The sequence below is a fragment of the Flavonifractor sp. DFI.6.63 genome (assembly GCF_024462255.1).
Classification (GTDB): Bacteria; Bacillota; Clostridia; order Oscillospirales; family Oscillospiraceae; genus Lawsonibacter_A; species Lawsonibacter_A hominis.
In genome coordinates, this window is record NZ_JANGBE010000015.1 from 1 (window position 1) to 57,671 (window position 57,671).

Annotated in this window: 49 protein-coding genes (1 of these 49 running past the window's edge); 38 read left to right on the top strand and 11 right to left on the bottom strand. The window is 61.6% G+C overall.

Going from position 1 to position 57,671, the window contains the following annotated elements:
- The first annotated feature begins 1 nt into the window (after position 1).
- The 11 genes from acrB to NE547_RS09470 all read left to right on the top strand — a co-directional run bounded on the left by acrB (position 2) and on the right by NE547_RS09470 (position 9,442).
- Complete coding sequence (gene acrB / locus NE547_RS09420; protein WP_186908071.1) at positions 2-802, top strand: acryloyl-CoA reductase electron transfer subunit gamma; 801 nt, start codon at positions 2-4, stop codon at positions 800-802.
- A 19-nt stretch (positions 803-821) separates the two neighbouring features.
- Complete coding sequence (gene acrA / locus NE547_RS09425; RefSeq protein ID WP_186908072.1) at positions 822-1,928, top strand: acryloyl-CoA reductase electron transfer subunit beta; 1,107 nt, start codon at positions 822-824, stop codon at positions 1,926-1,928.
- A 521-nt stretch (positions 1,929-2,449) separates the two neighbouring features.
- Entirely contained in the window at positions 2,450-3,040 is a 591-nt protein-coding gene (locus NE547_RS09430) for a helix-turn-helix domain-containing protein (RefSeq protein ID WP_186906847.1), read from the top strand.
- Positions 3,041-3,168: 128 nt separating this feature from the next.
- On the top strand, positions 3,169-3,837 hold the full coding sequence (locus NE547_RS09435) for a response regulator transcription factor (protein ID WP_256175594.1): 669 nt from the start codon (positions 3,169-3,171) through the stop codon (positions 3,835-3,837).
- Entirely contained in the window at positions 3,834-4,868 is a 1,035-nt protein-coding gene (locus tag NE547_RS18600) for a HAMP domain-containing sensor histidine kinase (RefSeq protein WP_186906845.1), read from the top strand. Before NE547_RS09435 ends, NE547_RS18600 begins: the two co-directional genes overlap by 4 nt.
- Entirely contained in the window at positions 4,865-5,938 is a 1,074-nt protein-coding gene (cobT, locus tag NE547_RS09445) for a nicotinate-nucleotide--dimethylbenzimidazole phosphoribosyltransferase (protein ID WP_186906844.1), read from the top strand. The genes NE547_RS18600 and cobT overlap by 4 nt, the downstream gene beginning before the upstream one ends.
- The gene (locus tag NE547_RS09450) at positions 5,932-6,450 is read left to right on the top strand and encodes a bifunctional adenosylcobinamide kinase/adenosylcobinamide-phosphate guanylyltransferase (protein ID WP_186906843.1); all 519 of its coding nucleotides are present in this window, start codon (positions 5,932-5,934) and stop codon (positions 6,448-6,450) included. Before cobT ends, NE547_RS09450 begins: the two co-directional genes overlap by 7 nt.
- Entirely contained in the window at positions 6,447-7,214 is a 768-nt protein-coding gene (locus tag NE547_RS09455) for an adenosylcobinamide-GDP ribazoletransferase (RefSeq protein WP_256175596.1), read from the top strand. The genes NE547_RS09450 and NE547_RS09455 overlap by 4 nt, the downstream gene beginning before the upstream one ends.
- Positions 7,211-7,567 (top strand): bifunctional adenosylcobinamide kinase/adenosylcobinamide-phosphate guanylyltransferase, encoded by a 357-nt coding sequence (locus tag NE547_RS09460; RefSeq protein ID WP_186906841.1) that lies wholly within the window; start codon positions 7,211-7,213, stop codon positions 7,565-7,567. The genes NE547_RS09455 and NE547_RS09460 overlap by 4 nt, the downstream gene beginning before the upstream one ends.
- The gene (locus NE547_RS09465; protein ID WP_186906840.1) at positions 7,558-8,172 is read left to right on the top strand and encodes a histidine phosphatase family protein; all 615 of its coding nucleotides are present in this window, start codon (positions 7,558-7,560) and stop codon (positions 8,170-8,172) included. The genes NE547_RS09460 and NE547_RS09465 overlap by 10 nt, the downstream gene beginning before the upstream one ends.
- Positions 8,173-8,350: 178 nt before the next feature.
- Positions 8,351-9,442, top strand: a complete 1,092-nt coding sequence (locus NE547_RS09470) for an LCP family protein (RefSeq protein ID WP_243204686.1) — start codon at positions 8,351-8,353, stop codon at positions 9,440-9,442.
- A 38-nt stretch (positions 9,443-9,480) separates the two neighbouring features.
- Here the strand turns inward: NE547_RS09470 and NE547_RS09475 are convergent, their stop codons facing one another.
- On the bottom strand, positions 9,481-10,476 hold the full coding sequence (locus NE547_RS09475; protein ID WP_256175597.1) for a recombinase zinc beta ribbon domain-containing protein: 996 nt from the start codon (positions 10,474-10,476) through the stop codon (positions 9,481-9,483).
- A 231-nt stretch (positions 10,477-10,707) separates the two neighbouring features.
- The gene (locus tag NE547_RS09480; RefSeq protein WP_186906839.1) at positions 10,708-11,580 is read right to left on the bottom strand and encodes an AraC family transcriptional regulator; all 873 of its coding nucleotides are present in this window, start codon (positions 11,578-11,580) and stop codon (positions 10,708-10,710) included.
- A gap of 229 nt (positions 11,581-11,809) precedes the next feature.
- On the opposite strand from NE547_RS09480, the gene NE547_RS09485 reads away from it, so the two are divergent.
- The 6 genes from NE547_RS09485 to NE547_RS09510 all read left to right on the top strand — a co-directional run bounded on the left by NE547_RS09485 (position 11,810) and on the right by NE547_RS09510 (position 18,424).
- A complete protein-coding gene (locus NE547_RS09485; protein ID WP_186906838.1) occupies positions 11,810-12,904 on the top strand; it encodes an ABC transporter substrate-binding protein in 1,095 nt (364 codons plus the stop codon).
- 102 nt (positions 12,905-13,006) lie between these two features.
- Positions 13,007-14,524 carry a sugar ABC transporter ATP-binding protein gene (locus NE547_RS09490; RefSeq protein ID WP_243204684.1) on the top strand — a complete coding sequence of 506 codons (1,518 nt, stop codon included), beginning with the start codon at positions 13,007-13,009 and terminating at the stop codon, positions 14,522-14,524.
- Positions 14,521-15,492: an ABC transporter permease gene (locus tag NE547_RS09495; protein ID WP_256175599.1), complete on the top strand. Its 972-nt coding sequence runs from the start codon at positions 14,521-14,523 to the stop codon at positions 15,490-15,492. The genes NE547_RS09490 and NE547_RS09495 overlap by 4 nt, the downstream gene beginning before the upstream one ends.
- Positions 15,479-16,444 carry an ABC transporter permease gene (locus NE547_RS09500; RefSeq protein ID WP_186906837.1) on the top strand — a complete coding sequence of 322 codons (966 nt, stop codon included), beginning with the start codon at positions 15,479-15,481 and terminating at the stop codon, positions 16,442-16,444. Before NE547_RS09495 ends, NE547_RS09500 begins: the two co-directional genes overlap by 14 nt.
- A gap of 36 nt (positions 16,445-16,480) precedes the next feature.
- Positions 16,481-17,365, top strand: coding sequence for a sugar phosphate isomerase/epimerase (locus NE547_RS09505; RefSeq protein ID WP_186906836.1), 885 nt, complete (start codon positions 16,481-16,483; stop codon positions 17,363-17,365).
- Positions 17,366-17,404: 39 nt separating this feature from the next.
- Entirely contained in the window at positions 17,405-18,424 is a 1,020-nt protein-coding gene (locus tag NE547_RS09510; RefSeq protein ID WP_243204683.1) for a Gfo/Idh/MocA family protein, read from the top strand.
- Between the two features lie 66 nt (positions 18,425-18,490).
- Here the strand turns inward: NE547_RS09510 and NE547_RS09515 are convergent, their stop codons facing one another.
- Both NE547_RS09515 and rhuM read right to left on the bottom strand, forming a co-directional pair.
- Positions 18,491-18,736 (bottom strand): hypothetical protein, encoded by a 246-nt coding sequence (locus NE547_RS09515; protein WP_256175687.1) that lies wholly within the window; start codon positions 18,734-18,736, stop codon positions 18,491-18,493.
- A complete protein-coding gene (gene rhuM, locus NE547_RS09520) occupies positions 18,726-19,046 on the bottom strand; it encodes a RhuM family protein (protein ID WP_256175601.1) in 321 nt (106 codons plus the stop codon). Before rhuM ends, NE547_RS09515 begins: the two co-directional genes overlap by 11 nt.
- A 376-nt stretch (positions 19,047-19,422) precedes the next feature.
- On the opposite strand from rhuM, the gene NE547_RS09525 reads away from it, so the two are divergent.
- The 9 genes from NE547_RS09525 to NE547_RS09565 all read left to right on the top strand — a co-directional run bounded on the left by NE547_RS09525 (position 19,423) and on the right by NE547_RS09565 (position 33,532).
- Positions 19,423-21,237 carry a sensor histidine kinase gene (locus NE547_RS09525; protein ID WP_256175603.1) on the top strand — a complete coding sequence of 605 codons (1,815 nt, stop codon included), beginning with the start codon at positions 19,423-19,425 and terminating at the stop codon, positions 21,235-21,237.
- Positions 21,212-22,306 (top strand): response regulator, encoded by a 1,095-nt coding sequence (locus tag NE547_RS09530; protein WP_256175605.1) that lies wholly within the window; start codon positions 21,212-21,214, stop codon positions 22,304-22,306. Before NE547_RS09525 ends, NE547_RS09530 begins: the two co-directional genes overlap by 26 nt.
- Positions 22,307-22,386: 80 nt before the next feature.
- Positions 22,387-23,679, top strand: a complete 1,293-nt coding sequence (locus NE547_RS09535) for an ABC transporter substrate-binding protein (RefSeq protein ID WP_256175607.1) — start codon at positions 22,387-22,389, stop codon at positions 23,677-23,679.
- A 64-nt stretch (positions 23,680-23,743) separates the two neighbouring features.
- Positions 23,744-24,622 (top strand): carbohydrate ABC transporter permease, encoded by an 879-nt coding sequence (locus NE547_RS09540; protein WP_256175608.1) that lies wholly within the window; start codon positions 23,744-23,746, stop codon positions 24,620-24,622.
- A gap of 29 nt (positions 24,623-24,651) precedes the next feature.
- Positions 24,652-25,449, top strand: a complete 798-nt coding sequence (locus NE547_RS09545; RefSeq protein ID WP_256175610.1) for an ABC transporter permease subunit — start codon at positions 24,652-24,654, stop codon at positions 25,447-25,449.
- A 4-nt stretch (positions 25,450-25,453) separates the two neighbouring features.
- A complete protein-coding gene (locus tag NE547_RS09550; protein ID WP_256175612.1) occupies positions 25,454-26,956 on the top strand; it encodes a glycoside hydrolase family 5 protein in 1,503 nt (500 codons plus the stop codon).
- The gene (locus tag NE547_RS09555; RefSeq protein WP_256175614.1) at positions 26,953-28,296 is read left to right on the top strand and encodes a glycoside hydrolase family 30 beta sandwich domain-containing protein; all 1,344 of its coding nucleotides are present in this window, start codon (positions 26,953-26,955) and stop codon (positions 28,294-28,296) included. Before NE547_RS09550 ends, NE547_RS09555 begins: the two co-directional genes overlap by 4 nt.
- Position 28,297: 1 nt before the next feature.
- Complete coding sequence (locus NE547_RS09560) at positions 28,298-31,330, top strand: hypothetical protein (RefSeq protein WP_256175616.1); 3,033 nt, start codon at positions 28,298-28,300, stop codon at positions 31,328-31,330.
- 30 nt (positions 31,331-31,360) lie between these two features.
- A complete protein-coding gene (locus tag NE547_RS09565) occupies positions 31,361-33,532 on the top strand; it encodes a discoidin domain-containing protein (protein WP_186906826.1) in 2,172 nt (723 codons plus the stop codon).
- A gap of 486 nt (positions 33,533-34,018) precedes the next feature.
- Here the strand turns inward: NE547_RS09565 and ygfK are convergent, their stop codons facing one another.
- Together ygfK and ssnA are read right to left on the bottom strand one after the other, a co-directional pair.
- Positions 34,019-37,018, bottom strand: coding sequence for a putative selenate reductase subunit YgfK (gene ygfK / locus NE547_RS09570; protein ID WP_256175618.1), 3,000 nt, complete (start codon positions 37,016-37,018; stop codon positions 34,019-34,021).
- Between the two features lie 93 nt (positions 37,019-37,111).
- The gene (gene ssnA, locus NE547_RS09575) at positions 37,112-38,452 is read right to left on the bottom strand and encodes a putative aminohydrolase SsnA (protein WP_256175620.1); all 1,341 of its coding nucleotides are present in this window, start codon (positions 38,450-38,452) and stop codon (positions 37,112-37,114) included.
- 359 nt (positions 38,453-38,811) lie between these two features.
- Between ssnA and NE547_RS09580 the strand changes: the two genes are divergently transcribed.
- Positions 38,812-39,453, top strand: a complete 642-nt coding sequence (locus NE547_RS09580; RefSeq protein WP_186908840.1) for a transcriptional regulator — start codon at positions 38,812-38,814, stop codon at positions 39,451-39,453.
- Between the two features lie 72 nt (positions 39,454-39,525).
- Here NE547_RS09580 and NE547_RS09585 read toward each other — a convergent pair whose 3' ends face one another.
- Both NE547_RS09585 and NE547_RS09590 read right to left on the bottom strand, forming a co-directional pair.
- The gene (locus tag NE547_RS09585) at positions 39,526-40,851 is read right to left on the bottom strand and encodes a uracil-xanthine permease family protein (protein ID WP_256175622.1); all 1,326 of its coding nucleotides are present in this window, start codon (positions 40,849-40,851) and stop codon (positions 39,526-39,528) included.
- A 239-nt stretch (positions 40,852-41,090) separates the two neighbouring features.
- On the bottom strand, positions 41,091-41,465 hold the full coding sequence (locus NE547_RS09590) for a RidA family protein (protein WP_186908838.1): 375 nt from the start codon (positions 41,463-41,465) through the stop codon (positions 41,091-41,093).
- A 171-nt stretch (positions 41,466-41,636) separates the two neighbouring features.
- Here NE547_RS09590 and NE547_RS09595 point away from each other — a divergent pair, with 171 nt between their 5' ends.
- From NE547_RS09595 to NE547_RS09640, 10 genes are all read left to right on the top strand, one after another.
- Positions 41,637-42,404, top strand: a complete 768-nt coding sequence (locus NE547_RS09595; protein WP_256175624.1) for an ABC transporter ATP-binding protein — start codon at positions 41,637-41,639, stop codon at positions 42,402-42,404.
- The gene (locus NE547_RS09600) at positions 42,394-44,388 is read left to right on the top strand and encodes an ABC transporter permease (RefSeq protein WP_256175626.1); all 1,995 of its coding nucleotides are present in this window, start codon (positions 42,394-42,396) and stop codon (positions 44,386-44,388) included. The genes NE547_RS09595 and NE547_RS09600 overlap by 11 nt, the downstream gene beginning before the upstream one ends.
- A 168-nt stretch (positions 44,389-44,556) precedes the next feature.
- Positions 44,557-44,793 (top strand): preprotein translocase subunit SecG, encoded by a 237-nt coding sequence (gene secG / locus NE547_RS09605; RefSeq protein WP_256175628.1) that lies wholly within the window; start codon positions 44,557-44,559, stop codon positions 44,791-44,793.
- Between the two features lie 124 nt (positions 44,794-44,917).
- Complete coding sequence (gene rnr, locus NE547_RS09610) at positions 44,918-46,960, top strand: ribonuclease R (protein ID WP_256175630.1); 2,043 nt, start codon at positions 44,918-44,920, stop codon at positions 46,958-46,960.
- Positions 46,957-48,225, top strand: a complete 1,269-nt coding sequence (nagZ, locus tag NE547_RS09615) for a beta-N-acetylhexosaminidase (RefSeq protein ID WP_186908834.1) — start codon at positions 46,957-46,959, stop codon at positions 48,223-48,225. Before rnr ends, nagZ begins: the two co-directional genes overlap by 4 nt.
- Before the next feature lie 51 nt (positions 48,226-48,276).
- Positions 48,277-49,074 carry a hypothetical protein gene (locus NE547_RS09620; protein WP_256175632.1) on the top strand — a complete coding sequence of 266 codons (798 nt, stop codon included), beginning with the start codon at positions 48,277-48,279 and terminating at the stop codon, positions 49,072-49,074.
- Positions 49,075-49,131: 57 nt separating this feature from the next.
- On the top strand, positions 49,132-49,566 hold the full coding sequence (locus NE547_RS09625; protein WP_186908832.1) for a LytTR family DNA-binding domain-containing protein: 435 nt from the start codon (positions 49,132-49,134) through the stop codon (positions 49,564-49,566).
- A gap of 14 nt (positions 49,567-49,580) precedes the next feature.
- Positions 49,581-50,390, top strand: coding sequence for a DUF3021 family protein (locus NE547_RS09630; protein ID WP_186908831.1), 810 nt, complete (start codon positions 49,581-49,583; stop codon positions 50,388-50,390).
- A gap of 56 nt (positions 50,391-50,446) precedes the next feature.
- Positions 50,447-51,901 carry an APC family permease gene (locus tag NE547_RS09635; protein ID WP_256175644.1) on the top strand — a complete coding sequence of 485 codons (1,455 nt, stop codon included), beginning with the start codon at positions 50,447-50,449 and terminating at the stop codon, positions 51,899-51,901.
- Positions 51,876-52,361: a hypothetical protein gene (locus tag NE547_RS09640; RefSeq protein WP_256175646.1), complete on the top strand. Its 486-nt coding sequence runs from the start codon at positions 51,876-51,878 to the stop codon at positions 52,359-52,361. Before NE547_RS09635 ends, NE547_RS09640 begins: the two co-directional genes overlap by 26 nt.
- 154 nt (positions 52,362-52,515) lie before the next feature.
- Here NE547_RS09640 and NE547_RS09645 read toward each other — a convergent pair whose 3' ends face one another.
- The gene (locus NE547_RS09645) at positions 52,516-52,938 is read right to left on the bottom strand and encodes a DUF3788 family protein (protein ID WP_256175648.1); all 423 of its coding nucleotides are present in this window, start codon (positions 52,936-52,938) and stop codon (positions 52,516-52,518) included.
- A gap of 221 nt (positions 52,939-53,159) precedes the next feature.
- Between NE547_RS09645 and asnS the strand changes: the two genes are divergently transcribed.
- Positions 53,160-54,554, top strand: a complete 1,395-nt coding sequence (gene asnS / locus NE547_RS09650) for an asparagine--tRNA ligase (protein WP_256175650.1) — start codon at positions 53,160-53,162, stop codon at positions 54,552-54,554.
- 489 nt (positions 54,555-55,043) lie between these two features.
- Here the strand turns inward: asnS and nrdG are convergent, their stop codons facing one another.
- A complete protein-coding gene (nrdG, locus tag NE547_RS09655) occupies positions 55,044-55,595 on the bottom strand; it encodes an anaerobic ribonucleoside-triphosphate reductase activating protein (protein ID WP_256175652.1) in 552 nt (183 codons plus the stop codon).
- Between the two features lie 72 nt (positions 55,596-55,667).
- On the bottom strand, positions 55,668-57,671 hold the 3' portion of the coding sequence (gene nrdD / locus NE547_RS09660; RefSeq protein ID WP_186908826.1) for an anaerobic ribonucleoside-triphosphate reductase. It continues 156 nt past the right edge of the window; the window shows 2,004 of its 2,160 coding nt (coding positions 157-2,160); its start codon lies beyond the right edge, outside the window; its stop codon occupies positions 55,668-55,670.

Genomic DNA, 57,671 nt, shown 5'->3' on the forward strand with positions numbered 1-57,671 from the left:
TATGAAAGCAATCGTTTGTGTCAAGCAGGTCCCGGATACCTCGGGGGTGGTGGCGGTAAAGGAAGACGGCACCATGGACCGTGCGGCAATGGCGACCATTACCAACCATGACGATCTGGCCGCGGTAGAGGCGGCGCTGCGGATCAAGGACGCCACGGGCTGCAAGGTGGTTGTGGTGTCCATGGGACCTCCTCCGGCGGAAGGGATGCTGCGTGAGCTGCTGGCGATGGGGTGCGACGAGGCGGTGCTGGTCTCCGCGCGAGAGTTCGGGGGCAGCGATACCTACGCGACCTCCCAGATCCTGGCGGCGGCGATCAAGAAGATCGGGGTGGAAGAGGACGACGTCATCTTCTGCGGCCGGCAGGCGATCGACGGGGACACGGCGCAGGTCGGCCCCCAGATCGCGGAAAAGCTGCATGTGCCGCAGGTGTCCTACGTGGCGGAGATCACGGTGGAAGGCAAGTCGGTGACGGTAAAGCGGCTGCTGGAGGACGGGTACATGACCATCAAGGTGGCCACGCCGTGCCTGCTGACGTGCGTGAAGGAGCTGAACCCGGCCCGTTATATGAGCGTGGGCGGGATCATGGAGTGCTATCAGAAGCCGCTGGAGGTCTACAACTACGAGACGCTGAAGGACGATCCGCTGATCGACGTGGACACCATCGGCCTGAAGGGCTCTCCGACCAATGTGTATAAGTCCTTCTCTCCCCCGGTGAAAGGCGCCGGCATGATGCTCGAAGGGGCCGACAAGGCCGCCGTCGACAAGCTGGTGGGCCTGCTGGACGAGAAGCACATCATCTAAGAGAGAGGAGAGACAGGAAATGGCTGAATTCAATAGCAAGGACACCGGGGCGTTCAAGGGCGTATGGGTATTCTGTGAGCAGCGCGAGGGCGTGATCATGAGCACGAGCTACCAGCTGCTGAGCGAGGGGCGGAAGCTGGCCAACGACCTCGGCGTGGAGCTGGCTGGGGTTGTGCTGGGGCACAACGTGAAGGAGGAGTACCTGAAGGCGCTGGGCGGGTACGGCGCGGACAAGGTGTACTACTGCGACCACGAGCTGCTGAACGTCTATACGACGGACGCGTACACCAAGGTCATCTGCGACCTGGTGGAAGAGAAGAAGCCGGAGATCTTCCTGATCGGCGCCACCAACATCGGCCGTGACCTAGGCCCGCGGTGCGCGGCCCGGCTGCACACGGGCCTGACGGCCGACTGCACGCACCTGGATGTGGACGTGGCCAAGTACAAGGAGTTTTTGAAGACCACCTCCACCATCGACGTGGACAACACGGTGTTCGAGGAGAACACCAACCTGAAGATGACCCGTCCGGCCTTCGGCGGACACCTGATGGCCACCATCATCTGCCCGCGGTTCCGTCCGCAGATGTCCACGGTGCGTCCCGGCGTGATGCAGACGCAGGCGTACGACGAGGCGGGCGCCGCCAGGACGGTGGTGGAGAAGGTGGCCGTGCAGCTGTCCAGGGAGGATATCCATGTGGACGTGCTGGAGGTCAAGAAGGCGGCCAAGAAGCTGGTGGACCTGATCGGAGCGGACGTAGTGGTGTCTGTGGGACGCGGCATCAGCAAGGACGTGGAGAAGGGCCTGGCGCTGGCGGAGGAGCTGGCAGGGGTGCTGGGCGGCGTCGTGGGCGCGTCCCGCGCCTGCGTGGACGCGGGCTGGATCAGCGCGGACCATCAGGTGGGGCAGACGGGCAAGACGGTACATCCCCGCATCTACGTGGCGCTGGGTATTTCGGGCGCCATCCAGCACAAAGCGGGCATGCAGGACTCCGAGTGCATCATCGCGGTGAACAAGAACGAGTCCGCTCCCATCTTCGAAGTGGCCTCCTACGGCATTGTCGGCGACCTCTATAAGGTCGCGCCCATGCTCATCGAAGCCATCCGCACCCTCAAGGCAAGCAAGTAAAAACGATAGTTATCCTGTGAGAAACCACCATTTGGGTATGCATGTGCTGCTTCACCTAAATGGTGGTTTCTCAATGTTTTGACCCGACCGGCGGCATTGGTTTTAGGGGGAAATGCCACAGAGTCCTCTTTCCGGAAGCCTTAAGAACCTTGGGGGTGTCCTTGGCGCTGGGCGGTAGCTTGGCAGTGGATCGGCCTATCTATACGCCATGAGGAGGGGAACAAGAAGTGGTATAAGGTTTAGAGAAGCACCATATTTGTTCGCATCCCAAGAGGACCGGACTTTTCGGCTGGAATACTTTCCGATTGTATGACGGTAAGGACGCATTCAGGCCGCAAAGAGAAATCAAAAGGGAAAGCGGGCGGGAGGCCCCCATATCCATTATCGGTTTGGCAAGCGAATCTATCTGATTTTAGGGGCACGCAACCGATAGTTGCGGACGCTGAAACGTAAAATGGGTGGCGCGGCGGGCGGAAATCTGGTAAACTGAACGCACAAGCACAGAGAAGGAGCGTTGGCGAATGAATCTAGAGATTGCAAACCGGCTGGTGGCGCTGCGGCGGGAGCGGGGGTTATCCCAGGAGGACCTGGCGGCCCGGCTGGGGGTGAGCCGCCAGGCGATTTCCAAGTGGGAACGGGCGGAGTCCTCTCCCGATACGGATAATCTGATCGCCCTGGCCCGGCTCTACGGCATTTCTCTGGACGAGCTGCTGCTGCAGCCGGCTCAGGGGGGCGACCGCTGCGAAAGCCAGTACGCCTATGCATCTCAGACGGGACCGGCCGCGGCGGAGGAGGCGGAGGACGAGCAGGCAGAGGTCTTTGCCGCCGCGCGGGAATGGGACGAAGCGGAGCGGGCCTGGGAAAAGCAGCAGAAAAAGGTGTTTGAAAAAAAGAAGCAAGCGCTTTTGTGGCTGCTGACCCTGGTGCTGATGGTAGCTTTGCCTGCCGCCAGCGCGGTATTGGGACTGGGTGACGTATATCCGATCATTGTGGTCATTGTTTTCCTGATCACAGGGTTTCTGCTGGATAATTGGCACCCGGGCTGGATGCTTTTTCTGAGCATCCCCCTCTATTATGCCATCAGTGAACGGATCTTGGGTATATTCTGGTGATCAGACGGCGCGTCCGGGGTTGGACGCGCCGCTTTTTTCTGCTATAATGCGGAAGGAACCGCGGAACCGCCCGGCGCCCGTTGATGGGCTCCGTGCTTCCGGAAGATCACAACGCAGGGAGGGATACCATGTCCCATACCATTTTTCTTGTGGAGGACGACCCCGCGCTGCGGGGGGAGCTGGCCGCGCTGCTGGAGCGGTACGGCTATGTCTGCGCCTCCACCGACGATTACGAGGATGTGGCCGGACAGATCTTGTACAGCGGGGCCCACCTGGCCCTGCTGGATCTGAATCTGCCCCGGTATGACGGCTATCACATCTGCCGGGAGCTGCGGCGGCAGTCCCAGCTGCCCATCCTTGTGGTCACCAGCCGTTCCACCGAGCTGGACGAACTGATGAGCATGAACCTGGGAGCCGACGATTTTCTGACCAAGCCCTATCACACACAGATCCTTCTGGCCCGCATCGGCCGGCTGCTGCAGCGGGCCTATCCCGCCCAGGGCGGAGCGGTGCTGTCGGAACGGGGCCTGACCCTGGACCTGAGCCGGAGCACGGTCCTGCTGGACGGGCGGGAGGCCGAGCTGACCCGCAACGAGGCGCGCATTCTCCAGCTTATGCTGAAAAACCCGGAGCGCATCGTCTCCCGTGAGGAGCTGATGCACGCGCTTTGGCAGTCGGACGCCTTTGTGGACGACAACACCCTCACCGTCAATGTCGCACGCCTGCGGCGAAAGCTGGAGGGCCTGGGAGCGGAGGGGTTTCTTACCGCCCGCCGGGGACAGGGGTATCAGCTGTGACGGCGGGCTGGTTCTGGCGGGACAAGGCGCCTTATCTGGCGGGACTGGGCTTTTCCGTGCTGCTCTCGGCGGTGCTGCTTTGGGTCTTGTCGGTCCATCCGGGGGCCATCGCCCTGCTGTGTCTGGTCTTTCTGCTGGGCGGACTGCTGCCCCTGACCGCGGAATACATCCGCAAAAAGACATTCTACGACGAAGCCATGGGCATGCTGGACGCGCTGGAGCGCAAGTACCTGTTCTCCGAGCTGCTGGAACAGCCCTCTTTCCCGGAGGGGGTCTTGTTCTGCCGGGCCATGGAGGAGACCAACAAGGCCATGAACGACGCCCTGGCCGCCGCCAGGAGGGACATGGCGGACTACCGGGAATACATCGAAACCTGGGTCCATGAGGTCAAAACGCCCATCGCCTCGGCCCGGCTGACCCTGGAGAACCTGCCGGGTCCACCGCTTCAGGGGCTGGAGGAGGCCCTGTTTCAAATCGAGGGTTATGTGGAGCAGGCGCTGTTCTACGCCCGGAGCGGCGCGGTGGAGCGGGATTATGTGGTGCGCCCCATGGCCCTGCGCCAAGCGGCCTCCGACGCGGTGAAGAAGTACGCCCGGCCGCTCATCGCCGCGGGGTTCTCCGTGGAGCTGGAGGGATTGGACGCCGTGGCCTACGCCGACGGAAAGTGGGTGGAATTTATCCTGGGCCAGCTCATTTCCAACGCCATCAAATATCGGGGCGAGCACCCCCGGCTCGTCTTTACGCAGAGCCGGGCGGAGCAGTCGGTGGCGCTGAACGTGGCGGACAACGGGGTGGGGATTCCGCAGGCCGATCTGCCCAGGGTATGTGAAAAGGGCTTTACCGGGGAAAATGGCCGGAAGCTGTCCAAACGCTCCACGGGACTGGGCCTTTACCTGTGCAGAACGCTGTGCGGGCGGCTGGGGCTGGGCTTCTCCATCGCCTCGCAGGCGGGGGAGGGGACCCGGGTGTCCATCATCTTTCCCAAGGGACGTTTTTATCTGCTGGGAGAACGAGAGGAGTTAAAACAATGACCGTACCGGAACTGATCGCATCCATTCGTCCCGCCGACGGGGCCGCCCGGGCGGCGGCCCGCCGCCGGTGGGATTCCATCGCCAAGCCCCTGGGCAGCCTGGGTCTGCTGGAGGAGGCGGTGGAGCGCCTCGCCGGGGCCTCCGGAAGTCCGGACGTGGAGACCGCCCCGCGGGCTGTGGTGGTCATGTGCGCCGACAACGGCGTGGTGGAGGAGGGGGTCACCCAGACCGGGCAGGAGGTCACCGCCATCGTCGCCGAGAACATGTCCACCGGGGATACCAGCGTGTGCGCCATGGCCCGCGCCGCCGGGGCGGACGTGGTGCCGGTGGACATCGGCGTGGCCCGGCCGGTCAAGGGGGAGCGCATCCTGCAGCGGTGCGTCCGCCGGGGTACCGCCAATATGACCCGGGGCCCCGCCATGACGCGGGCGGAGGCCGAGCGGGCCATTCTGACCGGGGCGGCGGTGGCGCGGGAGCTGAAGGAGCAGGGCTGCCGCCTGCTGGCCACCGGAGAGATGGGGATCGGCAACACCACGACCTCCAGCGCCGTGGCCTGCGTGCTGCTGGACCAACCCGCCGTGACCATGACGGGGCGGGGCGCGGGGCTTTCCGACGCGGGGCTGCGGCGGAAGATCGCCGCAATCGAGCGGGCGGTAGCGGTCAACGCCCCCGACCCCGGCGATCCCCTGGACGTGCTGGCCAAGGTGGGGGGACTGGATCTGGCCGGGCTGGCCGGAGTGTTCCTGGGAGGCGCGGCCTGCCGGCTTCCCGTGCTGGTGGACGGCTTCATCTCCTCCGTGGCCGCCCTCATCGCCGCGCGTCTCTGCCCGGCGGCGGTGGATTACATGCTGGGCTCCCACGCCTCGCAGGAGCCGGCCGGGACCCTGGTGCTGGAGGCGCTGGGGCTGCGGCCGTTCCTCTTTGCCGGGATGCGGCTGGGAGAGGGGACCGGCGCGGTGGCGGTGATGCCCCTGCTGGACATGGGCCTTGCCGTGTACCGGGAGATGGCGAGTTTTGACGACGTGAAGATCGAGGCGTATCAGCCCCTGGGGGGGGAAGACGAATGCTGATCCTGGTGTCCGGCGGCGCCTCCAGCGGCAAATCGGCGTTTGCCGAGGCCCTGGTGGGCGCGCGGGGCGAGCCCAAGCTCTATCTGGCCACCATGCAGGTGTGGGACGCCGAGAGCGAGGCCCGGGTGGAGCGGCACCGGGCCATGCGGGCCGGAAAGGGCTTTGAGACGATAGAGCGCCCGGCAGACCTGGCGGGATTTGCACTGCCGGAGGGCTGCGCCGTGCTGCTGGAGGATCTGCCCAACCTGTTTGCCAACGAGTATTTCGGAGCCGCTGGGGCCGCGGGCGCGGCGGAGCGGGTGCTGCGGGGGGTGCTCCGGGCTGCGGAGCGCTCGGCCCTGCTGGCGGTGGTCACCGGCAACGTGTACGCCGGAGGTATGGATTACGCGGCGCAGACCCGGGCCTGGCTGGCGGAGCTGGCGCGTCTGGAGCGGAAGCTGGCCGCCGCGGCGGAGCAAGTCTGGGAGGTCGTATGCGGTATCCCGGTCGGCTGGAAGGGGGAAGCGGTGTGAAAAGCCTGGTCATTGCCTTTGCCATGTATTCCAAGCTGCCCATGCCCCGGGTGGAGTGGGACGAGAAGAGCCTGTCCCGGGCCCTGTGGTGGTTCCCGGCGGTCGGCCTGGCGGCGGGAGGACTGCTGTGGCTGTGGCTGCGCCTGAGTCAGCTGCTGGGACTGAGCACTGTGCTTTGCGCCGCCGGGGCGCTGCTGCTGCCGGTGGCCGTCAGCGGCGGCATCCACCTGGACGGCTTCTGCGATACCTGCGACGCCCTGTCCTCCCACCAGAGCCGGGAGCGGAAGCTGGAGATCCTGAAGGATTCCCACACGGGGGCCTTTGCCATCATCTGCTGCTGCCTGTATCTGATCTGCTTTTTTGCCGTCTGGTGCGAGGCGCTGCCCGCCGGGCGGGAAACGTGGGTGCTCGCGCTGGGCCCGGTGCTGTCCCGGAGCTTGTCGGGCCTCTTCGCCGCCGTGCTGCCCAACGCCCGGGGCAGCGGGCTGCTGGCGGCCTTCACCGCGCCGATGGACGCCGTGAAGGCGCGCTGCGTCCTGGGTCTGTGGACGGCGGCGGCCGGTGGGGCCATGGCGCTGCTCTCCCCCTGGGCGGGAGCGGGCGCGCTGGCGGGGGCGGCGCTGGTCTGCCTGTACTACACCGTCATGTCCCGGCGCCAGTTCGGCGGCATCACCGGGGATCTGGCCGGCTTCTTTCTGCAGCTGTGCGAGCTGGCAGTGGTGCTGGGAGCGGCCGTGGGCATGCGATTGGAGGTGTTTGGATGATCCTCATCATCGGCGGTGCGGGCCAGGGGAAGCTAGAGTATGTGCTGCAGAAGACCGGCCTGGGGCCGGAACAGGTGGCAAGGGACCCGGAGACGGCCCGCAGCCGCCCTGTTTTCGCGGGGGTGGAGCAGTGGCCGGAGCTGGAGGAAAACGAGCTGCTGGCGGCCAACCCGGAGATTATCCTGATCTGCGACGAGGTGGGCAGCGGCGTGGTGCCCGCCGACCCGGAGCAGCGGCTGCGCCGGGAGCAGGTGGGACGGCTGTGCTGCCGCCTGGCGGCGCGGGCCGAACGTGTGGAGCGTATCTTCTGCGGATTGAGCATGGTACTGAAAGGAGAAGGCACATGGAACTGATCTTGATCCGGCATGGCACCACCCAGGGCAACCTGGAGAAGCGGTTCATCGGTACGCTGGACGTGCCCCTGGCCCCCCAGGGAGAAGCGCTGGCCTGGCAGGTGGGGCCGACGCTGCCGGCGGTGGAGCATGTTTACCGCAGTCCCCTGCTGCGCTGCCGGCAGACGGCGCAGCTGCTGTGGCCCGGGGTGGAACAGACGGTGGTGGACGAGCTGCGGGAGACGGACTTCGGCCCCTTTGAGGGGAAAAACCACGAGGAGCTGAAGGACGATCCTCTCTACCAAGCCTGGATCGGTGCGCCGGGGGGCGCTAATTTTGCCGCCCTGCCGGTGGGCGAATCGGCCCAACAGGTGGTGGAGCGGGTCTCCGCCGGCCTGAAGAAGGTGGCCGCGGATGCCGGGCGCCGGGGCTTTGGACGGGTAGGCGTGGTATCCCACGGCGGGGCGCTCATGGGCCTGTTGGCGCAATACGGCCGTCCCGAGCGGGAATACTACGGCTGGATGTGCCCCAACTGCGGCGGGTACCGGGCTCAGCTGGAGCCGGAGACCCTGCTGCTGCATGTAACGCAGGCATTTCCCGGGGACGGCGGCAATTTCTTAAAATAATCGAAACCGTGAAACTTTTCCTTGCCCCCGTTCGTCGGAACCTGTATACTGGACTAGCGTCCGTTTGCGCGCCTGCGCCATTTTCCAGTGCTTCAAACAGACGTCAGGCCGTGTTTCGGGCTGGTCGAAGCAAGGCCGGAACGGTGTTGTCATTTCACAAAAGAAGGGGGCGTCTCCCTTGGCCCGACGCGTCATGAAGAGCGCAGTTTCCCCCGCCCGGCGGGTGGGAAAGATCCTATACCGGGTGGCGGTGGCGCTTTCCGCCGTCATCGTGGTGCTTTACGGCGTATACCGCTATTTGGCCCGGCCGCCGGAGCTTACAGGTCCCGCGCCGGCGGCCGGCATACAGCCCACCGATGATCCGGATACGGAAGTGGACGAGCGCCTGGCCGCCGTTACCCCGGCGCCGGAGCCTGCCATGGCGCGCAAGGAGTATACCTATACCTTTCTGCTGGTGGCCAGCGACCAGGGCAACGGCAACACCGACACCATGATGGTCGCCACGTACGACACGGTGAACCAGACGGTGGGGCTGGTCTCACTGCCGCGGGATACCTTTATCAACGGGGTGCGGGAGTCCAACGGCAAGAACTTCTACAAGCTCAACGCCGCATACGCCTATAATGGGATCGACGGGCTGAAGACGGAGGTCTCCAAGATCCTGGGCTTTCCCATCGACTACTATATCAAGGTCAACATCAGCGGTTTTGTCCGCCTGGTGGACGCGGTGGGCGGCGTGGAATTTTACGTGCCGGTGGATATGAGCTACGACGACCCCACGCAGGACCTGCACATCCACTACAATAAGGGCAGCCAGTGGCTCTCCGGCGCCGACGCGCTGAAGGTGGCCCGCTGCCGGCAGAACTCCTATATCGACGACGCGGGGCAGGTCCACACCTATGACATCTACAACGGCGCGGATGTGGGGCGCACACAGACCCAGCGGGACCTGCTCACCGCCGTGCTGAAAAAGGCCGTCGCCAACCCGCAGAAATTCCCGGAATATATCGATATCCTCCTGAACAACGTGAAGACCGACCTGGATCTGAACGCGCTGACCTATTTCGGCACCAAGGCCCTGGACTTTGACTTTTCGGCCGGACTGACCACAGCGGTGCTGCCTGGGGACGGCACCATCACCTACCGCGGCTGGACCTGGTGCTATCAGCTCTATCCCGACCAGGTGCTGGAGCTGGTCAATACCCACAGCCTCAACCCCTATACCACGGACCTCACGGCGGACATGCTGGAGATCATGCAGAAGGACTGAGCGGCGGGCAAGAGGAGACGACGCGGGAGCCTGGTCTCTTATGCCGGCGGCGGACCTGCGCATCCCGGCGGTCCATGCAAAAGAAGAAGGCCTGGATATCCGCATACCAGAAGCAGCGCTGCCCCGGACAGGGGCAGCGCTGCTTCTGGTATGCGGAGCAGGTAGGGATATCGCCGGGGCCGTCGGCGCGGCGGTGTGCCTATTTTCAGATGCGCTCCGTTTCGGATCACATTGACATCGTAGACCTTGTCCAAGCGGTTTTTCGACGATTGGACGAACTGGGCCTGCAAGCTATCCACGATGCCTTCAGGAAAATTTGCGGTGCCCTCCGTCCCTATGGCGGCGACGGTTTCTTCACTCTGTGACGGAAGCGTGCCGCTCTGGAGAATGGCGTCAATGTCCGCCTTGAGCTGGATTTCGATGTGATCCTCATAGACCCTGATTTGCTCGATAATCAGCTCCAAATCATTGCGTTCCAGCTTGGGCTTTTGAAGGATATCCTCGAATACCTCCATGGCGGTCTTGGCGATGCGGTTCATCTGAATGATGGTGTTGCGTTTGTCCTCCGTCATGGTGATATGGTGATTGAGACCATCCATGCGGCGCAGCAGGTCGCTTTCCAAATCATTGTAGGTTTCTTCCAGGGTCTCCTCATTCTCCGGGTGCTTCATGATATCCCGGATGCGCTGGCGCTTCGCGGCGTTCAGTTCCTCCTGCAAATCGGCGAGGACTTCCGCCGGATGCTCCGCCGAGCGCTCGGTCTCGCCGATGTCCTCCTGCTCGCGGGCAAGGTCGGCGTTGAGGCGTTCCAACATGACTGAGGAGTTTTCCTTTACCTTGCGGACATATTCCTTCACCACCGTATCCAGCTTGTCCACGCGGATGTGATGGCTGGTACAGGCTTTCACCCCCCGCTTGTGGTACCCGCCGCAGCGGTAGGCGTCCCGCAAGTCCTGCCGGCTCATGGCGAACATGGGGCTGCCGCAGTCGCCGCAGGACAGGAAGCCGGAATAGATGTTGTCGTTGATCTTCACACCCCTGTAGCAGGAGGTGGTGCGCTTTTCCCGCAGGGCTTTCGTTGTGGCGAAGGTGCGGTAGTCGATGATGGCTTGATGGTGGTTTTCAAATACCAGATGGTCATTCTCGTCCCGTTTCAGCTCCCTGCCATTGATCTTCTTGCGGGTGTACTTGCCCTGCCGCAGGGTGCCAAACTCCGTGGTGTCCTCGTTCAGTTTTACTGGGATTCACAAAAAGGCTGGCGCAAATCAGTCCAGGCCGTTGCGGTACTGGCGACGATACTCCGCCGGGGACATATGGGCAAACTTGTGAAAGACCGTATAAAACTGGCTGATATTGCTATATCCCACCTCGGAAATGATCTCGCTGACGCTCTTGTTGGTGGCAATAAGCAACTTTTGAGCCTGGGAAAGGCGGAGATAGGTAACGTAAGACTTAAAGGACATCTGGGTGGACTTCTTAAAAAGATGGCGAAAGTAAGAAGGATTCATATCCAACAGGGCTGCCATACGGTCAATGGTGATAGTTTCACTGTAATGGATGTTCAGATACTTGATGGCTTTCTGCACCTTGACGTGCAGCAGAACATCCCCGGTATCCTCCTGTTCACTGTTCTGAGCGTAGTGGCGCGAAAGTTCAAGGAGAATCTGCCGCACCTTGATGTCCAGCTCCATCCGGCGAAAAGGGTCATCTCCCTGGTAGAGCGCCAAAGTCTCATTGAACAAGCTGTACAGCCGTTGCGCTACAGGAAGCTCTGCGTCGATCTTATTGGTAAAGGTGAGAGGATTGTATTTCAGAAAAGAAAGATAGGAAAGGTCAAACTGCCGCCCGTGGGGATGGGCGATAAATTCTGGCAGAAAAATGAGGAAGATGTACTCCGTCTCTTCCCCATCCTCGCCAATGGCTACATGGTTTTCAAAGTTATTGGAGATGAACAGGTCGCCTTTCTTTACGCTGTACACCTTGTTCATATAGACAAATTTGCCCCGTCCATTGACGCACAGGCCAATTTCGTAGTACTGGTGCCAGTGGATGCTATCCCGGTTTCCTGAGACGGTAAAGGGAAAGATGTGCATAGGGAAGCCTGGAAGAAAATCATAACTCCAATTGATCCCGTCCATTCAAGCACCTCCATTGGTTGTGTCATAGTATATCACAAGCGGGGACAAAGAGGAAGTCTCTTGAAAAACAAGCCGTTTTTGCCAGTAATTCCGCCATATTTGCAATTGTCATTGACAAAAGTGAGGTGTACACTATAAACAGGAAAGGCGAACGGTACAGAAACATTTTTGTGTATTTTACTATTCGCCGATAACCACCACCAATTTGAACAGGAAAGGACGAAAAACAATGAAAAGTATGCTGAAACGTCTTGCAGTCGGCTCTCTGTCACTGGTCATGCTCCTTGGACTGGTGGGATGCGGAGGAGGCTCGGAAGAAACTCCCGCCCCCGATCCCGCCGGGTCCGCCGCAATGGAGGAAGGCCCCAAGACCTATAAGGTGGGCTTCTCCAACGTGTGGGTGGGCAACTCCTGGGGCGTCCAGTGCGTTAATGAGCTGGAATCCTACCTGAAGAGCGATCCCCGCGTGGGCGAGTATTACATCACGGACGCCAATAACGACGTCAACAAGCAGATCTCCGACATTCAGGACCTGATCAGCAAGGACATCGACCTGCTGATGCTCCAGGCCATCTCTCCCGATGCCGTGGTGCCCGTCATTGAAGACGCCAAGTCCAAGGGTATCACCGTGGTCACCTGCGTCTCTCCTGTGAACACGGACCAGTATGATGCCTCCGTGTCCGCCAAGGATCAGGACTTCGGCCGCGTGGGTATGGAGTGGCTGGCCGAAGAGATGGGCGGCAAGGGCAACATCATCATCCTCAACGGCATGGCCGGTCTGTCCTCCGCCGTGGATCGTCGGGCTGGTGTCCAGGAAGTTCTGGACCAGTATCCCGACATCAAGGTCCTGGGTGAGGAATACGCCGACTGGGATTACGCTAAGGGCAAGACTGCGACTGAGAACCTGCTGGCCGCATTCCCCGAGATTGATGGCGTCTGGTCCTGTGGCGGCGACATGACCCGTGGCGCCGTGGAGGCCTTCCTGGCTGCTGATCGTCCCCTGTGCCCCATGACCGGCGAGGATAACAACGGTTTCCTGAAGATCTGGCGCGACAACACTGAAAACGGCTTCACCTCTATCGCCACCTCCATGCCCACTTGGCTGTTCGCCGAGGGTGCCCGCATTGGTCTGGATATCCTGGACGGCAACGCTCCTGCCGAGAAGGACACCGTGGTAGAGATCCCCGTTATCACCCAGGACCAGCTGAACGATTACGTCCGCGATGACCTGTCCGACAGCTTCTGGGCCAACACCCACATGTCCGAAGAGGACCGCGTGGCCCTGTACGGCGATGGCCAGGACGGCACCCAGGGCCTGGGCTGACAACAACGTACTACACAGATTCCAAATGCACTGGGGGAATTTTCCCCCAGTGCATTTTAGACCAAGGTTTCGCCTTCTACAGGGCGGAAGGAGTGAATCAGATTGAGCGAGCATCCCTATCTTGAAATGAGTGGGATCACCAAGCGTTTTGCTGGTGTGACGGCGCTGGATTCCGTGAATTTCAACTGCGAACTGGGCGAGATCCACGCTCTGGTGGGAGAAAACGGCGCGGGAAAGAGTACGCTGATGAACCTCTTGGGCGGTCTTTTGACTCCTACGGAAGGAACGATACGGCTGGATGGAAAACGAGTGGAGTTGCCCGACCCCAACACCTCCTATGACCACGGGATCGGCTTCGTCCATCAGGAATCCAACCTGCTGACCAACCTGACGGTGGCGGAAAACATGTTCCTCTCCCATGAGATCCTCCGCAAGGGCGTTCTGGACCGGGCGACCATGCGGCAGAAGGTGATGGAAGTGAACGAGCGTCTGGGGTACAAACTGGACCCCGACGCCCAGGTTGGTAGCCTGAAGCTGGCAGATCAACAGCTCACTGAGATTGCCCGTGCGGTACTGAGTGAGCCGAAACTTCTCATTATGGACGAGCCTACCGCCGCGCTCAGCGAAGAAGAGGTCGAGCGACTGTTCGCCATTCTGCTGAAGCTGAGAGATCAAGGCGTAGGTATCATTTACATCTCTCACCGGTTGGAAGAAGTGGTCCATCTGGCGGACCGGGTGACCGTATTCAAGGACGGCAAGAACGCCGGTGAGCTGGAACGTGGGGATATCTCCAAGGACCGGATGATCACCATGATGGTGGGCCGGACCCTCAGCGACATCTATCCCGACCGCTCCGCTGTCACGCCTGGAGAGGTCCTGCTGGACGTAAAGGGCCTGCGGGTCCCCGGGGCTGCGGAAGATATCAGTTTTACCGTCCGTGCGGGAGAGATCGTGGGCCTGGGCGGCCTGGAAGGCCAAGGCCAGCGGGAAACCGTACGGGCCATCTTTGGAGACCTGCGCTACACCGCTGGGGAGATCACTGTCCGCGGTCAGAGCATAGCCCCCAAGCAGACCATTGGCGGACGCATCCGCAGCGGGCTGGGCTATGTGACCCACGACCGGCGAGGTGAGGGGCTCATCCTCCATGAGTCTATCCGGGAGAATACCTCCCTGGCCGCTCTGGAACGGGTCATATCCAAATTCCACCTGATCAAGGGGGACGAGGAGCAGCGTCAGGCTCAGGCCCAGGCAGGACGTCTAAAGATCAAGACCCCTTCTCTGGAGCAAAAAGTGGGAAACCTGTCCGGCGGCAACCAACAGAAAGTGATGTTGGCCCGCTGGCTGATGGCTGGTCCCAAGGTACTGATCGTGGACGAGCCCACACGGGGCATCGACGTGGGAGCACGGATGTCGGTCTATGAGATCATCCACGAACTGACCCAGGAGGGCATGGGAATCGTCATTCTAACCAGCGATATGCTGGAACTTATTGGCCTGAGCGACCGCATCCTCATGTTCTATGAGGGACATCTCACTGCCGAAGTACCCCGGGCAGAGGCCACGGAAGAGCGGTTGATGCAGGCGGCCAGCGGCGGAAAAAAGGAGGGGAGCGCAACGTGAAACTCAAACATACCGTTCGACCGCAAATGAAGAGCCTGTTCGTCATTTACGGGCTTTTACTGGCAGTCTTTCTCATCATGGTCGTGATCTCCCCCACCTATCGCTCAGCGGAAAACATCGGCAACATCATCGTCCAGTGTGTTCCTCTGGCCGTAGTCAGCCTGGGACAAACGGTAGTCATGATCGGCGGCGGCATCGATATGTCGGTAGGCTCTCTCATTAGCTTGTCCACCTGCATTGCCGCCGTGGTGATGAAGCCCGGAACGGGCCTCAGCCTGGCGCTGGGTATACTGGCGGTCTTTCTGGTCGCCGGGATTGTCGGACTGTGTAATGGCATAGGTGCAAACTACGCCAAGGTACCGCCCCTCATCACTACCCTAAGCATGATGATTCTGCTCTCCGGTGTGGCCCAGGGCGTACTACCTGTGGCCGGCGGAAAGGTCAATACCGGCTTTGCAAAAGTGATGATGGCTCGGGCCGGTATCTTCTCCGTGTCTATCCTCATCCTGCTTATTGTCTATCTCATCATCCGCCGCTTCATGTACCGCACGCCCACCGGCGTGTCGGTCTACGCCATCGGTAACAACGCCGACATCGCCGCCTCTATGGGCGTGCGGGCTAAACGGGTAAGCGTGCTGACCTATGTCATTGCCGCTCTGTGTGCGGCGGTCACCGGCCTGCTGTTGGCCAGCCGGATACGGATCGGCGATCCCCTGGTGGGCACCACCTTCGGTCTGGACTCCATCACTGCCGCCGCCATTGGCGGCACAGCCCTCACCGGCGGCGTGGGCATGGTGGCGGGCAGCATCGCCGGAGCTTTTCTTATCGGAATGCTTTCCAATATGATGAACATTCTGGGTATCAATCATTTTTATCAATACGTACTAAAGGGACTTCTGCTGGTGGTCGCCATGATCATCTACTCCCTCTCGTCCATGGTGGAGGTGAAGAAGTATGACAGAGCGTAAACTGGCGCCCCGCAACCTCTCGCAAAGTGCCAAGCAGATGGTGATCCTACTGGGAGTCATCCTGTTGCTCTTCGCGATCCAGGGGATCATGCGTCCCGGCTCCGTAACGGTGGGCCAAGCCATGAATATCTCCCGTCAGGCCAGCGCCCTGGGCGTGGTAGCCTTGGGACAGGCGCTGGTCATCCTGGGCGGCGGCATCGACCTTTCCGTAGGCAGCATGGTGACCCTGACCAACGTATTCGCCGTCTCCATCATGCAGGGCAAGGATGAAAACATCCTGCCCGCCGTAGCCGTGTGCCTGCTGCTGGGCCTGCTCTGCGGTGTGGTCAACGGGATCGGCGTACTCAAGTTGAACATCGCCCCCTTCGTGATGACCCTGTGCACCATGTCCATTCTCCAAGGTGTCTATCTGGTCTATACTGGGGGCTCACCCAGCGGCAATGTCTCCCCCTGGCTGAAACAGATCGGCAACGGCTTCCTGGTGGGGCCCATCCCTTATTCCACTGTGATCTGGCTGACCCTGGCCCTTCTGGTGTGGGTGGTGTTGAAGTTCACGCCCTACGGCCGCAAGCTCTACGCTGTAGGAAGCAACCCCAAGGCCGCCCGCTTGTGCGGTATCCGGGTGGAGCGGATCAAGTTTTCTACCTATATATTGTCCTCCCTGCTGGCGGTAGTGGCCGGCCTGCTGGCCTCTGGCTACATCGGGACCACTTCCCTGTCCCTGGGCAATGATTATATCAACAACTCCCTGGCTGCGGTCCTCATTGGCGGCAATGCCATTGAGGGCGGCAAAGGCGGTGTGTGGGGCTGTGTGCTGGGTGCGTTTTTCATGATGCTCCTCTTCGCCCTGCTCACCATGCTCTCCATCGGTCAAGTGGGTAAACTCATCGTCCAGGGCCTCATCATCTTCGGCGTGGTGGCTGGTCAGGGCGTATTTAAGAAGGAACGGTAAGATAACCTTCCCATAGGGGAAGTATGGAGGTCAAAGATGAAACTGGGCGTCAATCAATTTTGCTGGCCCATGTCCTGGAGTGTGGGGGAAGTCCTTCGCTCGGCAGCCAAGTTGGGCTATGAGCGCATGGAGATCTGTTTCACCGCCGCGGACGGCGCTGCCCCGGGCGGCGGCGTCACCGATGCGCTGGACATCAGCGGATACCACAATCCTCTTTTGAATATGCACTCCACCGAAGCGGAGATCCGCACTCTGGGCCATATGGCGGAGGACTGCGGGATCTCCATTGGCAGTGTGGGCGGCATCGTTAGCTTTTCCATCTATCCTCTGACGGCAGAGGATGAAGTGACCGCCGAAAAGAGTGAGTACGCTTTGAAAAAGATGCTGGATGGAGCCCGTATCCTCGGCGCCTCCACCATCCTGGTCATTCCCGGGATGCTCACCGAAGAGATGGACTACCCGGCGGCCTATGACCGGGTGCAGGAGCGCCTGGCCCGGTTGGCCGACTACGCACCGGACATTGATCTGGCAATCGAGAACGTATGGAATAATTTCCTGTACAGTCCTCTGGAGTTGAATCGGCTGGTGGATGAGACCGGGCGAAGCAACTTGGGCATCTACTTCGATGTTGCCAACGCCAAACGCTTCGGCTATCCCCAGCAGTGGATCCGCACCATGGGCAAGCGCATCAAGCAGGTCCATCTGAAGGATTATCGGATGTCTGTGGACAATATCAACGGCTTTACCAATCTGCTGGACGGAGATGTAAACTACCCTGAGGTGGTTCGTGCCCTGGCTGAGACCGGATTTGATGGAACTGCCGTGGTAGAGCTGACGCCTCCCGCCCACTATCTGGTGGAACAGACCCTGCGATATGCAAAGGATACTGCACGGAGCCTGTTTTCCGCTTACTATTCATAAAAATCACCGCTTACGGCGGCAATGAAAGGATGGTTTTCAATGGATAAGATCTATGGCGTGATGATCGTGGGGACTGGCTGGGTCTCTGGCGAGCATATTCGGGCGTTCTCCATGAACCCCTATTCCAAGGTGGTGGCGCTGGTGTCCCGGAGCGAGGAGAAGGGGCGGACCAAGGCCTTGGAGTGCGGTGTTCCCGATGCCCGGGTGTACACTACCATTGACGAGGGACTAAAGGACCCTGATGTGGACATCGTGTGTATCTGCACGCCCAACCACCTCCACGCGGAGCAGACGATCAAAGCCGCAAAGGCGGGCAAGCACATCCTCATTGAGAAACCCATCGCCCTGAACTGGGACGACGCCAAGGCCATGAAGGCCGCAGTAGATGAAGCCGGGGTCAAGACCCTGGTAGGCTATGTCCTTCACTGGAATCCTCTGTTCCTGACGGCCAAAAAACTCCAGCAACAGTATCTGGGCAATCTGTACTACGCCGAGACCGACTATTTCCACCGGGTCACCGAGAGCTACCCCTGCTACTCCTGGACCTGTCAGAAGGGCGTGGGCGGCAGTTCCCTGCTGGCGGGCGGCTGTCACGCCGTAGATGCCATGCGCCAGTTTATGAAGAGCGAGGTGGTGGAGGTCACCGCCTACACCAGCGGATGTCGGAAAGACTTGGAGTTCGACGGTACTCTGGTGATGATCCTGAAGTTCGCCAACGGTGCCATGGCCAAGATCGGCAGCAGTTACGACACCATCTCCCCTTACATCTTCAACCTGCATCTGTACGGAGATAAGGGTACCCTGCTGAACAACAAGCTCTACTCTCCTGAGGAGATTCCCGGTCAGTTGGACTACATGGAGATCCCTGTGACCACGCCGGACAGCGGCGATGTGACCCACCACCCCTTCCCCCAGGAGATCGACCACTTCATCGACTGCATCCGCAACGACAAGGAGACTGAGGTCAGCCTGGCGGACGCCATGAAGACCCAGGCCATCGTGTTTGCAGCCGACAAGTCTGCCGCAGAGGGCCACCCCGTAAAGCTTCCGCTGGACTAAATTTTTCAGGCAAGACAGTAGACCGCCCCGCGACAGAAAATAGTGTCGTGGGGCGGTTTTTCGTTATTATGTATCTCTCCACCCCTTCCGTTTTGCCAAGTCCGGCATTCCAAAGCAGAACGGTTCCCACGGTGCCAAAGTGTAGCCCGAACGGTCGCGGTCCTCGAAAAAGGTCAGGGTAGAGCCGGGAAATTTTTGTTCTACAAAGTCCCGGATGATGGCCTTCTGGTTCTCAACGGAGACATTGTCCCTATCCATTTCGTCATCCAGGGAAATGCGGCAATATCCCGCGATGCGGAGATTATTCTCCATCCCCGCGGCCTGCCTTCAGATACTTTGACATGGCCCGGTCGAAGTCCGAGATGTACTCCGCGTCCTGAGGCTTTCGGAACTGCTCACAGACCTCAGAGACGCACCGCGCTGCCGCCTCGCGCGAGACCTTGCCCTTGCCGGGCAGCACGTCGCAGCGGCTGAACTCGAGGAGCCGGTCCGTCTGACCGAGCCAGCCGGCCATGCTCATTGGCTGTCCGTCCTCCGCCATGAGCTGCGCGTAGTCGATAAACATGGTAACGAGCCGGTCTAGAGGCCTCCGGCGCCGGACTTGTAGACGGCGACCTGGCACTTCTTCGGCTTATGCTCCCGGCACAGCCCGTCTATCCGCGCGCGGACGCCCGCGTCCGCGTGTTCGGCCTTTGAGACAGCCCAGTGCAACAAGAACCGCTCGACAAGATATGACAGAATTTGCTTTGAAACTGTGATGCACTTGAGATGTGCCCGCCCGGAGTGGTATACTGTTCTCAGTCAATTATAGGGGTGAATAGCTTGGCTGATATTGAAAATGCTGCCGTTTGGGGCATTCACCCGAAGGATGACTCCATATTTTTGAATCAGGATATCATTGCGATAACGTGACCATGTGCTTATGTTTCGGAGCTGCGCCAGTTCTCTTTTGGCGAGGCGGCCGGCGTGTGTGATAAACTTCATATGAGCTCGAACATATGAACTGCGGGGTGGTGAAATTGAAAAGAGCCAAGCTTGGATTTACGGCCTGGCCTCTGTACCGCAAGCTGTTTTTGGTCATGGCGCTGATTTCGCTTGTGCCGGTGTTGATTGTGCTATGCGTAGCTCTGATGCTTACATACAGGACGATGGAGGAGCAGCTTGTATATGACAGCAAGATGAGCGTGGAATGGCTCCAGGAGCGGCTGGAGATGGAAATTGAGGACTATACGCGGACGTTTTATGAATTTGAAATAGACAAGGATTTCAGGAGCGCCCTCTCTCAGTGGTGCTTACAGGGAGACGAGCTCAACTACAGCTCCAAGCTGGAGCTTATAACCGGGCTCAACCAGACCGTCAGCATAAACAGGAACATAAACGCGATAGAGCTTTACAACCTCAGCCGGGACAAGGCCCTCATCGCGGAGCGCTCCAGTACGTTTTTCACAGATACGGCCGGCCGGCTGGAGCAGTGGCTCTCCCGCGACGAGGCGCTCCAGAGCAATCTGGTGTTCCTGAGAAGCGGCAGGGAGATACTTCTCATGCACCAGATGCACCGGTTTGAAAACGGCGAGCCATATGCGCTTTTGGTGCTGCGGCTGAGGGCTTATTTTGTGCAGGACATACTTGACGCCATCAAATCCACACCGCAGGAATCCATCATACTTTTCAACGACCAGGGAGAGGTCATAGAATCCGACATGTCCGAATACGCGGGATTCGGTGCGGAAGAGGCGCTTGGTTACGCAGAGCGGCTGTCCGGGACCATCTCCGGCCACACCCACGAAAACGGCTGCTACTGGTTTTACCGCTCCGTCAGCGGCGGCAAGCTGAATATCGTCCAGGCCATGCCGGACAGCGCGATACGCAGTTCGCTCGAGGGCACTCTTGTAAGCGGCATTTTTGTCGCGATACTCGCGGTTGCGGCTTCGATGCTGTTTTCAGCCATAGTGTCGCGCGTGATAAGCCGCCCCATAGTCGAGCTCGCCAATACGATGCGCAGCAGCACCTTTGAGGACAACGTGCTCGTGCGCTCCCAGCGCAGCGACGAGATAGGCTTCCTGCTGGACAGCTTCAACCTCATGCAAAAGCAGAACAAGGAGCTCGTGGACAGCGAGTACACCAGCCAGATAGCCCGCCGCAGCGCACAGCTGCAGGCGCTCCAGTCGCAGATAAACCCCCATTTTCTATATAACACTTTGCAGGTAATCGGTGGCCTGGCCCTGCGGAAAAACGCGCCCGAGATATACTCCGTCACGACCGCGCTCGGGGACATACTCCGCTACAGCCTGAACTTTACGGACGAGACCGTCTCCCTCGCCGAAGAGCTGCACTATTTTGAGAGCTATCTCTCCATCCAGAAGCAGCGGTTTGGTGACAAACTGCACATCAGCATAGCCGTGCCCGGAGAGATAGCGGCCGCTCCGGTCCCGAAGCTGATATTGCAGCCGATACTCGAAAACAGCTTTCAGCACGGCCTGCCGGACAAGAAGGCGTGCTGGGACATATCCATCGAAGCCGTGCGCAGGGACGGCCGGCTGGAAATAACCGTCTCCGACAACGGCGTCGGCATACCGCAGGAGAAGCTCGCAGAACTCCGGGAGACGCTGCGGACGGCGAACTACGGCGGCCTTCGCTCGGGGCGGCACATAGGCCTCGCCAACGTGAACATGCGAATACGGCTGCGCGACGGCGGAGATCCGTTCGGCGTGGACATCCAGAGCGTCGAGGGAGAGGGCACCGTCGTAACGCTGGTGCTCAGGGACAGGCTTGGAGAGGAGGGAAATAATGAACTGCACCGCAGTGATAATTGACGACGAGCCCTGCGTCCGGGACGTCGTGAAAGCCCTGGGGCATTGGAGCGAGCTGGGCATTGCCGTGGTCGGAGAGGCGGAAGACGGGGCGGCCGGTTTGGAGCTGGTCATGCAGCTCAAGCCGGACATCGTGATATCGGACGTCAAAATGCCGCGCATGAGTGGGCTTGAGCTCGCCTCCCGGCTCCAGAGCGCGCCGTGCCCGCCTCAGGTCATGATAGTCAGCGGGTATGACGACTACGACCTCGTGAGGCAGGCCCTGAAGTGCGGCGTCACCGACTATCTGCTCAAGCCCATCAAGGAGTCGGAGCTCAACGAGCAGCTGACAGCCTGCGCTCGGGCGGTGTCACAGCGCTCCGCGGACTCCCCCAAGCCTTCAGAATGGCAGGCCATACTCGAGGGCAAACCCTGGCTGGTGCGCTTCCGCTCCTTCCAGTATGAGTTGGGCGAGCTGCTGAGAAGCGCCGACAAGAAGGTGATACAGGAGCGGTTTGCCGCCCTCAAGGCCGGGATAGGCGGCGACGCCGGCCTGCCGGAGACGATATACTGCTATTACTCGCTCGTCGCCGTGCTGCAGGGCTTCATGCAGGAGAACGGCCTGGAGGGCGGCGGCGAGCTCAGCTACGTGTTCGGCAGCGGGGACGACATGGACGGCGTCCTGAACCGCGTCTGCGAATGGTTCTGCGAGGCTTCGGACGAGGCCGCCCGGCGCCTGAGGCAGCGCGGCCGGTTGGATATCGGCCAGGTCAGGCAGTACATAAGCGAAAATTACGACAAGAACCTGAGCCTCCAGTCCGTGGCCGACCACTTCTATGTCAGCCGCGAATATCTGAGCCGCAGCTTCAAGGCCGAGTACAAGGGGAGCTTTTCCGAGTACCTCCTCTCCTGCCGGATGGAGCGGGCGAAGGTCCTCCTCGTCGAGTACAACCTCCCGATAAAGGAAGTCTGGAGGATGCTCCGCTTCGTTGAGCAGACGCATTTTTATAAGTGCTTCAAAAGATATTTCGGCATGACGCCGGGCGAGATGCGCGCGGCATCAAAAACAGACAACAAAACAGGTCAAGCATAGCTAATGCTATTTGCACAAAAATTGTGTATTCTTTAATTGGCGATTGGGAAAAGCGACTAAAACGAAAAGGAGGATACACAATGAAAAAGTACCTGGCACTGTTTTTGGCGCTGTGCATGCTCTTGGCGCTTGCGGCATGCGGAGAGCCGTCGGAGCCTGCCGGCAGCTCGGAGCCGCCTGCCGACAGCGGCGAGCCCGTAAGCGAGGAGCCGGTGGAGGCCGAGCTCGACATAATGATGAGCTTCCCGCAGTTCATGGACCAGTGGGAGACCTACTGCAAGCAGTTTGAGGAAAAGATGCTGGCGGAGGAGAACATCAAGCTCACCATAAATCTCGAGATGCCCAGCTCCGGCGACTATGAGAGCGTGCTCCAGACGAGGCTGACCGGCGACGACGCGCCCGACCTCTTCACGCTGCACAGCAACAATATAGCCGCCTACTACGACGCGGGGCACCTCGCGGACCTCTCCGGCGAGGCGCTGGCTGAGAAAATCTATCCCGACGTGGCCGCCATGGTGACCTACGACGGCAAACTCCTGGGCGTGCCCATCGAGAGCCAGGCCTGGGGCCCGCTGTACAACAAGGCCATCTTTGAGGAGTGCGGCCTCGAGGTCCCGAATACGCTGGACGAACTCAAAAATGTCGTCGCCGTGCTGGAAGAAAACGGCTATACCCCCTTCATGCTGGCCTTCCAAGAGCAGTGGGTGCCGCAGCTCATGACCGCGCTGACGCTGGGCGGCAAGGTCTCCGGCGAGGTCCCCGACTGGGTGGACAGGATGAATGCCGGCGAGGGCTCCTACACCGAGATGGCCGAGATTTTCGATGTCATTGACCTCATCATGCAGCACGGCACGGACCGCGCGATGGAGCAGGGCTCCGAGGCGGGCGCCGCCGCCTTCGCAAACGGCGAGGCCGCCATGTTCGTGCAGGGCACCTGGGCCTCCGGGACCATCATGACGACGAACCCGGACATGCAGCTCGGCGTGTTCGCCCTGCCCATAAACAACAACGTGGACTGCACCAGGGTCAATCTCTCCGTATCGACCACCCTGGCCGTCCACCCGTCCAGCGATGAGATGGACCTCGCGCTCAAGTTTGCGAACTACGTCCTGGACGACGCCGACTCCTCCGCGCTCTTCGAGAGCTGCTCCTTCAACCCTCTGGCCACCTGCCACACATACGAGCCCGCGAGCTGGGTGGCGGACGCTTCGGCCTATGTCTCCGAGGGGCGCTGTTATAAGGACCTGGTGCTGCCCTCCGCCGTCACCGATGAGCAGGGCAGGCTGCTCCAGGAGTACTACGTCGGCAGCGTGACCAAGGATGAGATGATCCAGAGGCTTGACGAGGTGTATGCTCAGACGATAGCCGGCTGACAGAATTTTTCCGGAAGGGCGGGCCGCGACCCGCCCTTCTATCTCATGTACGGAGGTGTTCGGCTTGAGCGGAACCAAGAGGGCCAATCTGAGGCTGCTGCTGTTCTGCGCCCCGGCGCTCGTTGTCTACCTTGTATTCAAGCTCTATCCGGCCGTCGCGGGCATCGGCTATGCGATGACGGACTGGAACGGCCTGAGCAAAGACTATGAATTCGTGCTCTTTGACAATTTTATTGCGGCGTTCAGGGACAAGTATTTCTGGCAGTCGGTATGGTTCACGCTGAAATATGTCGCCGTCATGGTCGCAGTTGCCAACACGGCCGCTCTGGCGCTGGCCGTAGCCATCGAAAGCCGCAGGCGCGGACGCGGGGTATACCGCACGATTTTTTACATGCCGAACATGATAAGCATGGTCATCGGCGGCTACATGTGGATGTTCATCTTCACGAAGGTGCTCTACTACATGGCCGACAACTGGGGCATGAAATTCCTCGACCACTCCTGGATAGGCGACCCCAGGTATTCCTTCGCGGCCATCATCATAGTCGCCTCCTGGGCCACGGTGGGCTATCTCATGATAATCTACATGGCGGCGCTCCAGGGCGTGCCGAAGGACCTCCTTGAGTCCGCCGAGCTTGCGGGAGCCAACTCCAGGCAGTGCTTCTTCCGGGTGACGCTGCCGCTCATCCTCCCGGCCGTGACCATAGGCGTGTTCTGGACGCTGAACTCGGGCTTTCAGGTGTTCGACGTCATCTACGCTCTCACGGGCGGCGGGCCGGGGCGGGCCACGCAGTCTGTCGCCATGAACATCTATGAGGAGGCCTTCCGCGGCAACATACGCTACGGCTACGCCACGGCGAAGTCCACCATCCTGTTCGTCATCGTCCTCATAATAACGCTCATCCAGCTCCGGGTGATGAAGTCGAGGGAGGCAGAGCTGTGAAAAGTCGCAGGAAACTGGGAGGAGCCCTCGTGCATCTCCTGCTCATCATCGGGGCGCTGTTCTGGCTCGCGCCGCTGCTGCTGGCGCTCATGAACTCCTTCAAGACAAACGGCGAGCTGCTGACAAACGTCCTCTCCCTGCCCAAATCGCTGAGCTTTGAAAACTACGCCCGCACGATGGACAAGATGCACTATTTCCGCAGCCTGGGCAACACCGTCCTGCTCTCCAGCGTGAGCGTGACGCTCATCATACTCTTCTCCTCCCTGGCCGGCTGGAAGCTGTGCAGGACGAAGACGCGGCTGTCCAAGTTCATCTTCGGGCTTTTCGTGTTTTCAATGCTCATCCCGTTCAGCTCCATCATGATACCCATATACCGCGTCATCCTCGCCCTCAAGCTGAAAAATTCCCTGCTCGGGCTCTCGCTCGTTTATGCGGGCCTCGGCGTGAGCATGGCGGTGTTTCTGTATCACGGCTTTGTCAAAGGCATCCCTCAGGAGCTCGAGGAGGCGGCGGAGATGGATGGCTGCGGGCAGCTCCAGGTGTTCCGGTACATGGTATTTCCGCTGCTCAAGCCGATCACCGCCACGGTCTGCATAACCAATGTCCTCTGGGTCTGGAACGACTTCCTCCTGCCGCTCATAGTCATCTCGGACAACAAGAAATACACTCTGCTGCTCTCCACAAACACGCTCTTCGGCCAGTACAGCAGCGACTGGACGGCGATACTCAGCGCGCTTATTATAGCCGCGCTGCCCGTCATCGTGTTCTACGCCTTTTTCCAGAAGCAGATACTTCGGGGCATATCCGAAGGCGCGCTAAAGGGGTGACGGCATGGAAAGGCTGTACGTTGAAAAAGGCCGCCTGGCGGCGGGCGGCGTCCCCGTGCTGCTGCGCGGCTTCGGCCTGGGCGGCTGGCTGCTGCCCGAGGGCTACATGTGGAGGTTCTATACGAAGTGCGACCGCCCCCGCCGCATAGAGGCCCTTATTGAAAAACTCTGCGGCGCGGAATACGCGGCCTCGTTCTGGGAGCGGTACTACGGCTCCTACATAACCGAGGCCGATATCCGTCTAGCGGCCCAAAACGGTTTCAACTCGGTGAGGCTGCCGTTCAACGCCCGGCACCTGAGGGAGCCGGGGTACCTCCGGTGCATAGACGACTGCGTCCGCTGGTGCGGGAAACACGGGGTGTACGCGATACTCGACATGCATGCCGCGCCCGGCGGGCAGACGGGGCAGAATATTGACGACAGTGAGCGGGATTTGCCAGAGCTCTTCATGCGCCCGGAACACCGGGACGAGCTGTGCGCACTCTGGGCGCTGCTCGCGGCCAGGTACCGCGGCGAAGCGGCCGTGGCGGGCTTCGACCTGCTCAACGAGCCGCTCATAAGGAAGGACGCGGAGCATAACGGCCGGCTTGTCCCCCTTTACCTGCGGATCACGGAGGCCGTAAGGCGCGCCGACCCGGAGCGCATCGTCATCTGGGAGGGCGCACACTGGGCGACCGACTTCTCCGTGTTCGACGCGCTGGAGAGAGAGGACCTGCCGGAAAACCTCGTGCTCCAGTTCCACAAGTACTGGAGCACGCCCGACGAGGAGAGCCTCGGCGGTTTTCTCGGTACGGCCCGGCGGCTGGAGCTGCCGCTCTATTGCGGCGAGTCGGGCGAGAACAACCTGGACTGGTACGCCGCCATGTTCCCGCTGCTGGACAGGCTCGGCATAAGCTGGAGCTTCTGGTCCTACAAGAAAATGGCGACGCCGAACTCCGTCTCCGTGTTCCCCGAGCCCGAGCGCTGGGGCGAGCTGCTGGATTTTCTGGACGGAGGCGAGCCTCCCGCGAGGCCGCAGGAGATTTTCAACGACTTCCTCGCCTGCATAGGCCGCGCAGAGATACGCCGGGACGTCCTCTCGGCGCTCTGCCGGCGCCCGCCGGTACGCATACCCGCCGAAGCCTTCGACGGGTGTCGGGTATCCGGGCCCCGGGGCGCCGGGGCGGACTTCCGCCCCACCTCGCCCGTCACGATAATTTTTGCCGACGGACACACGGGCGCGCCGGATTTCCGCCGCTACGGCGGGGAGCCTCAGCCCGAGAGCGAGCGCATGCTCGTGAAGCTGCGGGAGGGAGACAGCGTGACCTACCGTGTCGCCTGCTCCGGCAGGATCCGGGTGCGGGTGTCGGCCTCAGCTCCCGGCGGGCTGTGGGCAGACGGCGGCTCCGGACTCGTGAGCTTGGAGCGCGAAGGCGGCGGGGCCTTTGTCGAACTGGACGGAAAGCTCACCCTGACCTGTGTGTCGGGCGAGGCGCTTTTGGATTATATAGAGGTATTTGAGCTATGAAAATAATGACCACATCCGGCGGGGCGGCGGGCCGCGCCGCGGTTTGCCGCACCTCTTTTCATCCGGACGCCGCGAACCGGGAGGAACTCATCCTCAACCTGTATCCGGAGGAACGCTTTCAGACCTTCCTCGGCTTCGGCGGAGCCGTCACCGACTCCGCGGCGTATGTGTACTCCACTCTGGCCCCCGAGCTCCGGGCCGAAGTCGTCGGGGCCTGCTACGGGGAGGAGGGGCTGGGCTATACGCTGGCCAGGAGCCATATCGACAGCTGCGACTTTTCGACGGAGCCCTACTGCGCGGACGCGCTGGAGGATGACGCGGCGCTTGAGCACTTTTCGCTTGAGCGCCCGGGCAAGTACATCTTCCCCATGCTGGACGACATAGTCCGGGCCTGTCCGGGGCTCAAGCTGATGCTCTCGCCCTGGTCGCCCCCGGCGTATATGAAGGACAGCGCGGAGCGCACCGGCGGAGGAAAGCTGCGCCCCGAATACTGCGGACGCTGGGCCAGGTATATGTGCAGGTACGCGCTGGAGTACAGACGGCGCGGATACGGCGTCTTCGCCATGTCTGTGCAGAATGAGCCGAACGCCGTCCAGAGCTGGGAATCCTGCCGATACACGCCGGAGGAGGAACGGGACTTCCTGCTCGGCTTCCTCGCCCCGGAGCTGCGAAGGCAGGGACTCGGGAACGTCGTGCTCACGATATGGGACCACAACAAGGAGCGCCTCTTCGACCGCGTGGACGCCATCTGCTCCGACCCCGAGGCAAACGCCTGCGCTGGCGCGGCGGGCTTCCACTGGTACGGCGGGGACCACTTCGACGCGCTCAGGCTCGTGCGCCGGAAGTACCCGGACAAGCTGCTCATGTTCACGGAAGGCTGCATAGAGTATTCAAAGGGCTCGCACGGCGCGCAGACCGCGAACGCGGAGCGCTATGCGCGGGAGATCCTGCACAGCTTCAACGCCGGCCTGAACGCCTTTTTCGACTGGAATGTGCTGCTGGACATGAGCGGCGGCCCGAATCACAAGGGCAACTACTGCGACGCGCCGATAATGGCGGACATCGTCGCAGGCGAGCTCAAGTACAATCTCAGTTACAGCTATATCCGGCACTTCTCCCGCTACATCCGTCCCGGGGCGGTGCGCATCGGCACCACCTGTTATGACAATGACCTGGGCTTCTGCGCCGCGTTCAATCCCGACGGCTCCATAGCCGCCGTGGCGCTGAACACCTCGGATGAGGAGAAAAGGGGCTTCGTCCGCCTGCACGGAAAGCTGGCCGAGGCCGTCTTTCCGGAGCACAGCATAAGCACCCTGCTCATAGGCGGAGAGGAGGCCTGACGTGGACTGCTGCTTTGACGGCGACGTCTTTGTGCTCCGGGATTACAACCGGGAGCCACCCTTTTCCGGGCTGCTGCCCGGCGTCGCCGGGCTCCGCGGGGTTCCGCTGTGGTGCTTTTATGTGAGCCGCGGCCAGGGCGTGGCGTCCTTCGGCGCGGGGGAGCGCGACGGCGCGATGATGGAATACGTCCCGGCCGTGACGGCGTATGAGGACACGGCGAGGAAGGGCTTCCGCACCTTCATAAGCTGCGGGGGGCGCTGCTTCGAGCCCTTTGCGCCCGACGACCCGGCCCAAAAGCAGGAGCTGCGCGTCAGCCGCGCGGCGCTGGAGCTCAGGGCCCTGCACGAGCCGAGCGACATCGAAGTCCGCGTCGAATACCGCATCCTGCCCGGCGAGGACATGGGCGCGCTCATGCGCCGGGTGACGGTACGGAACACCGGCGGCGGCAGCATAACGTTCAGGCTTGCCGACGGCATGGCGCGGGTGATACCGGCGGGCATACGCAACCGCGAGTTCCGCGAGATGGCAAACCTGCTCAAGAGCTATTTTGACGCCCGGCTCGACGGGAGCGGCGCCGCCCTCTTCTCCTCGCGCACGACGACGGAGAACACGGCCAGGGTGGGGAGCGTGCGCCGGAAAAATTTCTACTTTGCCTCAAGCGGGGGCCGGGCCATGAAGCTCGTCTGCGACCCCGTGCGGCTGTTTGGCCCCGACACGGCGCTGGGCAGGCCCGCGCGCTTCTACGAGGCCGGCTTCGACATGGGCGGAGCGCCCTCGGACGCCCGCGACGTCATCCCATGCGCCATGGCTCTGGGCGAGTTTTCCCTCGCGCCAGGCGGGGAGGCGGTGATAGACGCCTTTGCCGGGAGCGCGGACAGCGCGGAGCAGGCAGCGCTCTACACACATAAATTTACGGACAAGGCCTGGTGCGACGGCAAACACGCGCTCTCGGAGCAGGTGGTCTTGGAGCCGGCCTCGGCCCTCGAGCTCGAGACAGCGGAGCCTCTGTTCGACGCCTATGTGCGCCAGTGCCTGCTGGATAACGCCCTGCGCGGCGGCTGGCCCGTTACGCTGGGAGGCAGGCTGCTGCACCTGTACGGCCGCAGGCACGGCGATTTGGAGCGCGACTACAACTACTTCCGGCTTCAGGCCTCGCACTATTCGCAGGGCGACGGCAATTTCCGCGACGTATGCCAGAACCGCCGCAGCGACGTGCTGCTGTTCCCCGAAGCGGGCGAGAGCGAAGTTCTGGAATTTCTCGGCCTCATCCAGCCGGACGGATACAACCCGCTTGAGATACATCCCTCGCGGCTCGTCCTCGGGCCCGAAGGCCGGGGCGCGGCGGCGGAGCTGCTCCGCGGCGGGGAGGCGATAATAGAAAAGCTCTCCGCGGGCCTGAGCGCCGGAGAGCTGTGGAGCGAGCTGCGCTCCGCCGGATATGCGGACGCGGACGAGCTGACCGCCAGGCTCTGCCCCCTGTGCGAATACCGGGCGCACTATGAGTTCGGCGACGGCTATTGGATAGACCACTGGACCTATGTGCCGGAACTTGTGGACAACTACCTGAAAATGTACCCGGAGTCGCGGGACAGACTGCTGTTTTTCTCCCGAGTCGGTTGGCCGGAGGCGGGGGCGAGGCTCCGTCCCTTGCGCGAGCGGCTCACAGCCTCCGACCGGGGCCTGCGCCAGTATGAGGCGGTCAGGGAAGCGGCCCTCCCTGCCTCCGGTGCGCCGGAGACGAGCGTTTACGCCAAGCTGTTTTTCCTCGCCGCCCTCAAATGCGCCACCCTTGACCCCAGGCAGACCGGTATGGAGATGGAGGCGGGCAAGCCCGGCTGGAATGACGCGCTCAACGGCCTGCCGGGGCTGTTTGGAAGCAGCTCGTCCGAATGTGCGGACCTGCTTCTTCTCCTGCGAAGGCTGCGGGGCTGGTGTGACCTGCCGGAGGTGGAGTTCCCGTCCGAGTTCATCGGCTTTGCCCGCAGATTGAACGGCCTGCTGCACAGGTTTGACTTTTGCCGCGCGCCGTCCCTGGAGTTCTGGTTCGCGTCGCTGAAGCTGCGGGAGAAGTGGCGGGCCAGGGTATACTCCGGGGAGCTCGGCGGCGGGAGCGAGAATGTGACGCGCGAGGAGCTCCTGAACATTGTCCGCGGGCTTGAAGAGCTCGTTCAAAACGGCCTGCGGCGGGCAAAAAACAGCTCCGGCCTGCTCGACACCTATTTTATAAACGAGCCTGCCGTCGAGGGCGCTCTGCCGTCCGAGGATACCGTCGCGGCGGTGGAAAGCCGTCCGCTGCCGCTGTTTCTGGAGGGTCAGGCGAAGCTCATGCGCGTTTTCCCGGACGAGGCTCCGAGAATACATCACCTGGTCGAGGAAAGCCCGCTCTATGAACGCGAACTCAAAATGTACCGTCTCTGCGCGCCGCTGCACGGAGAAAGCCCGGAGTTGGGGCGCATAACGGCCTTTACGCCGGGCGTCTTTGAGCGGGAGAGCATCTTCCCCCACGCCGAGTTCAAATATCTGCTGTCGATGCTGGACGCCGGTCTGTACTCCGAGCTGTTCGAGCGCATGAGGACCGTGCTTCCGCCGTTTTTTGACCCGGCCCGATACGGGCGCAGCACGCTTGAAAACTCGTCGTACATCGTGTCGTCGGCAAACCCGGACGCGGAGCTGGCCGGCAGGGGCTTCGTCGGCCGGCTGAGCGGAGCGGCGGCCGAGGTCATCACTCTGTGCCTGCGCATGTTCCTGGGCGACAAGTTGTTTTACATGGAAGGCGGACAGCTCGCTTTCGCCGTGGAGCCCGTGCTGCCGGGCTGGCTGTTCAGGGAGGACGGAACCCTCAGCTTCCGCTATCTCGGCTGCCGGTTTTCATACGTCAACCCGTCAGGAAGGCACACCTATGGCCCGGACGGCGCAAGGCCCGGACGGCTTGTCTGCGGCAGCCATGAGTTCTCCCGCCCCCTCCTGCCGTCCGCCCTCGCGTCCCGGCTCCGTGAGAAAAAGCTCGAAGAGCTGACCGTCCTATTTGAATAGCCGAAAACCGAGTGTGTGAAAGGAGAAGCAATGAAAAACGCAAAGCGAATCGTAGCGATGACCCTTGTGACAGCGTTGTGCCTTTTCAGCTTCGTATTGACGGGCTCAACAGAGGCCATAGCGGAATATACGCCCACGCTGTCAATGCTGCACACAAGCGGAAAGTACATCTATAACGAGGAGAATGAGCGGATAACCCTGCGCGGCACCAACCTCGGCGGCTGGCTGATGCAGGAGGGCTGGATGACGCCCCTCGGTTCGGGTGAAATTGACCACAATTTCATAGTAAACATCACCGCGTCGGACACCAATGGAAACAATATTGCAGCGTATGCTAGCGACACCGTGACAGAAAACGGGCTGACCACAAACAACATGAACACATACTGGCAATCCACCTCCGCACAGGCCGCGGACAGCGCGGAGCTGCTGATAGAATTCGACAAGACCAGGTACTTCGACAGAATAGTTGTAGAAACGGGCCCCAATCATACCGGAGACTATCTCAGGGGCGCGGTCGTGTGGATGAGCAACAACTGGACCGACTGGTTTTCTCCGGCCTCGATAACCGTAGATGAGAGCAAGGCGTCGGAGGGCATTATAACTGTACTCACCGGTGAACAATCGGCAAAATATATCGCAATCCGGCCGGGAAGGGCTTCGGAGGACGGACAGTACTGGACCGTGGCAAACATAAGCCTCTGTATGACCGACGAATACAATGTCAGGAATCATCTCATACGCCGATTCGGTGAGAGCAGGACCAATGAGATGATAGCGACCTTCCAGGAAAACTACATCACAGAGGCCGATATTATAAACATTGCAAACATGAATATGAATTTTGTTCGTGTCCCCGTTTACTGGATGGACTTTGCCCTGAAGGACGGAACACTCAGAACGGATGCGGACAGCGGCTTTGCCAGGCTCGACTGGCTGCTAGAGGTCTGCGATGAAAACGGTATATATGTACTTATCGACTTTCACGGCGCGCCCGGGGGCGTGAATTGCTGGGCAAGCTGCGGACAGGCCAGCACAATTCCGACCGAGCTGTATGCCGGAGATCCCGATACAGTAGAATGGAATCAGAGCGTAGTACTCAACATATGGAGCGCCCTGGCCACTCGATATAAGGACAATCCGACGGTAGCCGCCTACGGACTCCTGAATGAGCCCGTGCTGAACTTCGACACGAACCCTGCGTATGAGAACCTTAAATACGGCTTTTATGACGAAATCTACGACACGGTGCGCGCCATTGACAACAACCATATAGTCATATTTGAGGAGTTCATGGACTGGAGCGTGGCAGCAAACCGGCCCGAGCGCCAGACCTGGACAAACTATATGTTCGATAAGCATCCGTACGACATGCCGAATTACCTGTCCTGGGACGCCCAGAAGTCGCTGGCAAACAACACTGTGTCCACGATGTCGCAGATACAGGACCAGTGGAACGTGCCCCTCATCGTCGGCGAGTTCTGCCTTTACTACTTTTCGGACGTGTGGGACGATTTTCTGTCCGACCTCAACGAAAACAGCATCTCCTGGACAAACTGGAACTATAAAGTCAGGGGAACGATATACGAAAGCGGCGGCGGTAATTGGGGGTACTATAACACCTGGGATGGCGAAGACCCGGACCTCATGCACGACAGCGCGAATGAGATAGAGGCGATTTGGGCCGCGACCGGGACCGCCTCCCATTACCAGGCAAACGAGCCGCACATAAACATAGTCTCCGCTAGGGCTGACGGAAGTACAAACCATCCATATGTAGCTCTGGACAGAAGTTCGTGGGTCGTGAGCGCAAACGGCAATCCGCAGTGGCCATATGACCCCGTATCGAACATGATAGACGGCAGCCTCTCAACTCGTTGGACAACAGGCGAGGCCCAGACCGCAGGACATTATGTGCTCGTCGATTTTGGTCAAACCGAAAACTTCGACAAAATAGTGCTGGAGCACGATGCAAATGATTATCCGGGGTCATACAAGGTCGAGATATCACAGGATGGAGCGGTATTTACCGAGGTAGAGCTGAACAATATTCACATAGGCTTCGGGCCTAAAATGGTTTTGCTGCCAAGCACGCCGCAAACATCGAGATATGTAAAGATCAGTTTAACAGGCCCAAATCCTATCGACAACTGGTGGTCTATCTGCGAACTTAATATACTATGGAGAAATGTACATGGTTGAATGCCTTCAGCCACGGAATAGAAGAGATGCCTTTCTGAGCGGCTCGGCTCTAACTGATAAAAGGCCCGGCGTTTGCAAAACGCCGGGCCTTGCTATATTCTTCGGCTTTTATCTTAGCGGCTGTATGTCGGCACCACTCTCCTTTTCCGGGTTACATGCGGAACGTATCGGCTGATCCTCAAAGTGTTGAACCGCGTCGTTGCTCATACCATGTGCCCCCCAAAAATTTTTATTTTATTGCACCATATTTTGCCTCAAGGTCAACTTTCACCGAATTTTTCGCGCCACTTCGAGCATGGCGGAGCAAAAGCGTTCCCATGGGTACAATGTTTTCAGCGGGGGTTCCCCTGGCTTGGTACGCCCGTTTGGGTCGAAAGGGCCCTGGGACGGGCCTTTGGCCCAAACGGAAACAGACGACGGCAAGAAATTCATGTGTACGTTAAGGGGCCCGGAGCATATGCTCCGGGCCCCTGTTTCAGGCGGCGGTTATTCCCTGAGCAGATAGGCATACTGGTCGTATACGGCGCAGATGGTGCGGCGCAGGTCCTCATACAGGCCGCAGCCGGGGTCGGATACCTCATACGCGCCCACCTGGCCGGCCAGCCGGACCCGGGTCGTTCCATCCGCCAGGCGGAGGAACCCGTCGTTTTCGCTGTGGTCAAAGTCCTCCTCGCTCCAGAACAGGGTGAGCTTCTCCCGGTAAGGACGGCTGTCGTAGGGGCAGAAGGTGGCGCAGTTGCCGCACTCGTTGCACATGCCGTCCACGTGGAGGATCTGGCGCATGGTCATGCCGGGCACCCAGACCGCCACGTTGGCACGGTTGGGGCAGACGCTGGCGCAGGTCTCGCACACGGTGGCGCAGCCCAGGCAGCGGCTGTCGGCGCAGCGTTCGCAGTCGGTGCAGAGGCTGCCGTGTTTTTCCAGCAGGGCCTGATAGCGCTCCGCTTTCCGGTTTTCGGCGGCATAGGTCTCGGTCTCCACTGCGGCAATGGCCCCTGCAGCGCGCGCGGCGTCCGCGATGGCCTCCACCACAGTGCCCGGCCCGTTCTGTCCGTCGCCTGCTACGTAGACGTGCTTCACGCTGCTCTCCAGCGTCTGCGGGTCTACCACGGCCCGGCCCCGTTCGTCTACGGCCAGAGCGTTGGAGCGGTAGAAGGCGGTGTCTACCTTCTCGCCCACCGCGGTGATGACGGTATCGGCGGGCAGGTCCACCGTCTCCCCGGTGTCCGCCGGGCTGCGGCGGCCGGAGGCGTCTGGCTCGCCCAGCCGCATGACCCTGCACCGAAGCAGGCCGTCCTTTACGCCCACGGGAGCGAGCAGTTCCCGGAACTCCACGCCGTCGGCCAGGGCCAGTTCCAGCTCCTCCTGATCGGCGGGCATATAGCGGCGGGTACGGCGGTACACCAGACGCACGTTCTTCACGCCGGGGATGCGCCTGGCGGCGCGGGCGGCGTCCATGGCGGTGTTCCCGCCGCCGATGATCGCCACGTTTTCGCCCAGAGTCAGACCGGCGGGCGCGGATTTGGCCTGCTCCAGAAAGTCGATGACATTGAGCGCCTGGCCGTACTCCAGCCCGGCGCTGCCCTTCTGCCAGGCGCCGGTGGCCAGGATCACGTCGGTATAGCCTGATGCCAGCAGAGCGCCCACGTCCGTGACGGTCGTGCCCAGCTGGAACTGGACGCCCATGGCTTTGCAGAGGGCAACGTCGTTGTCGATGGCGTCGTGGCCGATGCGGAATTCCGGAATCACATGACGAACGATGCCGCCCAGGGCGTCCCGGCGCTCAAAGACGGTCACGTCCACCCCGGAGCGGGCCAGGAAGTAGGCCGCGGACAGGCCGGCCGGGCCGCCGCCCACCACGGCCACCTTCTTGCCGGGCACAGGCGCGGCGGGCTTCCGGTCGGACAGCAGGGCGGCAAATCCGCCCTGGGCGGCCTCCAGCTTCTTGGCGCGGATGTAGACCGATTCCTCGTAGCTGCCCCGCATGCATTTGTCCTGGCAGCGGTGGGAGCAGATGGTGCCGGTAATAAAGGGCAGCGGGTTGCGCTGGGTAATGACCCGCAGGGCCTCCTCGTACCGGCCCTCGCCCACCAGACGCAGATAGGCGGGGATGTCCTGCTCAATGGGGCAGCCAGAGCGGCAGGGGGCGGTGAAGCAGTCCAGCAGAGGGACCTTTTGCTCCAGCTTTTTGGATGGGATGGGCTTCATGGGCTTGCGGTAGCGCTCCCCCGCCAGGGCGGCGTCCAGCAGGGCGTCCACCGCGGCCGCGTCGACTCCGCTCCAGGGGGCGCCCTTGCCCATCAGCGCCTGGCCGATCTGGGCAAAACGCTCATAGCCGCCGGGCTTGAGGACGGTGGTGGCCATGGTGATGGGCCAGATCCCCGCGCCGAACAGGCCCTCTGCGGAGAAGATGTCCGCGCCGCCGGAGTAGGAGATGCGCAGCCGGCCTTTGAATGCGTGGGTGAGCTGGCTGGCCAGGGAGAGCGTCAAGGGGAACAGGGGGCGTCCCGACATGTACATCTCCGCGCTGGGCAGCTCCCCGGCGGCTACGTCTACCGGGAAGGTGTTGGTCAGCTTCACGCCGAATTCCAGATCCCGCTCGCCGGTGAGCTTCATCAGCCGGTGGAACATCGGGATGGCGTCCTCCATTTGGAGGTCCTCCTTAAAGTGATGATCGTCGAACTGGATGTAATCGTAGCCGAGGCGGTCCAGAGTCCTGCGGGCAAAGTCATAGCCCAGCAGGGTGGGGTTGCACTTGACGTAGGTGTTCAGGTGCTTTTCCGTGATGAGATAGGTGGCGATGCGCTCGATCTCGTCGGGAGGGCAGCCGTGGAGGGTGGACTCGGTAATGGAGCGGCTGACCTGCGGGGAAATGGCCCTTACATACGCCGCGTCCACGGTTTGGAACCGCTCCAGATGCGCCAGGGTCCAGGTCACGCACTCCTGCCAGATGGGAGAGGCGGAGGCGTCCTTCATGCCTTCGATGTACCGGTCGATCTTCTCGCTCCGGATGCCCGCCAGGTCATAGCCCACGCTCATATTGAATACAAAGGCGTCCGGATCGCCCAGGCCCAGCTCCTTTGCCAGCAGCTTGCAGGCAAACCAGGCCTTTACATATTCTTCGTAGGCCTGGGGCACATAGAGCTCGGTGGACCACTCGCAGTTGTAGCACTCGTCGGCGGCGGTGATGCAGGGCTTGCTGACGCACCTGGCCAGCTCCTCGCCGTCCATGACCTGGACGGTCTTCAGCTCAAAGAACCGGCAGCCCGCCGCGTAAGCGGCGATGATGTTCTGGGCCAGCTGGGTGTTGGGGCCGGCGGCGGGGCCGAAGGGGGCTTCGATTTTTTCGTCGAAGATCGGCAGAGCGCCGCCGTCTTCGTGGCGGGGCAGCTTGGCCACCCCGAAAATACTGCCATAGGTATGATACTCGGATAAGGCCCAGTCCATCAGCTGGGAAAAGGGGATGGGACGCATGATATCGCTCATGACGGAGACCTCCTACATACAATAGATACCTTCTGCAAGGAATACCGGCCGCCGGTCCCCGGATGGACGCGGCGATCCGGGCTGCTCTGTGCGTCAATAGGCGCGGTGATTGAGCCGGCCCCATAGTTTTTTGGACTGCTCCAGACACCAGGCGTTGATCCTGTCCTCGTCGATCCCCACGAACTCCCGGTCCCGGTAGACAAGCTTACCGTTGATAATGGTGGTGCGGCAGTTCTTTCCCATCATGCCGAACAGCATGTGCCCGTCGATGTTTTCCGCGGAGAAGGGGGTAAAGGGCTTGTAATCCATGACGATCACGTCAGCCGCCGCGCCGGGCTCCAGCACGCCCAGCGGCTTTTGGAAGTAACGCGCGCAGATGGCGGGGTTGTTGCGGAAGAGCATGCCCATGGCCTCGCACCAGCCCACGTTGGGGTCGCAGGCGTTATGGCGCTGCATGGGCAGCAGCACCTTCAGGCTCTCCAGCATGTCGTGGGTGTAAGCGTCCGTCCCCAGGCCCAGGAGAATGCCGCGGGCATAGAGCTGGAGCACCGGAGAGCAGCCGACCGCGTTGCCCATATTGGACTCCGGATTGTGGCAGACCATGGTGCCCGTCTCCCTGAGAATGTCCATCTCGGCGGGAGAGATGTGGATGCAGTGGCCCAGCATGGTCTTCTCCCCCAGAATGCCGTTGTAGAGCAGACGGTTGACGGGCCGGCAGCCGTAATTGCGCAGGGAGTCGTACACGTCGTTCATACCCTCGGCCACGTGGATGTGGAAGCCGGTCATACCGTCGTTGGCCCGGACCATTTCCTCGAAGGTCTTGTCCGAGATGGTAAACAGGGCGTGGCCGCCGAACATGGCCCGGATCATGTCGTCGTCCTCGTCCCGGGCCCACCGGGCAAACTCTGCGTTTTCCCAGATGGCCTGAGCGCACTTCTCCGCGCCGTCCCGCTCGGATACCTCATAGCACAGATTGGCCCGGATGCCCACCTCATGGCACACGTCCTTGATGGCGAAGAGAGAGCCGGGGATCTCGCCGAAGGAGGCGTGGTGGTCAAAAATGGTGGTCACGCCGTCCCGGATGCAGTCCAGCACCGTGGCGTAGGCGCAGGCGCGGGTGCCGTCCAGCGTCAGGTGGCGGTCGATGTTCCACCACTGGCCGTCCAGCACCTCAAAGAAGTTGGTGGGGCGGAACCCGTCGATGGCCAGCCCCCGGGCCAGGCCGCTGTAGATGTGGGTATGTACGTTGATCAGCCCGGGCATGATGACGCCGCCCCTGGCGTCCACGAACTCTGCCTGGGGGTATTTGGCGCGCATCTGGGCCAGAGGACCCGCCTCCACGACCATCCCGCCGTCCAGGACGACCGCGCCGTCCTCCAGATAGGGGAGCGCCTCGCTCCGGGTGATGAGTCTGCCGTTGCCGACCAGCAGCATATGCCATTCCTCCTTCAGTTGATTTTAAAATTTATTCTGAGGATTTTGAGACAAAAAAAGCGTCCATTTCAGAAATGGACGTCGTCGCTCCGGCGGGCAGGCAGCGCCGAACGGAGCCCAGAGATCCATCCAGCCCGTGCGCGAAGCACTTCGTTGCAGCCACAACCAACCGTATCCAGTTGTAATTGGTCGAATGCAAGAGAAAAGTTCTCGTTGCAGTTCCATGATAGCATAAAACCGTCCGAAACACAATGATATTTTGCGAAAATCTAAATAATTTTTAGGGCATATAATTTTTGTTGAAATCACAGGGATTTGTGGTAGAATGAAAAAAAGACGACAGGAAAAGAGGGAAGCACATGCTTGACGCATCCACGCTGCAATTTCTGTTCCAGCTGGCCAAAGGCGTGGCAAGGCAGTTCGGCCCCAACTGCGAGGTGGTGGTCCACGACCTGGCCTCCAACGACCCGGACAGTTCCATCGTGGCCATTGAAAACGGCCAGATCAGCGGGCGCAAGGTGGGGGACGGCCCCTCTCACGCGGTGCTGGAGGCCCTGCGGGGCGGAAAGGGAACGGTGGAGGATCACCTGTGCTACCTGACCCGCACCCGGGATGGAAAGATCCTCAAGTCCACCACCATCTATATCCGGGACGATGACGGCAGACCCATCGGCATGTTCGGCATCAATTACGATATTACCCTCATGCTGGCCATGGAGGACGCCCTCAAGCAGTTTACCGCCACCGAGCGGGACGAGCAGGAGCCGGAGCACATCTCCCGCAACGTGTCCGACCTGCTGGACGAGCTGATCGCGCAGAGCGTGAAGATCGTGGGTAAGCCTGTGGCCCTTATGACCAAAGAAGATAAGGTGAAGGCCATCCAGTTTCTCAACGAGACGGGAGCCTTTCTCATCACCAAGTCGGGCGACAAGGTGTGCAAGTTTTTCGGGATTTCCAAGTATACCCTGTACAGCTATATCGACGAAGCAAAAGAGACGTAGAGACCCTTTGCAGAGCGGACCGGCCGGAGAGCCGGTCCGCTCTGCGTCTGTGGACAAGGTGGCCTTGCCGCTTCAGCGGCGCTCGGGCGGGTCCTTGGGCAGAAGCTGATTGAGCAGGATGGCGGTCAGGGTGGAGAGCACCACGCTGGAGCTGCCGAACACGGTGGTGACCCAGGCGGGGAACCCGGCCAGACACGCCGGACCCACGGTGGTGACGCCCACGCCCAGCGCCACCGCCAGGCCCACCACGGTGGAATTGCGCATGGTGAAGGTCTGCTGTGTGATCATACGGATGCCGGTCATGGTGATGGTGGCGAACACCGAGATCGTGGCTCCGCCGATGACGGCGTAAGGGATGGTAGTCAGCAGGGCGGAGAGCTTTGGAATAAACCCGGCCACCAGCAGCACCAGGGCGGCCAGGGTGAAAACGGCCCGGTTGATCACCTTGTTCACCGTCACGATGCCCACGTTCTGGCTGTAGGAGGCGGCGGGCAGGCCGCCGAAAAGGGCGCCGATCACGCTCATGACGCCCTGGCCGATGATACCGCCCGAGAGCTCCTGGTCGGTGGGCATGCGGTCCATGCCGCCCATGGTGGTGGAACTGAGATCGCCGATGGTCTGCACGGAGTTGACGATGTACATGATGGCCATGGAAACGCAGGCGGCCACATTGAACTCGATGGGGAAATAGAGGGGGACCGGCGCCTGGAAATACCCGGCGGCGGCCACGCTGTCAAAGCTGACCATACCCATGAGCAGGGCCACGACGTAGCCCACCGCCATTCCCCACAGGATAGCGCCCAGCTTGAGCACGCCCTTGGTAAAGTTGTTCAGAACGAAGACCACCGCCAGGGTGATAAAGGCTACCAGCCAGTTTTTCCAGCTTCCGAAGTCAGGCTGTCCCGCGCCGCCGGCCATATATTTGACGGCAGTGGGGTAGAGGGAGAGGCCGATGGTAAAGATGACCGTGCCGGTGACCAGCGGCGGGAAAAACCGCCGGATCTGCTTCAGAAAGATCCCAAAGAGAACGGCCACGCAGCCGCCCGCGATCTCGGCGCCCAAGATGGTCCCCAGGCCGAATGCGCCGCCGATGGAGGTGAGCGTGGGAACGTAGGCAAAGCTGATGCCCATGATGACCGGCAGGCCGGAGCCGAGGCGCCGGAAGAGAGGGAAGAGCTGGAGCAGGGTGGCCAGGGCGGTCAGGATCAGAGAGACCTGGATCATAAGGGTCGTATCGGCGTCGCTCAGGCCGCAGGTGGAGGAAACGATGATCGCGGGGGTGATGACGCCTACTACGGCGGCGACGACATGCTGCAGGCCCAGCGGAATCAGCTGGCCTGCCGGCGGGACCCCATTCCAAGCAAAGACCGATGCCGGGGTGCGTGGTGTAGTACCCATCAAACTTACCTCACAAAATTTTTTTAGAACTAAAGGAAATTTTGGTTTACACAAACTATACCTCATTTTCGACCCGGCTGCAAGTGGAACTTGCGGCGGGAAGAGAAAAAATAGACAGCAAAATTTGTGAAAATCGACGGGTACTATTTGTGGAAAAACGGAAATGCACCCCGTGCGGCGGGATTCCGCGGCACGGGGTGCATAACACATGCGGGAGGATGGACCGGCACGGCGGCAGATCACTTGACGGCGACCGCCTCGATCTCAAAGAGCGCGCCCTTGGGCAGCGCGGCGACCTGGACGCAGGACCGGGCGGGGGCCTGGCCGGTGAAATACTCCGCATAGATGGAATTGACGGCGGCAAAGTCGTTGATATCGGTCAGGAACACGGTGGTCTTGGTCACGTCGGCAAAATCCATGCCGGCGGCCTGGAGCACGGCGCCCAGATTATCCAGCGCCTGACGGGCCTGGGCCTCCACGCCCTCGGGCAGCGCGCCGGTGGCGGGGACCAGGCCCAGCTGGCCGGAGGTATACAGCGTGTTGCCCGCCAGCTTGGCGTGACAGTAGGGGCCTACGGCGGCGGGGGCGTTTGCGGCAGAAATGGTTTTATTCATGGGAAAAGACCTCCTGATGTAATTGTGTGTCTTCATTATATCGGCTGTCAGAAAAAATGCAAGGGGGTCTCAAAAAAAGTTTGATGACAAAAACGTCACAAAACTGTAAGGACATCTTATGGCAGCGCCGAAGCGGGTATGATAGGATGAGCAGGAAAAGGAGGGATTCCAATGGAACCCATACTCAACGTGGAAAACCTGCAGAAATATTACGGAGCCCGGGGCAGCGTGACCCGGGCCATCGACGATTTCAGCTTTCGGGTGAACGAGGGCGAATTTGTGGGCATCATGGGGGCTTCGGGCAGCGGAAAGACCACGCTGCTCAACTGCATCGCCACCATTGACCGCCCAACCGCCGGGCACATCAGGATCGAGGGAAAGGATGTGACGGGCCTGAAAGGCAAGGCCCTGTCCCAGTTCCGCCGGGAACGGCTGGGCTTTGTTTTCCAGGACTGCAACCTGCTGGATACCCTCACCGCCTTTGAGAACATCGCTCTGGCGCTGACCATCCTCAAAACCCCTGCCGGGGAGATCGAAGGACGGGTTCAGGAGACCGCCCGGCTGCTGGATATTACCCCCTGCCTGAACAAGTTTCCCTACCAGCTCTCCGGAGGCGAACGGCAGCGGGTGGCGGCGGCCCGGGCCATCATCACCCGTCCGGCTCTGGTGCTGGCCGATGAGCCGACCGGAGCCCTGGATTCCAAGTCCGCGCGGCTGCTGCTGGACCGGTTTGAAGAGCTCAACGGGGCGCAGAGGACCACCATCCTCATGGTGACCCACGACGCCTTTACCGCTTCCTACTGCCGCCGCATCCTCTTTATCAAGGACGGGCGGCCCTTTACCGAGCTGGTGCGGGGAACCAGAGGGCGCAAGGACTTTTTTGCCCGCATCATCGAGGTGGTTACGCTGCTGGGAGGTGACTCGGGCGATGTTCTCTAAGCTGGCCTTCCAGAATGTGCGCCGGAGTTTGAAGGATTATTCGGTGTACTTCCTCACCCTCACGTTCGGCGTGTGCATCTTTTATGTATTCAACTCCATGGAGTCCCAGTACGTCATGGAGATCCTCCTCTCCGCCAACAAGAACATGATCCGCGTCATCCTTCAGCTCATCGACGTGGTGTCCGTCTTCGTATCCGTGGTGCTGGGCTTTCTGATCCTCTACGCCAACGGCTTTATGATCCGCCGCCGGAAAAAGGAGCTGGGCACCTACCTGCTGCTGGGCCTGGACGGAGGAAGGGTGAGCGCCCTGCTGTTCCTGGAGACCCTGCTCATCGGCGTGTTTTCGCTGGGCATAGGCCTGCTGCTGGGGGTGTTCCTGTCCCAGTTCATCTCCGTGTTTACCGCCGGGCTCTTCGCCGTCAGCATCCCGGAGTTTCACTTCGTCTTTTCCCCCAAGGCGCTGGGCAAGACCCTGCTCTACTTTGGAGTCATCTTTCTGGTGGTGATGCTCTTCAACTCCTTTCGGGTCTCCCGGCAGAAGCTCATCGACCTGCTCCGGGCCGACCGGGAAAATCAGGACCTGAAGCTCAAAAGCGTTGGGGCCTCGGTGGTCATGTTCCTGACCGGGGCCATCCTGCTGATCATCGCCTACGCCATGCTCCTCGTCCGGGGCATTTTGCGGGTGGACAATCTTTTTTTCCTCATGCTGGCCCTGGGCACTGCGGGCACGCTGCTCTTTTTCCGCTCGCTGTCCGGCTTTTTGCTGAAGATCTGCCAGGCCAACAAACGCCTTTATTATAAGGGACTGAACATGTTCCTGCTCCGGCAGTTCAACTCCCGCATCAATTCCACCTATGTGTCCATGACGGTGATCTGCCTGATGCTGCTGCTGGCCATCGGGATCACCGCCTGTTCCGTCGGGCTGAACAATACCGTCTCCGCCATTACCGCGGAGAACGCCCCTTACGACGTAACGGTGCGCTTCTATTGTCACGGCGGAGACGGGGCGGAGCCGGAGCTGGAGAAGTGGCTGGCGGCGGGGGGCTTCGACCCGGAGCAGGAACTGGCGGAATCGGTGCGGTTTGACATCCGGCAGGTGGAACTGGAGCCGCTGACGTATTCGGTGGGGGACCGGGAGTATACGCAGACCAGCCTGGATGCGATCTCGCTGACGGACTGCAACCGGCTGCTCGCCCTCCAGGGCCGAACGCCCCTGGCGCTGACGGAGGGGGAATACGGCCTTTTGTGGGGGACCTACATGGCTGAGGAGAGCTTTTGGAAGAGCCTGTGGGCGGACCGGCCCGTGGTGGTGGCGCAGGGGCGCGCCCTGCTGGCGGGCGGCGACGTGCAGGCGGTGGTTCTCACCGGGGACAGCGTGTACAGCAGCATGCTGGTGCTGCCAGACGCCCTGGCGGCCTCCGGCACGCTGTCCAGCCGCAACCTGGTGGGCAACTATGCCCCCGGCATTGACCCGGAGCAGGCGGACGAGCGCCTGGCGCAGGCCATGGGGAACCTGGTGCCCCGGGACTATGACAGCGGCGGGAACGGTTACGGCTACGGCTGGGACAGCCGGGTACAGATCTACCTGCAGACCATGGGGACCAAGATCCTGGTGCTCTTCCTGGGCATTTATCTGGGCATCGTTTTCCTGCTGTGCTCGGCGGCGGTGCTGGCGCTTCAGCAGCTTTCCCAGGCGGCCGACAACCAGAACCGCTATCGGGTGCTCGCCCGGCTGGGCGTGGAGGAACGGATGCGGGACCGGTCCATCTACGTGCAGGTGTTCCTGGCTTTTTTCCTGCCGCTGGCGCTGGCGGTGGTCCATGCGGCGGTTGGCATGACGTCCGCTAACGCCGCCATTGCACAAGTCGGCCGGGTGGACTCGGCGGCCTCCAGCGCGGTAACGGCGGTCTTTATCCTGGTCGTCTACGGGGCCTATTTCCTGGCCACCTGCTGGGGCAGCCGGCGGATCATCCGGGGAAGGTAGGGCCGCGCGTGCCGGGCCCGGACTTCTTACCGGGCGCAGCGTCGAAAAAGGCCTTGCAATCAGCGGGAAACTATGCTATGATAAAAGCCACGTTTGAAGCGGCGCGGTATCCTTGCGCCCCAAAATAGCAGCAAAGCGCCCCTCCAGGGGCGGAAAGGACGATGTAACGTGGAGATCGCAAAGCTGGTTCTGAGCATTATCGACATGCTGGCGGCGCTGTTCCTGGTAGCCGTGGTGCTGCTCCAGTCCGGAAAGAGCGCGGGACTGTCCGGCGCCATCGCCGGCGGGGCCGACACTTTCCTGTCCAAGAACAAGGCCAAGAGTTGGGACGCCAAGCTGGCCAAGATGACCAAGTGGGTTGCCATCGGATTTATGGTGATCACCTTCATCATCTGCCTGATCTGAGCCAATGAAAAGACGCCCTCCCGTTTTTGCCGCGGGAGGGCGTCTTTTTTGCAACCCCGCCGCCGGAGCGGGTATAATAAAGCCCGGGGAGCGAGTGAAACGATTGGAAAGGAATCGAGACCATATGAAACAAACAGAAGGAACGGTGCAGGGGATCTATCAGGCCACCGGCCGGGGCTTTGGCTTTTTGATCCCGGAAGAGGGGGAGGATTATTTTATTCCGCCCCGCTGCGACGGCGGCGCATGGAATGGGGACCGGGTCGCCGTCCTGCCGGACCGGACCGAGGCGGCCCGGGGGGAGCGGCGTACCGGCCGGGTGGTGGAGGTGCTGGAGCGGGCCAACCGGGTGGTCACCGGCGTGCTCCAAAAGCACAACCGGGAGCTCTGGCTCCAGCCCGACCAGGAGCGCCTGCCCGGGCCCATCCAGGTGCTGGGCAAAAGCCGCCTGGCCCGGGCGGGGGACAAGGCCGCCGTGGCCATGACCAGCTTCGGAAGCGCCAAGCACCCGCCGCTGGGCGCCCTGCGGCGGGTCTTCGGCCCGGCGGCCAGCCGGGAGGCGGCGGTGGAGGCCATTCTGTACAACTACGAGATCGATCCCGCGTTTCCCGACGCGGTGCGCGCCGCGGCTCAGGCGGCGCCGGAACAGGTGGGGCCGGGGGAGCGGGAGGGACGGCTGGATCTGCGGGACAAGCTCATCTTTACCATCGACGGCGCCTCCGCCAAGGACCTGGACGACGCGGTGAGCCTGGAACAAGACGAGCAGGGCCGCTGGGTGCTGGGGGTGCACATCGCGGATGTGAGTCATTACGTCCCCGCCGCTTCCCCGCTGGATCTGGAGGCCTGGGAGCGGGGCACGTCGGTCTATTTTGCCGACCGGGTGGTCCCCATGCTGCCGCCTGAATTGTCCAACGGCATCTGCTCGCTGAATCCACGGGTAGACCGGCTGACGCTCTCCTGTCTCATGACCCTGACGGCGGAGGGAGAGCTGGTGGGGCATACCATCGTCAAGAGCGTCATCCGTACCGTGGAGCGCATGACGTACGACGACTGCAACGCGCTCCTGGCTGGGGAGGAGGCGGCCCTGACGCAGCGGTACGGGGCGATCCTGCCCACGCTGCGGGACATGGCCGCCCTGGCCGCTGTGCTGGAAAAGCGCCGCCGCCTGCGCGGGAGTCTGGACCTGGACAGCAGCGAGAGCGCCATCCGCTGCGACGAAACGGGCGCGCCGGTGGAGGTGCAGGTACGCCGGCCGGGCGTGAGCGAGAAGCTGATCGAATCCTTCATGCTCTCGGCCAACGAGTGTGTGGCCGCCCACCTGAAAGCCCTGGGCAAGCCCTGCGTCTACCGGGTGCATGAAAAACCCTCCCTGGACAAGACCGAGAAGCTGAAGAGCATGCTCGCTCCTCTGGGCTATACCCTGGGGGCCGCAGACCAGTTTTCCCTGCAGAAGCTGCTGGCCCAGGCGCAGGGAAAGCCGGAGGCGGCCGCGGTGTCCAGCCTGGTGCTGCGCAGCCTGATGAAGGCCCGTTACGATACTGAGGACCTGGGTCACTTTGGCCTGGCGGCAAGGGACTACTGTCACTTCACCTCGCCCATCCGCCGCTATCCGGACCTGATGGTCCACCGCATCCTCACCGCCCTGCTGGATGGAACGCTCCGGGGGGCGTCGGAGAAAAAGCTTGCCGCCGCGGCGGCGCGGGCGGCGGTGCAGTCCTCGCAGCGGGAGATCGCCGCGCAAAACGCCGAGCGAGAGATCGAAAAGCGCTACCTGGCCGAGTTCATGCAGGCCCACCTGGGCGAGACGTTCCCCGCCGCGGTCTCCGGCGTCACCCGCTTCGGCCTGTTCGTCATGCTGGGCAGCGGCGTGGAGGGCCTGGTGGGGGTCGAGGCGCTGCCCGGAAGCGGATGGCATTACGACGAGCAGCGCATGTCCCTCACAAGCTTTGACGGCAGCCGGGTCTTTTCCTTTGGGATGCCGCTGGAGGTGGTGTGCACCGGCGCGGCGCCGGAGAGCGGGCAGATCGATTTCCGCCTGGCCGGGGAGGCTGCGCCGGCTCCGCCGGCGCAGCGGACGGAGCGCAGGGAACCCTCCCGCCCCGGCCGCCGCGACCGGAATCCGCGGGCCATGCATGTGCCCAAAAGCCGGAAAGGACGGAAGAAACGATGACGAAACGGAATTTGATCGCGGCGCTATTACTGGTTGTATTTGCACTGCCCTCCGCCTGCGCCCTCCGGCCCGGGACGGAGGATCCCCCCGTGCCCCAGGGTACGGCCCTGCCCGCGTCCTCCCCGGAACCCACCCCCACGCCGGAGCCGTCCCCCACGCCGGAGCCCACGCCCACCCCGGACCCGATCGCGGAGCAGCTGGCCGGGATGACGCCGGAGCAGATGGTAGGGCAGCTGCTGGTGGCGGGTATTGAGGGCGCCGCGCCCGGCGCGGACGCGGTCCAGGCGGTGCAGGAGTATCAGGTGGGCGGCGTCATCCTCTTCGGCCGCAACGTGGAGAGCGCCGGTCAGCTGGCCGAGCTGACCAACGGCCTCAAGCAGCTCAACGCAGACGCCGTGCCCCTTTTCCTCTGTGTGGACGAGGAGGGAGGACGGGTCTCCCGGATGCCGGAGGAGGTAATGGACCTTCCGAGCGCCGATACCTTTGGACAGCGGCACGACGCGTCTGAGCTGACACGGCTGGGACAGACCCTGGGCATGGAATGCGCGGCCTTCGGCTTCAACCTGGATTTTGCTCCGGTGGCGGATGTGCGGAGCAACCCGGAGAACACCGTCATCGGAGACCGCGCCTACAGCGGCGACCCCGGCCGGGCGGCGGATGCCGCCGCCTGGGTGGACGGCGGGATGCGGGAGGCCGGGATCATCAGCGTGTGGAAGCATTTTCCCGGTCACGGCAATACCGCCACGGATTCCCACCAGGCGCTGCCGGTGGTGGAGCTGTCCCGCGAGGACTGGGCCCGGGGCGACGCCGTCCCCTTCCGCAGGGCGGTGGAGTGCGGCGCTCCGGCCGTCATGGCGGGGCATATCCGGATGACCGCGTTTGACCCGGAGTATCCCGCCAGCCTGTCCCACGTGCTGGTGAGCGAGGTCCTGCGGGAGGAGCTGGGCTTTACCGGCGTGGTGTGCACCGATGATCTGACCATGGGGGCGATCTCCGATACTTACGGCATGGGGGAGGCCGCCGTGCTGGCGGTGGAGGCGGGGTGCGACCTGCTGTTGGTCTGCCACGGCGCGGACAATCTGACGCAGGCCCGTCAGGCGCTGCTCGGCGCCGTGGACGGCGGGCGCATCTCCCCGGCGCGGCTGGAGGAGAGCGTCTACCGCATCCTGGCGCTCAAGGCGGAATACGGCCTGACCAACCAGACGGTGGAGGCGCCCGATGTGGCGGCATTGAATCAGGCGGTCCAGGCGCTTTTGGGGGAATAGGGAACCTTTGGGGAGGCTGCGCCGTCTAACAGGGGACTGGAGGCGACGGAAATGAGACAAAGCGTTTTGCTGCCCCTGCTGCTGGCCGCGCTTCTCCCGCTGACGGCCTGCGCCCGGGCGGAGGAGGCGCCGGAGACCCCTGAGGCGGACGGGACGGCCGTCAAACAGGTGCGCCTGGTGGACACGGCGCAGGACGGCAGCCTCATCGTGGCCGGAGAGGCGCGGGGCGACGTGCTTACCCTCTCCCCCGATGAAGTGAGCATCCTCTGGGACGGTGTGGAGCGCTCGCCCGAAGCGCTGCGGGACGGGATGCTGCTGGAGGTGGGTTACGGCGGCACGATCCTGGAGACCTATCCGGCCCAGTTCTACCAGCCCCGGAGCATCACGGTGCTGGAGGAGGGGGAGGATCTGTGCGGACTTTACCTGCAGGTCCTGAACGACCTGTGGGCGGACGCCCTGGGCGGCGAGAGCGGCGTGGAGACCATCGGCGTGGACGCCTCTGCCCTGGAGGGGCTGAGCGAAGGGGAAACGGACGCAATGGCCTATGCCTTCGGCATGGCCCATCAGACCGGCCTGCCCCTGCGGGGGACCTTCGACGAGCTGACGGAACAGGGCTATATCGAGCCGGCGGGGGACGGGCCCGGCCGCTGGCCCGGCGGGGCTCTGTTCCGCCTGGAGGGGAGCGCGGACACGGGCTTTCAGGTCTGCTGCTGGACGGGTACGGAAGTGATCTGGCGCTGCAGCGCCGCCCAGGACGCGGCGGGGAACTGGTCCTACCGGACGGACTCCGCGGCGCTGACCTGCGGCGGAAGCAAACCGAATATCCCCAAGGGAGGGCCGCCTGTCTGAAAACAGTAGACGGGCGGCCCTTTTTTCGCTATATTGGAACGGAAGGGGGGGAACGGCATGAAGGTGGAGGTGCGCATCGACCCGAATTGCGGGGAGGCGTCGGCGGTCATTACCGCCCCGGCCCTGACCGACGAGGTGCGCTCCCTGGCCGCCCGGCTGGAGGGGGGCGGCGTCCTCATCGGCTGGCGGGAGGGGAACGCCTTCCCCCTTCGGGAGGAGGAGCTGCTGCGCTGCTACGGAGAGGACAAGGGGGTGCGCGCCCAGACCCTCGGCGGGGTGTACGACCTGCGGGAGCGGCTGTACGAGCTGGAGGGCAAGCTGGACCGACACGCCTTCGCGCGGATCTCCCACTCTGAGATCGTCCATCTGAAGCAGGTGACCGCTCTGGACCTGTCCCTCAGCGGCACCATCCGCATCACCCTCGCCGGGGGAACGGTGTGCTATGCCTCCCGCCGGTATGTGAAAAAGATCAAACAGGCTCTCGGCCTTTGAGAGGAGGAAGCTCCATGTCCACCATCCGTTCCAGGCTGCCCCGGCTGCTCCTTGGGGGCGCGCTGGGGGCGGCGGCCTATCTGCTGCTGTCCTTTGTGACCCAGCCGGGGGCCCTCTTCGGCGGCTCCCTGGAATTGGCGTTCACCTTCTGCTTCGATTCCCGGGTGCCCGAGGTCCTGGGGGCGGCGCTGGGGATCGCCCTTTGGTTTGCCTTCGGGGCGGAGACGGCCGTGGCCACCCTCCCCTTCGCCGCGGAGGGGAGGGCCCTGCTGCTGCGCTCCCTGGCCCACCTTGCCCTCATGGCCCTCACCCTGGCGGCCTGGGTGCTTCTCAATTTCGGGGCCGCGGAGCTGCCCTTCTTCCTGGTCCCCTTCCTGCTGGTGTACGCCCTCATCTGGCTGGGCCGGTGGGTGGGCTGGTGCGCCGAGCTGGCCGCCATCCGGGAGAAGCTTGGGCTTGCCCCGGGCCGCTCCCTGTTCCACTGGCGGGAGACCCTGCCCTACCTTAGCTTTGCCGTGCTGCTCTGCCTGGCGGCGCCCTTTGTGCTCCGGCTGGCCGATGCCCCGGACGTCCCCCTCCTCAGCATCCTGTACGGCTTTCTGCTGCTGCCGGTCAGCGGCTTCGCCTCCGGCTTCTCCCTGGGGCGGCGGCAGGGCCTGTGCCCCCTCTACCCCCTGGCCTGCGCCGGGTGTATGCTGCTCTTCCTCCCCCTGGCCCGGCTGATCTCCAACATGGCCGACGGGGTGCTGGTGCCCATCGCCCTGTGCGCCGCCCTGCTGGGCAATTTGGCGGGGGCGGCCCTGCGCCGGTACCGGAGGGGCTAGGAAAGCGCGGCGGCCTATGCTATAATGGGGCCATCTGAAGAAAAAGAGGGATCTGGATGGAAAAGACCGGCGGTAAATCCATCAGCTTTTTTGGCCTTGTGGCCATGGGCATCGGGTGCATGCTGGGCACCAGCTGGCTGCTGCTGACCGGTACGTGGCTGGAGACGGCGGGAGGACCACTGAATCTGGCGGTGGCCTTTGCCCTGTGTATTGTGATCGAGCTGCCCTTCGCCTTCGCCTATATGGAGGCCATCCCCATGCTGCCCCTGCCTGGGGGCGAGGTGGTCTACTCCTATGCCGCCTTTGGAAGCCGCGGCGGATTCGCCGTGGGGTGGGCGGGCATACTGATGAACACCATCGTGTTCTGCTGGGTGGATCTGGCCGCCATCTCCCTGCTGGACGAGCTGTTCCCCGTCCTGAAGCGGACGGGGGTGCTCTACCGGGTGGGGGATTTCCCCGTCACCCTGCCCAATGTGATCATCCAGCTGGCGCTGGCCGGGGCGATCCTGTATATCCAGCTCCGGGGCGCCAATGTATGCGCTTCGCTGGCCAAGATCGCCACAGTGGTGCTGCTGAGCATGTGTCTGGTGGGCCTTGTGATCTGTTTTGCCCATTTTGACCCGGCGGTCTACGCCTCCGACGGAGGGCTGGAGTTTGATTTCGGCGGCTCGGCATCGCTGCTGTCGCTGCTGGTTTTTTCAGTAGCCGGGTGGGAGACGGTGTCCAAGGCCGCGGCCGATGCCACCGGGCCCGCCGCCCGCAAGGCGGGGGCGGCGCTCATCACTTGTCTGCTGCTGGTCACCGGCATCCTCTGCCTGGTATCCACCGCCGTGGCGGGCAATCTGCCCTGGCGGGAGACCATGGGCCATACCGCCGCCTTTGCCGACGTTCTGGTGGGGATCACCGGCATTCCCGCCGTGCGCATCCTGTTCCTGATCACCGCCTTTGTGGGCGCGGTGGGGGTGATGAATTCCACCCTCTATTCCTCTGCACGGATGCTCTACGGCCTGTCCTGCTTTGCGCTGGTGTCCCGGAAGTTCTCCGTCCTTCATCCCAAATACGCCACCCCGGCGCGCTGCGTGTATTTTACCGCCGCGTTCGTGGTGCTTACGCCCTTTACGGGGAAGCTCTTTTTCCTGCCCTTCATCAACGTGGCCTCTCTGACCACCATCGTCATGTGGGTCATGTCTTTTGCCGCGGTGCTCCGGCTGCGGAAGACCCGGCCCGACCTGGAGCGGCCGGTGCGCATGCCCGGCGGGCGTCTCACGGCGGCGTTCGGGACGATCGCGTCGGTCTTTCTGGCGGGGAACATTTTGCTGCCCATGAGTCCGGGCGCCCTGGGGGGACTGGAGTACCTTCTCTCCGCCCTGTTGGCGGCGCTGGGCATGGTCCTTTACCGCTTGCGGGACCGTTCGCTCTCCGGAGCGGAGCGGGAGGCGCTGATCTTCGGGGGGCGGCTGAGCCGGACGAAAGGAGAGACGCAGGATGAAACGGACGGTACGGCTGTATAATATCCTCCTGCCCATCTGGCTGCTGTGGATCTTTCCCCAGGTGTGGCTGATTGTCCTGCCCGGCAACCTGGCCATCGACTGTGCGGTGCTTCTGCTGACCCTGCTGGCGCTGGGCTGTACGGCCAAACAGGCGGTGCTCCGCCGGGTGTGGTGGCGGGTCTGGCTCAACGGCTTTTTGGCCGACGCCGCCGGAGTGGTATGGATGCTGTTGGGGCTGCTCCCGATCCAATGGGCGTGGTGGGAAGAATCGATTTCCGGCATCATGGGCAGACCCTTCCGCTCTCCCCTGTCCCTTTTCTGGACGCTGGCCGGGGTGGCGCTGGCCGGGGTGTGCATCTATTTCCTGGACCGGCGGGCCCTGCGCCGCTGTCCCGAGCTGGAGCCGCGCCAGCAGCACATTGCCGCCCTGGCTCTGGCCATAGGCACTGCTCCCTGGCTGTTTTTGCTCCCCGCCTATTGACAGACGGGACGGTCGAAAAAGGGGGCGAAGCCAGCGGTAACGCGGTTTTTCGGCGGGCGGAAAGGCGGCCTTTTTTCGATCCCTTTTACCTTATTTGTGCATTTGGAGTATCCTTCGTCAAAATAACAGGGGCAGCCTCAAGATGAAGCTGTCCCTACAAATTTGAATTTGCTATCTTTTTTGAAACGAGCAGCTTTGCATCGGCCAAATCGTTGTCATTCAGTATTCTGAAATGGATCCATCCTCCATCTGAACACGGGTATCTGTTATCAACGCACTCACGGGCTTCAGAATGTAATGATTCATATACCGACGCAAACGTTGCATTCGGAAGTCTGAGCATAAGGGTGAATGCTCCGCTTTCGGCAAAAATATCGCATATCAGTTTTTTCTTTTTTCTGTGAGTAACACACCATCCATATTTGTTTCCGTAGGGAAACCTGATACTTTCTTCCGTGCCGTGTTCTCCTGTCAGATATCTGTTCAGTTCCTCAAACCTTGCGCTGTTTTCGGCGCAATACTCCGATAGATTCTGTTTTGAATATAAAAAATTTTTTTCCAGCAGTCTTTCGTACATTTTTCTTCTCCCGCAAATTAAAATTTGTCACCATTTAATACCCACATGTATTTTATCATGCAGGCAAACTATTTTCAATATATAGTCAAATCGCCGGAGATTTTAAGCGTGCACAGATAAGGTGAAAGGGCCTTTTTTTCATGGACCCTTGAAAAATCAGTGAAAAATGGTATACTATTGCCCACTGAGACTTTATTTTTTAGAAATAAGAGGGAACGAGCATGCAACGCACAAAAATCGCACAGATCTTTGCCGACCGGGAGCAATTCGGCGGCAAGGAAGTCACCGTCTGCGGCTGGGCCCGCACCATCCGGGATATGAAGGGCTTCGGGTTCGTCGAGCTCAACGACGGCTCCTGCTTCAAGAATCTGCAGGTCGTCCTGGATGCCGCCGCTCTGGAAAACTATAAGGACATCGCCGGGCAGAACGTGGGCGCGGCCCTGTGTGTCACCGGCGCCGTGGTGCTGACGCCCGAGGCCAAGCAGCCCCTGGAGCTGAAGGCCGCGGCCATCGCGGTGGAAGGGCCCTCCAGCCCGGAGTATCCCCTCCAGAAGAAGCGCCACAGCGTGGAGTACCTGCGTACCATCGCCCACCTGCGGCCCAGGACCAACCTGTTTTCCGCCGCCTTCCGGGTGCGCAGCGTGGCGGCTCACGCCATCCACACGTTTTTCCAGGACCGGGGCTTCGTCTACGTCCATACGCCCATCATCACCGCCTCCGACTGCGAGGGGGCGGGGGAGATGTTCCGGGTGACTACCCTGGACATGGACCATGTGCCCAAGACCGCGGACGGCCAGGTGGACTATGCCCAGGATTTCTTCGGCAAGAGCGCCAATCTGACCGTTTCCGGACAGCTCAACGCGGAGAGCTTTGCCATGGCCTTTGGGGACGTGTATACCTTTGGCCCCACCTTCCGGGCGGAGAACTCCAACACCCAGCGTCACGCCGCCGAGTTCTGGATGATCGAGCCGGAGATGGCCTTCTGCGACCTCAACGGCGATATGGACGTGGCCGAGGCCATGATCAAGCATATCATCAAGACCGTCATGGAAAAATGCCCCGACGAGATGGCCTTCTTCAACGCCTTTGTGGATCGGGGACTGGCGGAGCGGCTCACACACGTGGCCAACTCCGACTTCGGCCGGGTCAGCTACACCGAAGCGGTGGAGCTGCTGAAGCAGAATAACGATAAGTTCGACTTCAAGGTGGAGTGGGGCTGTGACCTCCAAACCGAGCACGAGCGCTACCTCACCGAGCAGATCTTCCAAAAGCCGGTTTTTGTGACCGACTATCCCAAGGAGATCAAGGCGTTCTATATGCGCCTGAACGACGACGGGCGGACCGTGGCCGCCGCCGACTGCCTGGTGCCGGGCATCGGAGAGATCATCGGCGGCTCCCAGCGTGAGGAGCGGCTGGACCTGCTGGAAGCGCGCATCCGGGAGCTGGGAATGAACCCGGAAGACTATTGGTGGTACCTGGACCTGCGCCGCTACGGCGGCGCCAAGCACGCGGGCTTCGGCCTGGGGTTTGAGCGGATGGTCATGTACCTCACCGGCATCGCCAACATCCGGGACGTTCTGCCCCACCCGAGGACGGTGGGCAACGCAGACTTTTAAGGCAAGACCGCATAATGCGGCAAGCGCGATTTGCGTCAAAATTCTGCGTCAGAACGGGGCGGGAAAACGCAGGGATCCTTGGTGGATCTCAAGTTTTCGCAGCAAAGCTATGGCGGGAAATTTCAGCAAAGCGCCGCCGCTGTCTTTGCGTGGTGTCGCCTTGCGGTTGGACCCCGCTTCGTTAACCGCCGGAAAGGCCGCCCAAACGGGCGGCCTCAGTGTGTCGAAAAAGCCTCGCAGAGTTCGCGCCCGCAGGTGCGAATCAAATGAGATTCATTTTCTCCGGCGACATGTGCGTCGGAGAAAATACTTCTCAGACCGCAAGTGTGGAATTTGTCCGCTCACAGCGGACAAATTCTGCGCGCGGCGGCCTGCATCCTCATCGAAAAAGGTGCGAAGCACCTTTTTCGACAGCCTGAGGCCGCCCAAACGGGCGGCCTTTCGTCGTTTGCTCTGGCTTGGGCGGCGGAAGAAGGGGGAGCCGGCCGCCTACGGCTGTGCGGCCGGGCGGCGGCCTTCCCGGGCCGGCAGAAGGGTCAGCCGGCCCGTCCGGCGGGTAGCGTTCAGGTCGATCAGCCGCTGATTGGAGCTGCCCCGAAACCGCAGAGAGATGTCGCGCAGCGCGTCCACGTACCGGCCGTCCACCAGCACGTCCAGCAGGGAAAGCAGTTCGTCGGTCACCGCGCAGCGGGGATGGCTGCCGGGCGTGTGCAGTTCCTCCCAGGTGAAGCCGGTAAAGCACCAGATGTCCTTTTGGGGCAGGGCGGCGCGTACCCGGCGCAGGAACGGGAGCAGCGAGCGTTGGTTTTCCGGCTCGAAGGGCTCTCCCCCCAGCAGGGTCAGGCCGCTGATATAGCTGGGCGCGAGGAGAGAAAGCAGGTACGTCTGGGTCGTTTCAGTGAACGGCTGGCCGTAGGAAAAATCCCAGGTCTGGGGCTGAAAGCAGTGTTCGCAGCGGTTGGTGCAGCCGGAAACGAACAGGCTGACCCGCACGCCCGCTCCATTGGCGATGTCGCAGGGTTTGATCTCACCGTAATACATAGTCGTTCTCCTTGGTTCAGGGTCGCAGGAAGGAACCGCTGATCCCGGCGGGGCGTGCGGGTCCGGCGCTGCCTACAGATGCATCACCCGGTCCCGAATCTCCTGGGTGCGGCCCTGGTTCCAGAACTGAGTCCCAATGTAGCCGCAGGTGCGCCGGGCCACGTTCATCTTATCCTGATCGGTGTTGCCGCATTTGGGGCAGCGCCAGATCAGCTTACCGCCGTCCTCCGCGATCTGGATCTCGCCATCCCAGCCGCATACCTGGCAGTAGTCGGATTTGGTATTCAGCTCGGCGTACATGATATTCTCATAGATGAACTTCATCACCTGGAGCACCGCCTCCAGGTTGTTCTGCATGTCGGGCACCTCCACATAGCTGATGGCCCCGCCAGTGGACAGGTGCTGGAACTGGGCCTCAAACTTCAGCTTATCGAAGGCGTTGATCTCTTCCGTCACATGCACGTGATAGCTGTTGGTGATATAGCCCTTGTCGGTAATGCCCTCGATGACGCCGAAGCGGCGCTGGAGGCACTTGGCAAACTTATAGGTGGTGGACTCTAGCGGCGTGCCATAGATGCCGAAGGCGATGCCGGTGTCCGCTTTCCACTGGTTGCAGGCCTTGTTCATGTGCTCCATGATCTGCAGGGCAAAGGGGGTGGCGGAGGGGTCGGTATGGCTCTTGCCCGTCATATATTTGACGCACTCGTACAGGCCCGCATACCCCAGGGAGATGGTGGAGTAGCCGCCCACCAGCAGCTTGTCGATGGGCTCGCCGGGCTTGAGCCGGGCGCAGGCGCCGTACTGCCACAGGATGGGTGCGGCGTCGGACAGGGTGCCCTTGAGCCGGTTGTGGCGGCACATGAGCGCCCGGTAGCAAAGCGCCAGCCGCTCGTCAAAGAGCTTCCAGAACTTCTCCAGATTGCCGCCGGAGGACAGGGCTACGTCGGGCAGGTTGAGGGTGACCACGCCCTGATTGAAGCGGCCGTAAAACTGGTACTCCCCGTTTTCCTTCTTCCACGGGGACAGACAGGAGCGGCAGCCCATGACGGGGAAGCAGTTGCCCTCCTTCAGTTCCTTCATCTTCTTCTCGGAGATATAGTCGGGCACCATACGCTTGGCGGTGCACTTGGCGGCCAGGCATGTCAGATACCAGTAGGGGGAATCCTCGTGGATGTTGTCCTCCTCCAGCACGTAGATGAGCTTGGGGAAGGCGGGGGTGACCCACACGCCGGCCTCGTTCTTCACACCCTGGAAGCGCTGCTCCAGGGTCTCCTCGATGATGAGGGCCAGATCCCGCCGCTCCTGCTCGTTTTTGGCCTCCCCCAGGTACATGAACACGGTGACGAAGGGGGCTTGGCCGTTGGTGGTCAGCAGAGTGAGCACCTGATACTGGATGGTCTGCACACCGCGGCGCACCTCGTCCCGCAGACGCTGTTCCACCAGTGCGGAGATCATCGCCTCCCCGGTCTCTACCCCCAGGGCGGCAAGCTCCCCCTCCACCAGAAGGCGGATCTTCTCCCGGCTGACCTGGACGAAGGGGGCCAGATGGGCCAGGGAGATGGACTGGCCGCCGTATTGATTGGAGGCCACCTGGGCGATGATCTGGGTGGCGATGTTGCAGGCGGTGGAGAAGCTGTGGGGCCGCTCGATGAGGGTGCCGGTGATGACGGTGCCGTTCTGGAGCATGTCCTCCAGGTTCACCAGGTCGCAGTTGTGCATGTGCTGGGCAAAATAGTCGCTGTCGTGGAAGTGGATGATGCCCTGCTCATGGGCTTCCATGATATCCTGGGGCAGCAGGATGCGGCGGGTGATATCCTTGGACACCTCCCCGGCCATGTAGTCCCGCTGGGTGGAATTGACGACCGGGTTCTTATTGGAGTTTTCCTGCTTGGCCTCCTCGTTGCAGCACTCGATGAGGGTGAGGATCTTCTCGTCGGTGGTGTTGCTCCTGCGTACCAGGGAGCGGGTGTAGCGGTAGGTGATATAATTTTTGGCTGCCTCAAAGGCCCCGTGGGCCATGATCTGGTATTCCACCAGGTCCTGGATCTCCTCCACGGAGGGAGCCCGGTTCATTTT

Excerpts from the sequence above, each read along its gene's own strand:
- acrB (WP_186908071.1), top strand. The coding sequence starts at position 2 with ATGAAAGCAATCGTTTGTGTCAAGCAGGTCCCGGATACCTCGGGGGTG.
- acrA (WP_186908072.1), top strand. The coding sequence starts at position 822 with ATGGCTGAATTCAATAGCAAGGACACCGGGGCGTTCAAGGGCGTATGG.
- NE547_RS09430 (WP_186906847.1), top strand. The coding sequence starts at position 2,450 with ATGAATCTAGAGATTGCAAACCGGCTGGTGGCGCTGCGGCGGGAGCGG.
- NE547_RS09435 (WP_256175594.1), top strand. The coding sequence starts at position 3,169 with ATGTCCCATACCATTTTTCTTGTGGAGGACGACCCCGCGCTGCGGGGG.
- cobT (WP_186906844.1), top strand. The coding sequence starts at position 4,865 with ATGACCGTACCGGAACTGATCGCATCCATTCGTCCCGCCGACGGGGCC.
- NE547_RS09450 (WP_186906843.1), top strand. The coding sequence starts at position 5,932 with ATGCTGATCCTGGTGTCCGGCGGCGCCTCCAGCGGCAAATCGGCGTTT.
- NE547_RS09460 (WP_186906841.1), top strand. The coding sequence starts at position 7,211 with ATGATCCTCATCATCGGCGGTGCGGGCCAGGGGAAGCTAGAGTATGTG.
- NE547_RS09465 (WP_186906840.1), top strand. The coding sequence starts at position 7,558 with ATGGAACTGATCTTGATCCGGCATGGCACCACCCAGGGCAACCTGGAG.
- NE547_RS09480 (WP_186906839.1), bottom strand. The coding sequence starts at position 11,580 with ATGGACGGGATCAATTGGAGTTATGATTTTCTTCCAGGCTTCCCTATG.
- NE547_RS09485 (WP_186906838.1), top strand. The coding sequence starts at position 11,810 with ATGAAAAGTATGCTGAAACGTCTTGCAGTCGGCTCTCTGTCACTGGTC.
- NE547_RS09500 (WP_186906837.1), top strand. The coding sequence starts at position 15,479 with ATGACAGAGCGTAAACTGGCGCCCCGCAACCTCTCGCAAAGTGCCAAG.
- NE547_RS09505 (WP_186906836.1), top strand. The coding sequence starts at position 16,481 with ATGAAACTGGGCGTCAATCAATTTTGCTGGCCCATGTCCTGGAGTGTG.
- NE547_RS09510 (WP_243204683.1), top strand. The coding sequence starts at position 17,405 with ATGGATAAGATCTATGGCGTGATGATCGTGGGGACTGGCTGGGTCTCT.
- NE547_RS09515 (WP_256175687.1), bottom strand. The coding sequence starts at position 18,736 with ATGGAGAATAATCTCCGCATCGCGGGATATTGCCGCATTTCCCTGGAT.
- NE547_RS09525 (WP_256175603.1), top strand. The coding sequence starts at position 19,423 with ATGAACTGCGGGGTGGTGAAATTGAAAAGAGCCAAGCTTGGATTTACG.
- NE547_RS09530 (WP_256175605.1), top strand. The coding sequence starts at position 21,212 with ATGAACTGCACCGCAGTGATAATTGACGACGAGCCCTGCGTCCGGGAC.
- NE547_RS09535 (WP_256175607.1), top strand. The coding sequence starts at position 22,387 with ATGAAAAAGTACCTGGCACTGTTTTTGGCGCTGTGCATGCTCTTGGCG.
- NE547_RS09550 (WP_256175612.1), top strand. The coding sequence starts at position 25,454 with ATGGAAAGGCTGTACGTTGAAAAAGGCCGCCTGGCGGCGGGCGGCGTC.
- NE547_RS09555 (WP_256175614.1), top strand. The coding sequence starts at position 26,953 with ATGAAAATAATGACCACATCCGGCGGGGCGGCGGGCCGCGCCGCGGTT.
- NE547_RS09565 (WP_186906826.1), top strand. The coding sequence starts at position 31,361 with ATGAAAAACGCAAAGCGAATCGTAGCGATGACCCTTGTGACAGCGTTG.
- ygfK (WP_256175618.1), bottom strand. The coding sequence starts at position 37,018 with ATGAGCGATATCATGCGTCCCATCCCCTTTTCCCAGCTGATGGACTGG.
- ssnA (WP_256175620.1), bottom strand. The coding sequence starts at position 38,452 with ATGCTGCTGGTCGGCAACGGCAGACTCATCACCCGGAGCGAGGCGCTC.
- NE547_RS09580 (WP_186908840.1), top strand. The coding sequence starts at position 38,812 with ATGCTTGACGCATCCACGCTGCAATTTCTGTTCCAGCTGGCCAAAGGC.
- NE547_RS09585 (WP_256175622.1), bottom strand. The coding sequence starts at position 40,851 with ATGGGTACTACACCACGCACCCCGGCATCGGTCTTTGCTTGGAATGGG.
- NE547_RS09590 (WP_186908838.1), bottom strand. The coding sequence starts at position 41,465 with ATGAATAAAACCATTTCTGCCGCAAACGCCCCCGCCGCCGTAGGCCCC.
- NE547_RS09595 (WP_256175624.1), top strand. The coding sequence starts at position 41,637 with ATGGAACCCATACTCAACGTGGAAAACCTGCAGAAATATTACGGAGCC.
- NE547_RS09600 (WP_256175626.1), top strand. The coding sequence starts at position 42,394 with ATGTTCTCTAAGCTGGCCTTCCAGAATGTGCGCCGGAGTTTGAAGGAT.
- rnr (WP_256175630.1), top strand. The coding sequence starts at position 44,918 with ATGAAACAAACAGAAGGAACGGTGCAGGGGATCTATCAGGCCACCGGC.
- nagZ (WP_186908834.1), top strand. The coding sequence starts at position 46,957 with ATGACGAAACGGAATTTGATCGCGGCGCTATTACTGGTTGTATTTGCA.
- NE547_RS09620 (WP_256175632.1), top strand. The coding sequence starts at position 48,277 with ATGAGACAAAGCGTTTTGCTGCCCCTGCTGCTGGCCGCGCTTCTCCCG.
- NE547_RS09625 (WP_186908832.1), top strand. The coding sequence starts at position 49,132 with ATGAAGGTGGAGGTGCGCATCGACCCGAATTGCGGGGAGGCGTCGGCG.
- NE547_RS09630 (WP_186908831.1), top strand. The coding sequence starts at position 49,581 with ATGTCCACCATCCGTTCCAGGCTGCCCCGGCTGCTCCTTGGGGGCGCG.
- NE547_RS09635 (WP_256175644.1), top strand. The coding sequence starts at position 50,447 with ATGGAAAAGACCGGCGGTAAATCCATCAGCTTTTTTGGCCTTGTGGCC.
- NE547_RS09640 (WP_256175646.1), top strand. The coding sequence starts at position 51,876 with ATGAAACGGACGGTACGGCTGTATAATATCCTCCTGCCCATCTGGCTG.
- NE547_RS09645 (WP_256175648.1), bottom strand. The coding sequence starts at position 52,938 with ATGTACGAAAGACTGCTGGAAAAAAATTTTTTATATTCAAAACAGAAT.
- asnS (WP_256175650.1), top strand. The coding sequence starts at position 53,160 with ATGCAACGCACAAAAATCGCACAGATCTTTGCCGACCGGGAGCAATTC.
- nrdG (WP_256175652.1), bottom strand. The coding sequence starts at position 55,595 with ATGTATTACGGTGAGATCAAACCCTGCGACATCGCCAATGGAGCGGGC.